This window comes from Achromobacter sp. RTa (genome assembly GCF_000757485.1).
GTDB lineage: Bacteria > Pseudomonadota > Gammaproteobacteria > Burkholderiales > Burkholderiaceae_B > Achromobacter.
In genome coordinates this window covers 548,830-606,500 of sequence record NZ_JPYO01000042.1, presented here as the reverse complement: position 1 = coordinate 606,500, position 57,671 = coordinate 548,830, and the positions used below count along the sequence as shown (strand labels likewise).

The following is a 57,671-nucleotide window of genomic DNA, read 5'->3' as shown; positions in this document are numbered from 1 at the left end:
CCCCAGGATTCCTTCGGACTTTCCAGCCTGCCGACCGCGGGCGTCGAGCAGGCCAACCGCCTTCTGAACCTCAGCACGCCGCTGGGAGAGAACCGCATGGTGGCGGAAACCCTGTCCGCGCGCGAGCAATTGAGCGGCGGCGCCTGCCGGCTGGACATCACGGCCTTGTCCGATGATGCCCACATTCCCTTGAAATCCCTGTTGGGCCAGCCGGTGGCCCTGCGGCTGCAGACGGCGCTGGACCGGGAGCAGCCGCGCATCTGGCACGGCCATGTGACGGCGGCGGAGTTCCGCGGCGCCAACGGCGGCATGGCGCGCTACGCCCTGACGGTGGAGCCCTGGCTGGCTTTTCTGCGCGCTCGGCGCGACAGCTTTGCCTACCAGGACAAGACAGTGTTCGACATCGTCGAAAGCATCTTCGGCGACTACAAGGGCCAGGGGACGCTTGCGCCGCAGTGGCGCTGGGACGTGAAGGACAGGTCGAGCTACCCCAAGCGCAGCCTGACCATCCAGTACCGCGAAACCGATTACGTCTTCGTCGAACGCCTGCTCGCGGAAGAAGGACTGTTCTACTGGGTCGAGCACGAGGCGGACGGCCACACGCTGGTCATAGCAGACCATAACGGCGCGTTCAAGCCGGGCGCGCAGGCCAGCGTGCGTTTCGCGCGGGCGGACGTGACGGAAACCGAAGACAGCATCCAGCAATGGAGCCAGCGCAAGCGCTGGCAGACCAATGCCGTGCGCATGGCCAGCTGGGACTATCGCAGCGCCCAGGCGCGGCCGGTCGCCGCGCAGGCGGCAGGCGCCGCAGGACAGGCCCTGGAACTGGCCAGCAACGATTACCCCGGGCAGTACGCCTACGAGGACGGCGCGCAAGGCGAACGCCTGGCGCACAACGCGCTGGCCGCCATCCGCGTGCGCCAGGAGAGCTACGAAGGGGCGGGCACCGTGCGCACGCTGGCGCCGGGGCAGCGCTTCGAGCTGACCGGCCACTTTCAGCAGGGCGGGCCGTCCGCCTACGTCGTGATCGCGATGACGCACCAGGCGCGTAACAACTTCGATGCCGACCTGGGCCGGGCGGTGAGCGAGGCGCAAAGCGGCGCGGGCGGGCAGGCCGATGCGGACTTCTACGCGAACGCCTTCACCTGCATAGGCGTCGACACCGAATTCCGCCCGGCGACGCAAGACGGCCACGGCGCCCGGCTGCATCCGCGTCCCACTGTCTTCGGCGCGCAGACCGCGCTGGTCGTGGGGGCCGAGGATCCGGTGCATACGGATCGCGACCATCGCATCAAGGTGCAATTCCACTGGCAGCGCGGCAAGGCTTCCAGCAGCCGTCTCACGCATCCGTCGGGCGACGAGAATGCGCCGGCCAAGGACGAGCTGGGCACCTGGGTCCGGGTGGCGGAGCCTGTCGCCGGGGGCGACTGGGGCGGCCATTTCGTGCCGCGCCTGGGCCAGGAGGTGCTGGTCGAATTCCTGCACGGCGACATCGACCGGCCTGTCGTGGTGGGCGCGCTCTACAACGGCGAAGGGGCCGAGGACGCCTCGCACAACCAGGTGCAGGCTGGAGGCGCCAACGCGACCGGCAACGCGCCGGCGTGGTTCGCGGGCGGCAACGAAGGCCATGCGCACAACGTCGTGATGTCCGGCTTCAAGACGCAGGCGCTGTCGAGCAGCGGCGCGGGCACCGGCGGCTACAACCAGCTGGTGCAGGACGACACCCCTGGACAATCCCGGCTGACGGCGTCCACCACGCAGGCGGACGCGCGTTTGAACCTGGGGCACATCAAGCAGCAGCGCGACAACGAGCGGCTGGACGACCTGGGTCATGGCGCGGAACTGTCCACCAAGGAAGCGGTGGCGGTGCGCGCGGGATCGGGGCTGCTGATCAGCGCCGATCTGCGCGAAAATGCCGACGGCGCGCTGCTGGACAGCGCGGAGGCCGCCAAGCAGATCGAAAGCGCCATGGAGTCCGCCCAGGACCTGGCGGACACCGCGGTCAAGCAAAAAGCGGTGCTGGACGGCGATCCCGAAACCTTGCCGGCGCAGGAAGCGCTCAAGCACATCCTGGACGTGGTGGAAGCGACGCAGGAGGGGCCGGGCGGCGAAGCGCCCGGCGTGCAGGTGGCGGCGTACAGCGAACCTCACATGCAGGTCAGCGCGCCGAGCGGGATCGGCCAGTACACGGCCGCGGATGCGTTCCTCGTGGCGGGCAACACATTCGCGCAGGTGGCCCCCGACGTGAACTGGGCCAGCAGCGCCAACGTTGCGCTCGGTGTGGCCGGCGGCGCGGTGCTGTTCACGCTCGGGCTGGCGCCGTCGGGCAGCCGCGCGGTCAAGGGCCAGGGCCTGCGCCTGCACGCGGCGGGCGGGAAGCTGCGGCTGCACAGCCAGGATGCCAAGATGACGCTTTCGGCCGAGAAGGCCGTGACCGTGGCTTCGGCCGACGCCAGCGTGATGGTCGAGGCCAAGCAACGCCTGCTGGCGACGGCAGGCGGCGCCTATCTGCGCGTCGAAGGCGGCGGCATCCAGTTGCACGCGCCGGGCAAGGTGGAATTGAAGGCCGGCTTGCACAGCTGGGTGGGGCCGGAAATGGCCGACACCGTTGCGCCGCTGCCCAAGGGCGACCTGAAACTGTGCGACTTCAAGATGAGCAACGCCGATGGCGACGCCATTGTTCCCGTGGGTTGAGGGCGCGCACGCAATGGATCATCGGTTTTTTCTTTCCCACGATTATGCGTTGATCAACCCCGTGCAGGTCGAAGCATCGGCTTATGCGCATTGGCAGGTGTTGCCCGTGGTGCCCAAGGCATTGAGCGACAAGCCGCATTTGCTGCCATGTCTGCTGAATCTGCGATCGATGGAGCCTCGGGAGCGGATCGACGCGCTGGCGCTTGCGCAGGATTGGCAGGAGGTCAACCCTGGCCGGGTCTTCTTCAGCGCATTGCTGGCATCCCCGGCAGAAGGGGGGCGCATCGCCAAGCATCTGAGTGCGCAGTTGCTGATGAACAGCCCTGACGGCAGTCAGGCGTTGTTTCGCTGGTATGACCCGTCCGTGTTCCGCCACTTGCCATGGTTGCTGGACGACGTGCAATTGAACGATCTGATGGGGCCGATCGATGCCTGGTCGTGGCAGGCTCCGCCGGGTCAGTGGCATCGGCACGAACGCAGCGGTCCCGCCAGGCGGACCTGGCTGCGCCTGGACGAAGCGCAGTGGGTCGGTCTCACGCGGGTCGGCGTGATGAACCGCGCGCTGTCCCAGCTGGCGCGGCGATTGCCGGGACGGGATATTCCGCCTCAGGAGGTGCTGCGCCTCCTGGCGTTGGCCTATGAGGTCTGGGGCTTGGAATACGAGCCGGATTGCCTGTTGTTCGTCGAGCAGGCATTGCGCTTTGGCGACGGCATCCATCAGCATCCCGAACTGGGCAGCCGCCTGCGCGCGGCCGCTGCGGGCGGGCTGAGCTATGTGGGCGCCTGCGCCGGGCTGGACTTGAATCAATGGCAGCGTGCGGGCGAGTCCGACGCTGCGCGAGCGCCGCAAGGCGACCAGGAGAAGGGCGGTGGCCTGCGATCCCTCTAAGAAATGCCCCATCTGCGACCAGCGGGGGCTTCCCCTATTGCCCGTGCGCTACAACGTGGCCCGCGCGGACGAAGTGAATCCCGCCGCGGCCGCGCCCGAACTGCCGGAAGGCTTCTCGGCGGCGAGCATCCCATTGCCGGCGGAACGGGCGCATTACACGTTGCGGATGCTGCGCGCGGGTTATCTGTACACCTATCATGCCAAGCGCGACGAATGGACGGGCTATGTGGTGAGCGACGATGCTCATCTGGTGGCCTACGACATGCATGGCGCGCCGCCGATGCTGGCGAACGCCGAGCCCTGCGCGCGCATGCAGCGGGAGCAGACCGGCCGATTCATCATCGTGCCGGACGGCCAGTTTCCGGAGCAGCTCGGCGAGTTCTGGATGGCGTATTCGGCGGTGGCGTGGACTGCGGAGACCTGGGAAAAACACAAGTCGCCGGAGTTTCGCGCCAGACACATGCGCCAGATCGACCTGGCGGCCTGGGCGAACAACTCGAACCAGGCACAGAATCATCTTTGCGGGCTTTACCAGGGGCTGGAGCAAGTTGCCGACCTTCATCTGGCCGCCGGTTATTCCGTTCCGGGCATCGGCGGCGAACCGCCCACGATGGCGACGGTGAACGTCTATCCCGGGAACCAGCCGTTCGAGCACAGCCTGACGAGCCTGGTGGGCTTCAACAAGGCGCAGGTGGACGCGTTGCGGGTGGCGGTGCGTTCCGCGGCGGGGCAGACCACGCCCGAAGACATGGTGAGGGTCGCGCCGGCCATGGTGGCCCTGGACGATCCGATCGGAATGGCGGCAGACCTGAACCAGCTCGTGCTGGGCCAATTGTTGACCTGGGCGGAGGAGCCTGATCGCAAGGAAAAGCACACGACGGCTGTATCCATCACGGCATTGCGCGAGGCCGTGGCAAATGGCGCGGTGCTCAGCGAGGAGTTCGCGCGCAAGGAACGGGCAATGATCCAGAGTTCGGTCATACAGAACCTGTTCGGCCGTGCGCACACTCAGCAGTTCATCCGGCCAGTGGAAGAGTGGGACGACGCCTGGTTCCAGGTGGAGGACGAGGCGGAAGTGCTGCGGTTGGGGGCCGAAGCGTGGGAAAAATACGAAAAGCAATTGAAGCGCGCAAGCGGCGGCAAGTGCGAGTATGAGCAGTATCTTTCCACGACCTATCCCCAGGAACTGGAGGTAATCGGGAAGCAGGCCATCAGGCCGCTGGACGTGGCTTACGTGGCATGGCTGGAGGCGCCAGAATTCAAGCAGCACATGATCTGCAATTTCGATCCCAAGAACGCGGGCGACGGGATCCAATACCAGGAGGCTGTGGCTGCAATCCTGGGGGAATCACTGGCGCGCACGCAGGTATTCGACTACGTGACCAAGTGCCTGATGAACGACGACCCTGCGGACGAGAAGTCCATCATCATGCGGGCCTTCGCCTGGAACCTGGATGAGGCGGTGGCGCAATGGAAGAACGCGGCCGCGAAGATGGATGGCAGCGCGCCGGATTGGCTTGGCGTATCCAGCACGCTGTACACCGCGTTCAGCAAGGCCCTCGAGAACGGGGCCAGCGGAAAGCTGGTGGGGGCATTTGCGGGCTTGGCCAAATTCATGGAAAAGATGGCGGCGCCAGTGGCCGGATTGGTGGGCAAGGCGGCCGACCTTCTGGGGGCCAAGAGTACGATGCTGTTGTCCCACAAGATGCAGATGAGTCTGCTGTCGGCCCTGGTGAAGGCGGACAGTCCGAATTTGCAGGTCGTGGACCTGCGCGCCTACGCTACGCCCAAGGCGGCCACCCGAGCGGTCGCGGCGGCGGTTGCTGCGAAGGCGGGCATCTGGCCGCCGGAAGGAGCGCGTAGCCCTGCGCGCGAGGCGCTTCGCCGGGGCGGCACCCCTGCCAAGGGGTTCGCCTTCAATATGGTGGTATTGGCCGATACAGAGGAATTGGGCTTGGTGAAGGCGTTGAACATCAACGACCCGATGTTCAGAGGGGTACGAAATGAGGCAATTACCCGCGCATTGAGCTCCCATGAGTTTGACCGGTTGATGTACCAGAGCGTGGGAAAATTGAACCATCTGGAGTTCGGGACTGGCGTAGTGGGAATGATCTTCGCTGCGGCGAGCTTGAAGAGCCTGTGTGGCGAATATGTGAAGGCGACGCCCGGCGCGCGGGCGCTGAAGGCATGGAATCTCGCGGCGGGGGTGGCGGCGCTGTTCGGCGGCACCATTGAGACGATCGGTGCGCTTGGGCGGCAACTGCCCTGGTTGTCCACAAAGTTGGCCAAGCCTATGGGCCGGCTGATGTTCGGGGCGGAAACCCGCGCCGCAGCATGGGCTGCGGGCGGACGCTGGATATCGGGGGCGGCTGCGTTCGTCGCCGGGGTGATAATGATCGGAGATGGTCTGGAAGACAAAGAGGTCAGTATCATCTACGGCTATGGAATGATCGGGGCCGGCCTGGTGAGCGTAGCCGCCGCGATCATGCTGCTGTTTGGCTGGGCTGCACCTGTAGCCATTGCGATGCTGATCGTGGTTGCCATCGTTACGGTCGTGGTCGGTTGGTTCAAGCCGGATGAAGTCGAACGCTGGCTCAATAAGGCGATGCACTTCGGCCTCAATGGTTCCGGTGTATTTCCGAATCTGGAAACGCAGGGAGAGGCCATGAGCTCAATTGGAAAGGCAAGCTGACATGCTGACGGGGTGGTATCCGACGTTCAGGCTCAATCGCCCATTGGAGCCAGAAGAACGGCAACAGCACCTGGCGTACAAGGCCGCTCAGCCGGTCGTGCCTGACGACGAGCTGGGAATGATTCGATTCAATTCGACGTTCCTGGAGTTCGTGAACCGCACGTTCAAGGTCAAGGGCATGGCTGCCACGTTGGTGTCTGGTGTGGCGGCTATCGGCTTCGTGCTGTTCAATGCGATCCTCGCCATTGTGTCCTACGGACGATATGCCGCGGGGGGCTACACCCTCAATGAGTATGTTCTGGCAACGGCCTTCCTCACCGTCCTGACTTCCGGGCTTGCATATTTTTTCTGGCGTATCCATCTGCGCAACGACCTGTTCGCCTATACGTACTATCCGGTGCGCTTTAACCGCAAGACACGGCAGGTGCATTTTTTCGTGCATGAAGGGGCTGGCGGCACGGTTACCGTTCCTTGGGGCGACGCCTCCGTTTTTTTTCACATTGGGCGCGGTAGCCAGAACAGGGAGCTTCGCGATCTGCGTTGCCATGTCCTAAAAGACGATCAGGTGACGCAGACATTTACCGTGGGCCATTACTGGTGGCACGAAAACCGCGTGCGCGGAGAGTGGGAGCTTATCCGCCGATATATGGAAGACGGGCCGGAGAATGCCTTCGACCATCCTCAGGATCGCGTCATCACCCTGTCGCCGCAGGGGTCGTGGCTCAACTGCTACATGTGGGTTTGCCATGCGTTGGGCACCGACCTGTACAAGTTCAGATTCCTGCTGTTCCCGATCTACGGCCTGCTTACATTGAGTCGTTGGCTGACGTTCAAGAGCTGCCGCAAGCCGGTCTGGCCGCCGGAAGTGGAGGCGAGCTGCGCCATTGAACCCGACGATCCGTACCGCCTGCCGGAGCCGACGTTCATGGGCGAGTTCGCCCAGGACGACGCCAAGTACCAGCGTGCGGCCGAACGGCATCAACAGCGGCAAAGCTGGAAGTAGCAGGCGCGGAACAAGCGCCGGTCATGGGGTTGTGCGAGGTCAGGTCCTGATGATGGAAACTCCCCTTCAGACGGTTGCGCGGGCATATCGGAGACCTGAAGCGGTCTCGCCGTACGCGTGACTTCGTATTGGGCCGGATCGGCGACAGGCAGGTCCGCGACGCCTCCATGAACCCCGAGGACCTGCGCCAGAAGCCCGCTTCCCGGTCGCCTGCGGACGGGGTTTTGCGCTAGGATTACCGCCACTTCCCCCGCCTCCCTCGGAGAATTCCGCATGGCCGACCTCAGTTCCTTCGCCATCACCAAGAAATGGCCCGCCCGGCACCCCGACCGCATCCAGCTGTATTCGCTGCCCACGCCCAACGGCGTGAAGGCATCCATCATGCTGGAAGAGACCGGCCTGCCGTACGAGGCGCACCGCGTCAGCTTCGATTCCAAGGACCAGTTCTCGCCGGAATTCCTGTCGCTCAGCCCCAACAACAAGATTCCGGCCATCCTGGACCCCAACGGGCCCGACGGCAAGCCGCTGGGCCTGTTCGAGTCCGGCGCCATCCTGGTCTACCTGGCCAGCAAGTCGGGGCAGTTCATCCCGGCGGACGCGGCCGGCCGGTACGAAACGCTGCAATGGGTGATGTTCCAGATGGGCGGCATCGGTCCGATGTTCGGCCAACTCGGCTTCTTCCATAAGTTTGCCGGCAAGGATTACGAGGACAAGCGCCCGCGCGACCGCTACGTGGACGAATCCAAGCGCCTCCTGGGCGTGCTGGACCAGCGGCTGGAGGGACGCGACTGGGTGATGGGCGACCAATACACCATCGCCGACATCGCCATCCTGCCCTGGGTACGCAACCTGGTGGGCTTTTATGGCGCGGGAGAGCTAGTGGAATTCCCGCGGTTCAAGAACGTCGCCCGGGCGCTGGACGCCTTCGTCGCCCGGCCGGCCGTGGTGAAGGGCCTGGCGATTCCGGGCTAGGCCGGACGCCAGCCCGCCTGGACAGGCCCTCTGCATGGAACTCCGCCAACTCCGTTACTTCGTCCGCGTCGTCGAGGCGGGCAGCATCGGCCGCGCGGCGCAGTCCATCGGCATGGTGACCTCCGCGCTCAGCCAGCAGATCAGCCGGCTGGAGGGCGAACTCTCCACTCGGCTCCTGCAGCGCAGCGCCAGCGGCGTGGTGCCGACGGATGCGGGCCTGGCGTTCTTCCGGCAGGCGCAATTGGCGCTGCGTCACGCCGACGACGCCGTGCAGGCGGCGCAGCAGGCGCGCCTGGCCGGGCACGTCAGCGTGGGCCTGCCGTCCACCACGGCCGCGATCCTGGGGGCGCCGTTCGTGCAGGCCATGAACGAACGCTATCCGGACATCCGCCTGCACTTGGTGGAGGCGCTGTCCGGGCACCTCAGCGACATGCTCAACGGCCGCCAGCTGGACCTGGCGATCGTATTCCAAGCGGAATCCGCGCGCCGCTGGAGTGTCATGCCGCTGCTGGACGAACCGCTGTTCCTGCTGGCCCGTCCGGACATGCCCGGCCTGCCCGCGGGCGAAACGACACATATCGACGCCATCGCGCATCTGCCGCTGGTGCTGCCCAGCGGTCGCCACGGCCTGCGGGCGCTGCTGAACAACGCCTTCCTGCAGTCGGGGCGGACGCCCCTGGTGGCCGTGGAGGTGGACGGCCTGCCGGTGCTGATGGACGTGGTGCAGTCGGGGCAGGTGGCCACCATCCAGCCCAGTTCCGCCATGGCGCGCATCGCGCCCGGCCAGTTGCATATGGCTCGCATCGACGATGCGCACCTGTTCCGCACCAATCTGCTGGCCAGCCTGTCGGAGGACGAGCTGTCGCCCGCCGCGCTGGCGGCCCGCCTGGTGCTGGCCGAGGTCTCGCGCGCGCTGGTGCGGGACGGCAAGTGGGCGGTCGTGACCCTTCACGATTCATGAAGACCTGTTGACGCCTGGCTGATATCGGGAAGACGGCCCACCCGATACAGTCGGTTCCTTGAATTGGGAACAATGGCATGGTCGACGTCTTGGTGATAGGTGGGGGCAACGCGGCGCTTTGCGCGGCTTTGATGGCGCGCGAAGCCGGCGCCAGCGTGCTGCTGCTGGAAGCGGCGCCGCGCGAATGGCGCGGCGGAAATTCTCAGCACACGCGCAATCTGCGCTGCATGCACGACGCGCCGCAGGACGTGCTGGTCGACGCCTACCCCGAAGAGGAATACTGGCAGGACCTGCTGAAGGTGACGGGCGGGCTGACCAACGAGCCCCTGGCGCGCCTGGTCATTCGCGAATCCTCGACCTGTAGGGACTGGATGCGCCGACACGGCGTGAATTTCCAGCCGCCGCTGTCCGGCGCATTGCACGTGGCCCGCACCAACGCCTTCTTCATGGGGGGAGGCAAGGCGCTGGTCAATGCCTATTACCGCAGCGCCGAGGCGCTGGGCGTGCAGGTCCGCTACAACGCCCCGGTCGATTCGCTGGAGCTGGACGGCGGGCGCTTCGTGGCGGCCCGCATCGGCGGCGAGCGTATCGAGGCGCGCGCCTGTGTGCTGGCCGCGGGGGGCTTCGAGTCCAACCGTGAATGGCTGAGAGAGGCCTGGGGCCAGAACGAGCGCGGCGAATGGCCGGCCGACAACTTCCTGATCCGGGGCACGCGCTTCAACATGGGCGTGCTTCTGAAGTTCATGCTCGACGCCGGCGCGGACGGCATCGGCGACCCGTCCCAATCCCACTGCGTGGCCATCGACGCCCGTGCTCCGCTGTACGACGGCGGCATCTGCACGCGCATCGATTGCGTGTCTCTGGGCGTGGTGGTCAATCGGGACGCCCAGCGCTTCTACGACGAGGGCGAGGATTTCTGGCCCAAGCGCTACGCCATCTGGGGGCGCCTGACCGCCATGCAGCCGGGGCAGATCGCCTATTCCATCATCGATGCCAAGGCGGTCGGCCGCTTCATGCCGCCGGTGTTCCCGGGCGTGAAGGCCGATACCCTGCCGGAACTGGCAGAGAAGCTGGGCCTGGATCCGGCGGTTTTCGAGCGGACCATCCAGCAATACAACGCCTCCTGCCGCGTGGGCAAATTCGACCACACCGCGCTGGACGATTGCCATACCGAAGGGCTGACGCCCGCGAAGACGCACTGGGCGCGCCCAATCGACACCGCGCCTTTCTACGGCTACGCCTTGCGGCCCGGCATCACCTTTACCTATCTGGGCCTGAAAGTGGACGATACCGCCGCGGTCCGTTTCAACGACGTGCCCAGCGACAACCTGTTCGTCGCCGGCGAAATGATGGCCGGCAACGTGCTGGGCAAGGGCTATACGGCCGGGGTGGGTATGTCCATCGGCACGGCCTTCGGCCGCATCGCCGGCACCCGGGCGGCTGCCGCCGCGCGCCGCCAGCACTCCGCGGGAGCATTCCATGAAGCAGCTTGAAGCCCTGGCCCGCGAGGCGCAGTCCTTTTCCGAATCGAAGCCGGCCATGGCCGAGCAGACCATCCAATGGCACGGCAGGAACGCCAAGCCGCAAGCTGGCGCCTTGACGGACGACGAATCCGAAGTCGCGCGCGTCATGCAGATCTGCAATGCCTGCCGGTACTGCGAAGGGTTCTGCGCGGTCTTCCCCGCCATGACCCGGCGGCTGGAATTCGGCAAGGCCGACATCAATTACCTGGCCAACCTCTGCCACAACTGCGGCGCCTGTCTGCATGCCTGCCAGTACGCGCCGCCGCACGAGTTCGCGGTGAACGTGCCGCAGGCCATGGCCCGTGTGCGGGTACAGACCTATACCGACTACGCCTGGCCCGCCGCCCTGGGTTCGCTGTACAAGCGCAATGGCCTGGCCCTGTCCCTGGCCACCGCGGCCGGACTGGCGCTGTTCCTGGTCCTGGCGGTGGTGATGGCGGGCGGGCTGTTCCACGAGCCGATGGGCGGCAACTTCTACGCCGTGTTCCCGCACAACACGCTGGCGCTGATGTTCGGCGTGGTGTTCGGCTTTGCCGTGCTGGCCTTGGGCGTCGGCGTGGCGCGCTTCTGGCGCAACGTCAGCCCGGGGGCGGCGTCCGGCGCGGCGGTGGTCGAGGCCGCGCACGACGCGCTGCGCCTGCGCTATCTGGATGGCGGGCACGGCAAGGGCTGCAATAACGCGGACGACGCGTTCACGCTCTGGCGTCGGCGCTTCCACCACTTCACCTTCTACGGCTTCATGCTGTGCTTCGCGGCCACCAGCGTGGCCACGCTGTACCACTACCTGCTGGGACAGCAGGCGCCGTATCCCTTCCTCAGCGCGCCGGTGCTGCTGGGCACAGCGGGCGGCATCGGGCTGCTGATCGGCCCGGCCGGGCTGCTGTGGCTGAACGTAAAGCGCCACCCGCTGCAGGGCGATGCCGCGCAGAAGCCGATGGACCGGGGCTTCATCGCGCTGCTGTTCCTGACCAGCGCCACCGGCCTGGCGCTGCTGGCCGGCCGCGACGGCGGCGCGATGGCGCTGCTGCTGGCGATTCACCTGGGCGTGGTGATGGCGCTGTTCCTGACCTTGCCCTACGGCAAGTTCGCCCACGGCATCTATCGCTCCGCCGCGCTGCTGAAGTGGTCCATCGAGAAACGCCAGCCCAACAAGCTGCAACTGGGCTCGGATTGAACGGCCGCTTGCCGGCCTGAAGCGGGCGCCGCCATGCACGGCGCCGCAAGCGACAACAAACCTGGAGACTTCAATGTTCCGCACTCCCTTGCTGGCGCGCGCCGCGCTGGCCGCCTGTCTGCTGCCGGCGCTGCCGGCCGCCCAGGCGCAATCCTTTCCCGCGAAGCCCATTACGCTGGTCGTGCCGCACTCGGCCGGCGGCACCTCGGACATCCTGGCGCGCACCGTCGCCGCCGAGGCCGCCAAGACCCTCGGCCAGACCATCGTCATCGACAACAAGGGCGGCGCGAACGGCACCATTGCGGCCAAGCAGGTGGCGACGTCCGCGCCCGACGGCTACACGCTGCTGCTGGCCACCGCCAGCACCCACGGTATCAACCCCTCCCTGTACTCGCGCATTTCGTACGATGCGGTGAAGGACTTCACCCCCGTCACGCTGTTGGCCACCGTACCCAACGTGCTGGTGATCGGCAAGCAGGTGCAGGCCGGGAACGTGCAGGAGCTGATCGGATACATACGATCCCAGGGCGACCGGACCAATATGGGCTCGGCGGGCGCGGGCACGCCCGGCCATCTGGCCGGCGAGATGTTCAAGAGCGCGGCCAAGCTGGAATTCACGCACGTGCCGTACAAGGGCGGCAGCCCGGCCATCACCGACCTGATCGGCGGCCAGATCGATTTCATGTTCACCACCATTCCCGGCGTGCTGCCTCACGTCAAGGCAGGCACGCTGCGCGCGCTGGCGGTGACCTCGCCGCAGCGTTCGCCGGCCATGCCCGACATCCCCACCATGGCGGAATCGGGGCTGCCGGGCTTCCAGGCGGTGTCGTGGCACGGCATCGTGGCGCCCGCGGGCACGCCCGACGCGGTCGTCGCCCGGCTGAACGACGCCTTCAGCGGCGCGCTGGCCGCCCCGGCCGTCAAGCAGCGGCTGATGGAGGAGGGCGCGCAGGCATCCAGCTTGAACACAGCCGCCTTCGGTTCCTTCATCCAGAACGAAATCGCGGCCTGGGCCAAGGCCGTGAAGGATTCGGGCGCTACGGCGAACTGAGAGGCGGGCGCCGGTCTGTCTTAGAATGGGCGCATGCTGATCTCCGCCCTTCTCACGACGCTGGCCCTGGCGACAGGCAACGCCTCCGCCTTCGATCTATGGTGCTTCTACTCGGACAAGACCGGCGAAGGCGTGTTCGAGCGCGTGGAGCATTGCGCCCGTGAAGAGGGCGGCGCCATCGTCTTCAATCCCGAATACCTGAACCGGATGCAGTTCGGCGACGACGGACTGGCGCCCGCGGGCCTTCCCAGCGGTTGGCGCTGGGTGCGGCGTGACGGCCGCTCGGTGTCCGTCCTGACGTACGACAACAGCCCGGACGAATTCGAGGAAGGCCTTGCGCGCGGACGCCGTCCGGAAGGCATGGCGTACTACGACAGGCAATTGAACCTTGTGCTGGCCACGTCCTATGCCTGGGCAGAACCCTTCAGCGGCGGCCTGGCGGCCGTCTGCACCCGCTGCGTCATCGTGCCGGAAGGCGAGCATTCGATGGTGGTGGGCGGCGACTGGGGCGCAATCGACCGCCAGGGCCGGCTGGCGCTGCCCCTGAGGCCGGACGCGGAATCCCTGCGCCGCGAGCTGAAGGCCGCGAGGCAACGCTGAGCGCGGCCCGCGGCTCAGCCGCCGGCCAGCAGCTTGCCCAGCGTCGCCATGCCCTGCTCCATGTCCGGGCTCCAGGGATGTCCGCAGTTCAGGCGCAGGAAATTGCCGAATGCTCCCGAGGCCGAAAACAGCGGGCCCGGCGCGATGCTGATGCCATGTCCGAGCGCGGCGCGGTGCACCTTCAGCGTGTCGATGTGCGCGGGCAGTTCCACCCATACGAAATACCCTCCCATCGGCCGGGTGGCCCGCGTGCCCTTCGGGAAGTAGCGGGCGACGGCCTGGAGCAGCTCTCCCTGCTGCAGGGCCAGGGCCTGGCGGAACTGGCGCAGGTGCCGGTCGAAGCCGCCTTTTTCCAGATAAGCCGCGATGGCCGCCTGGGTGGGCGCGGCGGTGGCCAGGCTGGTGGTGAGCTTGTTGCGCATGATCTGGCGCGTGTAGCGGCCCGCCGCCACCCAGCCCACGCGGTACCCGGGCGCCAGGGTCTTGGAGAACGAGGAGCAGTGCATCACGATGCCTTCGCGGTCGAAGGCCTTGGCGGGGCGGGGCCGGTTTTCGCCGAAATACAGCTCGCCGTAGACGTCGTCCTCGATCAGCGCCACGGCATGCCGGGCCAGGAGCCGCACGAGGGCTTCCTTCTTGTCGTCCGGCATCAAGCTGCCCAAGGGGTTCTGGAACGTGGTCATGAGCCAGCAGGCTTTCGGCCTATGCCGCAGGATGGCCTCCTCCAGCGCCTGCAGGTCCATGCCTTCGCGCGGGTGCGTGGCCACTTCGATGGCGTGCAGGCGATTGCGCTCGAGCGATTGCAGGGCCGCGTAGAACGTGGGGGACTCCACGATCACCGCGTCGCCCGGCTGGGTCACGGCCGCCAGGCTGAGATTCAGCGCGTCCAGCGCGCCGTTGGTGATGATGATGTCGTCCACCGGCACGGACAGGCCATCGGCCAGGTAGCGCAGCGCGATGGCGCGGCGCAGCGCCGCGTCGCCCGGGCTCAGGTCGTCGATCGAGCCCCACGGATCCAGGCGCTGGACCGTGGCCGCCATGAACTTCGCCAGCCGGCCGTAAGGCAGCAGCGAGGGGCTGGGAAATGCGGATCCGAACGGCAGCATGTCGCGCCGCAAGGTGGCGTTGAGCACTTGCAGCACGTTGTCGCTGACGTCCACCGGATGGCGGCCGGCGCTGGCGTTCGATAGGCCGTCCGGCTCCGGCAAGGAGGCATGCGGCGCGCGCAGCACGTAGTAGCCGGAGCGGTCGCGGGCGCGGATCAGCCCGCGCGCTTCCAGCAGGTAGTAGGCCTTGAATACCGTCGACGGGCTCACGCCGCGGCTGGCGCTGGTCTGCCGGACCGAGGGCAGGCGGTCGCCCGCCTGCAGCAGGCCCGAGCGGATCGAGGCGGTGATTTCTTCTGTCAGCCGTTCATAACGCTTCATGGGAAGGGTCCGTTCGCGTGGGCGGTTCAGGTGGACATGCCGATGGATCTCATGACCAGGCGCAGCGCATAGGCGGCCGCGCCCAGCGCCGCCACGCTGCATGCCCAGATTATCGCCAGCCAGAGCAGGCGGCTGCGCCACGTGGGCAGGGGGGAAGCGGAACCGTTCATCAGTGGAACTCCTCGCCGGTGCGCACCTTGCCCCGGAACACGTAGTATGACCAGGCGGTGTACATGAGAATGACCGGGATGATCGCCAGGGCGCCCACCAGCGCGAAGCCCTGGCTTTGCGGCGGCGCAGATGCGGTCCAGATGGACACGTCGGGCGGAATGATCGCGGGCCAGATGCTGATTCCCAGCCCGCTGTAGCCCAGGAACACCAGGGCCAGCGACAGGACGAAGGGGCCGGCGCCCGGCATGCCGCGCACGCGGCGGATCAGGTCGAAGCCGGCGGCCGCCACCAGCACGGGCACGGGAAGGAACCAGAACATATTGGGCAGGCTGAACCAGCGCTGCGCGATCTGCGGCTGTGCCAACGGCGTCCAGAGGCTGAGCGCGGCGATCACCGCCAGCAGCGCCAGCGTGAGCGGACGCGCGATGGCGCACATCTGGCGGTGCAGGCGCCCTTCGGTCTTCATGATGAGCCAGGTGCAGCCCAGCAGGGCGTAGGCCACGAGCAGCCCGGCGCCGGTGAACAGGGAGAAGGGGCTGATCCAGTCCCAGGGGCCGCCGTGGTAGGCGCGGTCCACCACCGGGATGCCTTCGATATACGCGCCCAGCGTGACGCCCTGGAAGAAGGTGGCGCAGATGGAACCGGCGACGAAGGCGCGGTCCCACATGGGGCGATGGCGCTCGTCCGCCTTGAAGCGGAATTCGAACGCCACGCCGCGGAAGATCAGGCCCAGCAGCATGAAGACGAGCGGCAGATGCAGCGCATGCAGGATCACGGAGTAGGCCAGCGGAAAGGCCGCCATCAGGCCGGCCCCGCCCAGCACCAGCCAGGTTTCGTTGCCGTCCCACACGGGGGCCACCGTGTTGACCATCACGTCGCGTTCCGCGCGGTTGGAGATCAGCGGAAAAAGAATGCCGATGCCCAGATCGAAGCCGTCCATGATCACGTACATCATGACGCCGAAGAGGATGATGACGGCCCATGCCAGTGCAAGGTCGATGCCCATGGCGTCAGACTCCAGAATGCTTGCGTTGCGCGGGCCCGATGCCCGCCAGGGTGGAGGCGGCCGACAGCGGCCGGGACGGCTGGCGCGGTTGTCCCGGCCCGCCCGACAGCGGCGAATGGCCGGGGGCGGGGCTGGGCCCCATGCGGATCAGCCGCAGCATGTAGGACACGCCCGCGCCGAACACCAGCAGGTACACCGCCACGAAAAGCGCCAGGGTCAGCGTCAGCTCGCCCAGGCCGTGGGGCGTGGCCGCGTCGGCAGTGCGCATCACGCCATACACCACCCATGGCTGGCGCCCGATCTCCGTGACGTACCAGCCCGCCAGGATGGCGATCAGGCCGGAAGGCCCCATCCACAGGGCGTAGCGATGCAGCCAGCGCGCCTCGTACAGCCGGCCGCGCCAGCGGGCCCACAGCGCCCAGGCGGCCAGGGCGATCATCAGTATGCCCAGCCCGGCCATGACGCGGAACGACCAGAACACGGCCGTCGCGTTGGGGCGGTCTTCCGGCGGATAGGACTTGAGCCCGGGGAACTGGCCGTCCCAGCTGTGCGTGAGGATCAGGCTGCCCAGGCGCGGAACGTTCAGCGCGTAGCGGGTTTCTTCGCGTTCCATATCGGGTATGCCGAATAGCGTCAGCGGCACGCCAGCCCCGGGCTCGTTTTCCCAATGCCCCTCGATGGCGGCGATCTTGGCCGGCTGGTGCTTCAGCGTGTTCAGTCCATGGAAGTCGCCCACCACCGCTTGCAGCGGCGCGACAAGCAGCAGCATGCCCATTGCCATAGCGAACATCTTCTTCACTGCCGGGCTGCGGTCGCCGCGCAGCAGGTGCCAGGCGCCCGACGCGCCCACCATCAGGGCGGTGGCCAGGAAGGCGGCGATGCCCATGTGCGCGAGGCGGTATGGGAACGAGGGGTTGAAGATCACCGCCAGCCAGTCGGTGGGCACGACCCGGCCGTCCAGGATTTCGTAGCCGGCAGGCGTCTGCATCCAGCTGTTGGAGGCCAGGATCCAGGTCGCCGACACCAGCGTGCCCAGCGCGACCATGACGGTCGAGAAGAAGTGCAGGCCCGGCCCCACGCGCGACCAGCCGAACAGCATCACGCCCAGGAAGCCGGCCTCCAGGAAGAAGGCGGTCAGCACTTCATAGGCCAGCAGCGGGCCGGTCACGCTGCCCGCGAAATCGGAAAAGAAGCTCCAGTTGGTGCCGAACTGGTAGGCCATTACCAGGCCGGACACGACGCCCATGCCGAAGTTGACGGCGAAGATCTTGGTCCAGAAATGGTAGAGGTCGCGGTAGACGGTGTTGCGCGTGCGCAGCCACAGGCCTTCCAGCACGGCTAGGTAACTCGCCAGTCCGATCGTGATGGCGGGGAAGATGATGTGAAACGAGATGGTGAAGCCGAACTGTATTCGGGCAAGCAATAGCGCGTCGCTATCCATGGCGGTATTCCTGACTGGTTTGTCCTACGCCATGACCTTAGGGTTTTCACCGATATCAGTACAGATTCAGATGGCCGAGAAAAAAGCAGATCAGATTGGGGCGGAAAGCCCGGATCTCCGCTAGTGCCATAGGGGAAGCCGGCGATGTCCCAGATGGCCGGGACATCGCCGAGTTACAAAAAAAGCAGCGCAGGCGGATGGGCAGCGCATGTTCCGCAGATCGCTACAAGGGCCTGGGGGCCGCCGCCATGGCGGCGGGGCGCTGGGCGCGCTGGCTCAGCCACACGCTGGCTACCACGATCGCCATGCCCGCAAGCTGCGCCGTGCTCAGGCTTTGCCCGAGCAGGCCCCAGCCGAGCAGCACAGCGGTGACCGGGCTGAGAAAGCCCAGGGACGACACCACCGAAGGCTCCAGCCGGGCGATGCCGCGGAACCAGAGCACATAGGTCAGCGCGGCGCCGATGAGGCCCAGGTATGCGATCCCGAGCACGTTCGGCGCGGTAAGCGCGGGCAGGGCGGGTTCCGCCAGCCAGGCGGCGGGCAGCAGCAGCAGCCCTCCCGCCGTCAACTGCCAGGAGGTGAACGCCAGCGCCGAGACGGGCGGCTGCCAGCGGCGGCTCAGGACCGTGCCCAGCGCCATCGAGGCGGCGCTGGCCAGCCCTGCGGCGATGCCGGTGGAATCCAGCGCCGCCCTGGGCGTCAGCACCAGCAGGGCGACTCCTGCGATGCCGGCGATCGCGGCCACGACCGACAGGCCGCGCACGGCTGTGCCCAGCAGCGCGCGGGCAAGCAGGATCACGACCAGCGGTTGAATGGCGCCCAGCGTTGCCGCGACCCCGCCCGGCAGGCGGTAGGCGGCCACGAATAGAAGGGCCCAGAAGACGGAGAAATTCAGCGCGCCCAGGACGAAGGCGCGCAGCCACCAGATGCCTTGCGGCAGGACGCGCACGAAAGCGAGCAGCAGGAGACCAGCCGGCAGGGCGCGCAGCATGGCCACGGTCAGTGGGTAGCCCTGGGGCAGGAGCTGGGTGGTGACCACGTAGGTGCTGCCCCAGATGGCGGGCGCCAGGGCGGTGAGGAGCAGGTCTGCGCTGCGGTTCATGGCGGGGCTTCCTTGCGCGGGGCTCAGGCCAGTTCCAGCACGTCGGATACCGGCCGGCGAGGCTTCTGCGGCCAGTTTCCCGCGCGGGCATAGCCCATGGCTACCAGCATGACCGGCACTTCGTCCTGGCGCAAGCCGAACGCCTGCGCAACGCCGGGGGCGTCGAATCCCGTCATCGGGCTGGCGGACAGGCCTTCCGCCTGGCCTGCCAGCATCAGCGCGGAAGCGCCGAAAGTGGCGCTGCGCACCGCCTCGTCGCGCTGCGTCCGGGGGGCGTCCGCGTAGAGGCGGCTGGCGGCGTCCTCCCAGGCCGGCACCATGCCGGGCGGCATGAACCCGGCCTCCACAGAGGGCCGCAGGCGGTCGGGCAACGAGTCCGCACGCGGCAACAGGCCCAGCACGATGAAGGTAACGGCGGCGTCGCTCACTTTGGGCTGGTTCCAGGCCAGCTCCCGCAGGCGTTGCTTGCCCTGCGGGGTGCGCACGGCGATGAAGCGCCAGTTCTGCAGATTGAATGCGGTGGGCGCGCGGGTGGCCCAGCCGATCAGGGCGCGGATGCGATCGTCGTCCACGGCGAGATCCGGGTCGAAGAAGTTGGCGGAATTGCGCGCCGCGAGAGCGTCGGTGAGGGGATGGCTCATAGCTTGCCTGCCTTGGATGAGGGTTTCGGCTGCCTGGCCGATGCCGGGCAACACCATCCATGACAGGCTAATTGAATCCATCCGAGGCGATAATACGCATTCCGATGGCAAGATCATTCGCTCACGGTAAATAATCCATGGACCATCTCACCGCGCTCAAGGTTTTCCGGCAGGTCGTCGAGCAGCGCGGCTTTGCGGCGGCGTCGCGGCATATGGGGCTATCGCCCGCCGCGGTCAGCAAGAACATCGCCGAACTGGAGGCCCATCTGGCGGCGCGCCTGCTCAATCGCACCACGCGGCGCATGAGCCTGACGGAAGCGGGCACGCGCTACTACGAACAGGTCGTTCGCATCCTGGACGACCTGCACGAAGCCGAGACGTCGCTGGGGCCGATGCAGCACGCGCCGGCCGGCACCCTGCGCGTGAGCGCCCCGATGTCGCTCAGCCTGACCCGGCTGTCGGCTGCCATTCCGCGCTTCCTGGAACGCTACCCCGGGCTGTCCCTGGATCTGAACCTGGAGGACCGCCGCGTCGATATCGTCAAGGAGGGCTACGATCTGGCGATACGCGGCAGCGACAGGTTGGAGGATTCCAGCCTCGTGGCCCGCAAGCTGATGACGCTGGACCACGTGCTTTGCGCCGCGCCCGCCTATTTCCAGCGGCATGGCGTGCCGCCGGAGCCCGCCGCGCTGCGCGGCATGGAGTGCGTGAGATTCACGCTGTCGGGGCATGCGGACGAATGGACCTTCCAGCGCGACGGCCAGGTCCAGCGCGTGCCGGTGCGGGGGCGCTACAAGGTCGGCTCCAGCCTGGCCGTGCGCGATGCGCTGCGGGCCGGCTTCGGCATCAGCCTAGTGCCCCGGATCTACGTGCAGGGCGATCTGGAGAGCGGGGCCCTGCAAGCCGTGCTGGCGGACTGGGCCCCGGTGGAAACCTATGTGTACGTGGTGTATCCCTCTCGCCGCCACATGGTGGCGAAGGTGCGGGCCTTTGTGGATTTCCTGGTGGAGGTGCTCGGCCCGCCGCAGGCCTGAGTCCGCGGCGGAGAGGGAGTTAGCGCGTTAGCGAGTTCAGCCGCCGTGGCGGTTGCCGGGTTGGCTGGCCTCGCGCATGGCCGTGCAGGCGGAGGCCATCTGATTCGACAAGGTGGTCCAGATCTGCGCCATCGGCGTGGCTTCCAGGCCGATGCCGCCGCCCGCGGCCTGCTTCAGCCAGCCCGTCATGGCTTCGCTGATGCCGGCGGCCAGCGCGGCCTGTTCTTCCAGCAGCGCGTGTGTAATGGCCTGGCTGGCCTCGAGCTGGCATTGCCACTGCTTGCGGGTGGCTTCGCCCAGAGCGGGGGCGATGTCCTGCCAGGAGCCGGATTGTTTCAGGGGCCCCAGCGTGGACAGATACCGCGCGGCGCCATCATCCGCCAGGCGCCGGCCCAGCTCGATCCAGCGCTGCTGGCTCTCTTGCGCAAGTTCGGCCATGCGCTGGCAATAGGCGGCGTTGGCGCCGGCGAGGCCCTGGGGCATGGAGGCAGTAGTTTTCTTCATCATCCGTCCTTTTAAAGAGTGGTAAGGGGCAACGAATGCACGGCCTCACGCCATCTGGCTGAGGGTCTTGCGAAAGCGGGCCAGGGAGAACGCGAACAGGATCGAGCCTATCAGCGCCAGCGCCAGGAACGGTTGCCATACGACACCGATTCCCGCGCCGCGGTAGAGGATGGCCTGGCCGAGTTCCACGAAGTGGGTGGTGGGGGCGGCCAGCATGATGTCCTGCACGAACTGCGGCATGCTTTCGCGCGGGGTGGTGCCGCCCGACAGCATCTGCAGGGGCAGCAGCACAAGCACCAGCAGCATGCCGAACTGGGGCATGCTGCGCGCGAGCGTGGCCATGAAGATGCCCATCGACGTCGTTGCGAACAGATGCAACGCCGCGCCGGCGAGGAAAAGCGCCACCGACCCTTCGATCGGGACGTGCAACAGGCCGCGCACCACGACAGTCAACGATAGTCCCGCCGACGCCAACACCACCAGCCCCATCGACCAGACCTTGGCGACCATGATTTCGGTAGGCGTCACCGGCATGACCAGCAGGTGCTCGATCGTGCCATGCTCGCGCTCGCGGATCAGCGCGGCGCCCGTCAGGATGATGGACAGCATCGTGACGTTGTTGATGATCTCCATCAGCGCCCCGAACCAGGCCTGCGTCAGGTTGGGGTTGAAGCGCATGCGCACGGCAAGGTCGACCGGCAGCTCGGCCGGCGCGCGGTAGCGCTTGGCGAATTCATTGATTTCGTCGGTGATGATCTGCTGGATGTAGCTGCTGCCCGTGAACGCCTGGCTCATTCGGGTTGCGTCCACGTTCAGCTGGATTTCCGCTGGCCGGCCCGCGAGCACGTCGCGCTGGAAATTGGGCGGAATGCCGACCGAGAAGGTGTAGCGCCCCGCGTCCATTCCGGCGTCGGCTTCCGTCGAGGTGACCAGATCCGGGGGCGTGAAGTGCGGCGGATAGAAGGCCGAGACGATGCGCGCCGACAGGGGCGAGACGTCTTCGTCCACCACGGCGATGGGCGCGTTGTGCAGTGTTTCGGGCACGGCGGTGGCCGCCGTGTAGATCATCAGCGTGAACGACACGAAGATCAGGATCAGCATCATCGGGTCGCGCGCCAGGCTCCAAAGCTCCTTTACGCCCAGGCGGTAGATATTGGCCAGTTGCCGCATGTCAGGTCTCCTGTTTCTTCAGCAGGAGCGCCGAGGCGCCGAGGACGATGGGGATCGCGGCAAGCAAGGGCCAGAACGAGCCTTGCAGGTTCGAGAAATCCAGGGCCTTGCTGAATACCCCGCGGCTGATGGTGAGCATGTGCGTGGCGGGATAGACCTGGCCGATCAGCCGCCCGGCGCCCTCCAGCGACGAAACGGGATTCAGCAGCCCCGCGAACTGCACCGCGGGCACCAGCGTGCCGATCATGGTGAAGAACAGCGCCGCGATCTGGCTGCGGGTAAAGGTGGAGGCAAGCAGCCCGATCGCGGTGGCCACCACGTTGTAGATCAGCGCGGCCAGCAGCAGCGTGGGGAAGCTGCCGGTGATCGGGACGCCGAACAGGGTCACGGCCAGCAGGGTCATCAGCAGGAAGTTCAGCATGGCCAGCGCCACGTAGGGCGCCTGCTTGCCCAGCAGGAACTCCAGCCGCGTCACCGGGGTGACGTACAGATTGATGATGGATCCCAGCTCCTTCTCGCGCACCACCGCCAGCGCCGTCAGCATCGCGGGCATCATGAGCAGCAGCAGGGGAATCACGGCGGGCACCATGGCGGGCAGGCTGCGCACGTCGGGGTTGTAGCGGAAACGAGTTTCGATGGCGACAGGCAGCGTGGCGCTGACGCCCAGCCTCTCGCGCGCCTGCTGCATCAGCCAGCCCTGGTGCATGCCCATCACATAGCCGCGGATGGTTTCGGCGCGCTGGGGCATCGCGCCGTCGATCCAGACGCCGATCTGCGCGCCGGCGCCGCGCTGCACGTCGCGGGCGAATCCCTGCGGGATCTCGATGGCCAGCGACAATTCCCCGCTGCGCATGCGAGCGTCCATGTCGGCATAGTCCTTGATGGGCGGATGTTCGATGAAGTAGCGCGATCCGGCGAGGTTCAGGCTGTAGTTATGGCTCAGTCCGGTCTGGTCGCGGTCCATGACCGCATAGCGCAGATCCTCCACGTCCATGCTGATCCCGAACCCCATCACGAACATCAGCAGGAGCGATCCGGCCAGCGCCAGCGTCGCGCGCACCGGGTCGCGGCGCAGCTCCAGCGATTCGCGCCACATATAGCTCAACATGCGCTGCAGGCTGAAGCCGCGGCGCTCGGGCGGCCCGGAGGCGGCGGTGTCCGCGGGGGCGGCTTCGCCCTCGACCTCCTCGTCCGGCGCCGTGCCCGCGCCCGCGTCGACCAGGTAGGCGATGAATGCTTCTTCCAGAGTCTTCGCGCCGCGCATGCGGGTGATCTCGTCGGGCGAGGCGCTGACCAGGACCTTGCCCGCGTGCATCAGCGACATGCGGTCGCAGCGCTGCGCTTCGTTCATGAAGTGCGTGGAGATGAAGATGGTGACCTGGTCCTGGCGCGCCAGCGCGATGAGCAGGCGCCAGAATGCGTCGCGCGCGACGGGATCCACGCCCGATGTGGGTTCGTCCAGAATCAGCAACTCGGGCCGGTGCACCATGGCCACGGCCAGCGACAGGCGCTGGCGCACCCCCATGGGCAGGTTCTCGGGCAAGGTGTCCAGCACCTCGCCCAGGTCGAAGCGGGCGGCCATCTCTTCCGCGCGCGCCGGAATCTCGGGTTCCGGCACGTGGAAGAGGCGCGCGTGCAGTACCAGGTTCTGCCTTACGGTCAGTTCGCCATACAGCGAGAACGACTGCGACATATAGCCCACGCGGCGGCGGGTATCGATGTTCTTCGGATCGACCTCCGCGCCGAACAGCCAGGCCTGGCCCTCGCTGGCAGGCAGCAGGCCGGTCAGCATCTTCATGGTGGTGGACTTGCCGCAGCCGTTGGAGCCCAGGAACCCGAATATCTCGCCTTTGCGGATGCGGAAATTGACGTGGTCCACCGCGACGAAATCGCCGAATCTCATGGTGAGGTCGCGCGCTTCGATGGCGATCTCTGCGTCGTCGCCCACCTCCAGCGGCACGATCTCCACAGGCTTGTGGCCCCGCCGCTTGGCCTCGGGCAGCAGCGCGATGAACGCCGCCTCCAAGGAATCCGCGCCTGTGCGCTGTTCGAGTTCCGCGGGCGTGCCGGTGGCCAGCACCCGGCCTTCGTCCATGGCGATGAGCCAGTCGAAGCGCTGCGCCTCGTCCATGTAGGCCGTGGCCACGATGACGCTCATGCCGCTGCGTTCGCGGCGGATCTGATTGATCAGGTCCCAGAATTGCGCGCGCGCGAGCGGGTCCACGCCGGTGGTGGGCTCGTCGAGGATGAGCAGGTCGGGATCGTGGATCAGGGCGCAGCACAGGCCGAGCTTCTGCTTCATGCCGCCGGAAAGCTTGCCGGCGGGCCGCGACAGGAACGCCGACATGCCGGTGCTGCGGGTCAGGCTGTCGATGCGGCGGCGGCGCTCGGCCGCGTCGTGGCCGAACAGGCGCCCGAAGAATTGCAGGTTCTCCTCGACCGACAGCGTGGGATACAGGTTCTTGCCCAGGCCTTGCGGCATGTAGGCGATGCGCGGGCACACGGCGTCGCGGTGCCGGCGGCTGGCCATGTCGCCGCCCAACGCCTCGATCCTGCCTTCCTGCGCCTTGCGGGCGCCGGCCACCAGGGCCAGCAGGCTGGACTTGCCCACGCCGTCGGGGCCGATCAGCCCCACCATGCGGCCGGCGGGGACGTCGAGCGTGATGCCGTCCAGCGCGACCGTCTCGCCATAGCGCAGGCTCACGCTCGATAGCGTGACGACGGGGGCGGTATCCGCGCGGGCCATCACGGCACCTTGGTTTCCAGATTGGCGGGCCATTGGGCGTCGGCGTCGAGCTTGAGCCAGGCCACGCCCGGCAGGCCGGTCTTGACCTGCTTCAGGTGCCGCTGCAGCAGCTCGGGGCTGATCTGGGCCTTGACGCGGAACATCAGCTTCTGCCGTTCGCTGGCCGTTTCCACCGTCTTGGGCGTGAATTGCGCGGTGCTGGCCACGAAGGAGACCTTGGCGGGAATGACGTACTGCGGCGCGGCGTCGAGGATGATGCGCACGTCCTGGCCCATGGCCACGCGGCCCGCCGCCTGCTCCGGCAGGAAAAACGTCATGTACACGTCGGACAGATCGACCATGTTCAGCACCTTGCCGCCCGCGCCCAGGACCTCGCCCGGCTGCGCGACGCGGTACTGCACGCGGCCGTCGCGCGGGGCGCGCAATTCACTGTCGGCGATGTCGGCCTCGATGCGCGCGATGGTGGCCTGCGCCGCCGTGACGGCGGATTCCGCGCCGACCCGGGCGGCGCGCGCGGCGTCGATGGCGGCCTGCGCCGCGTTCACCTGGGCGCGCGAGGCATGCACGGCGGCCTGCGCGCTGCGCACGCGGGCGCGGTCGTCGTCCAGCTCCTGGATGGACGATGCGCCTTCCTTGGACAGGGCCTCCGAACGCGCCAGGCGGCGGCGCGAGGCGTCCAGCTCGCTTTCCCGCTGCACCACCACGGCCTCGGCGGCAAGCTTGTCGCTTTCGCGTTGCACGACCTGCGCGCGGGCGCTGGCCGCGGCATTGACGGCCTGCTGGTGCTGGGCGCGGGCCTCTTCGCGCTGCGCCTGGAGCGTGTCTACCTGCATGCGCGCCAGCGGCTGGCCCGCGGCGACGAAATCGCCCTCGACGGCAAGCACTTCCTGCACGCGGCCGGCCAGCTTGGCGGCGACGTCGATTTCCGTGGCTTCGATGCGACCGTTGCCGCTGATGAATCCCTCGCCCGGCCCGGCATCCGAGAGCATCCGCCAGCCGTAGTAGCCGGCGGCGGCAACGGCCAGGACAAGCAGGGCGGGGACCAGTTTTCGGGTGGGCAGGCGCATGGGGGGAATCCTAGGTTCGCGGTTATCGGGTGCCGGCGTCGTGCAGGCCGGAGGCCGCGCGGGCCGGGGCGGGGGCTTGCGTGCCTCCGCCCAGCGCGGCATACAGCCTTACCCTGCTGGACAGCAGCGCGCGGCGTGTCTGCGCAAGCTTTTGCTGGGCCGCAAGCAGGTCGCGCTGGGCGTCCAGCACCTCCAGGTAGGGCGATGCGCCGTGGTCGTAGCGCAACTGCGCCAGGCGGGCGCGCTCGCTCTGCGCGGCCACGGTGGCGCGCAGCACCTCGACTTGTTCGGCCAGCCAGCGGCGGGCGGACAGGGCGTCGGAAACGTCCTTGAAGGCCGCCTGTATCGTCTGTTCATAACTGGCCACCGCCTGGTCGCGCCGCGCGTCGGCCAGATCGACCGCCGCGCTGCGGCGTCCGGCGTCGAAGATCGGCAGGCTGATGCTGGGCGCGAAGCTCCACGCTCGGCTGCCGCCCGCGAACAGGCCGTCCAGTTCGGCGCTGGCGGTGCCGAACGCGCCGGTCAGGGTGATGCTGGGAAGGAACGCGGCGCGGGCCGCGCCGATATTGGCGTTCGAGGCTTTCAGCCGGTGTTCGGCCGCGACGATGTCGGGGCGGTTGACCAGAAGTTCGGATGGCAGGCCCGCAGGCAGATCCCGCATGACGGCGCTGTCGTCCAGGCGGGGCGGCAGGCTGGGCAGGTCCAGCGGCGCGCCCAGCAACAGTTCCAGCGCATGGGCCTGTTCGGCGCGCGCCTGTTCCAGGTCGGCGCCCAGGGCCTTGGCCTGCTGCCACAGCGTTTCCACCTGGGTGAGGTCCAGTTTCGAGATGGAGCCCACTTCGTAGCGGCGCCGGAAGATGCGCAGCGACTCCTCGCGCGAGGCGATGGTCTCGCGGGTCAGCGCCAGGCGTTCGTCGAGCTCGCGCAGCGACAGGTAGCTGTCCGCCACCTCGGCGATCAGGCTCAGCGTCGCCGCCTTGGCGGCCGCGTCGGAGGCCAGGTAGTTCTGCAGGGCGGCGTCCTTCAGGTTGCGCACGCGGCCCCAGAAATCGAGCTCCCAGCTGGCCATGCCCAGCCCCGCCTGGTATTGGCTGGAGACCTGCGGCTGTCCGGTGAGGTTCAGGTCGCCCGGCACGCGCGAGCGGGACCCGTCGGCCTGCGCGCCGATGGCGGGGAACTGGTCCGCGCGCTGGATGCCGTACAGCGCGCGCGCTTCTTCCACGCGCAGCAGCGCGTTGCGCAGGTCGCGGTTGTTGTCCAGGGCGGTGCCGATGAGGCCTTGCAGCACCGGGTCCGGGAAATAGGCCTGCCAGGCGATATCGGCCGCGGCCGTGGCCATCGGGGCATCGGAGCCGGCGGACGCATATGTTGCGGGCACGGGCAGGGCGGGGCGCTCGTAGCCGGGCGCCAGCGAAACGCAGCCGCTGGCCAGCAGTGCCAGCAGGGCTGCAGGGACGAGGCGCGTGGCGATCGTGGCCGGAAGCGGGCGGCATGTCATGCGAGGTCTCTCCAGCGCAGGGGGGCGCCGGGGACCGTTCCGGGGTGGGCGGGCTTATGGCGCCGCCTTCGGGACGGACCCGGCACCGAGGTCATGCCAGTATTGTGCCGAGCCTTGCCTGCGCATTCCTTGACCTGGGTCAAGCTAACGACTGACCGGTCGGTTTTTAATGGATCGCATGCATGGAGGGAACAGCAGGATGAGCACGCTTCGTCGTCGTCTTCCGCAGGCCGTGCGGGTCGGGCAGATCCTCGACGCCGCGCTGCAGGAGTTCTCGCAAGCCGGCTACGCGGGCGCCAGGATGGACGACATCGCGCTGCGCGCCGGGCTGTCCAAGGGCGGGCTGTACGCGCATTTCGACAGCAAGGAGGCCGTCTTCGAGGCCTTGCTGGCGCGCCACCTGAGTCCTTCGCGGCTGGACGTCGAGGCCGTGGTGGACGGGGCCGCCACGCCGCGCCATCTGGCCGAGCGCATCGTCAATCATCTCTACGTCAGCTTGGGCAATCCCGCCATGGTCAGCACCCTGCGCCTGCTGCTGGCGGAAAGCGGCCGCGTGCCGCATCTGGCCGCGCGTTGGCGCAACGATACGGCGGCGGCTCACCAGGCCGACATCGCCAGGCTGCTGGAACGCGCGCGCGACCGCGGCCTTTGCGGCGATTGCGTGGCGCGGGATCACCCGTGGCTGCTGCTCTCGCCCATCGTCCATACGCTCGTCATGTCCGCGCTGCTCGGCGCGGGCGAGCGCATCGACTTGCCGGAGCGCCGCCTGGCGCACGTGGCGCTGATCTGCGAGCTGTTGCGCGCGCCCGCCGCGCCGTCGAAATCGTCATCCGCCGCGTCCGGCCCCGATCATCCTTCTTGACGTTGCGTGCGCCATAGTGTCCTATCCAGGCTGGGCCTGCGACACGGACAACTATGCGGCAAGGCGATATGCCTACTTCGGGAATGACGGTCGGCGCACCGTCCTGGCGCTATCTGCCGGTGGCGCTGGCCCTGATGCTTCCCCTTCTCGTCTGCGTGGGGTGGACGTGGCTGTATGCGAATCACGCCCAGCGCCAGGAAGCCGGGACCGCTGCGCGCATCGTGCGGGTCCAGGCGGAGAGGATACTCGCCCAGTCCCGCGACATGCTGGAACGGGTGGCGGCGCTGGCGCCCGGCGCCTGTCCCGAACTGCTGCCCGACCTGCAACGCTGGGGCGCGCTCAACCCTTACTTCCGGTCCCTGGCGCTGGCGCGCAACAGCCGTGTCTATTGTTCGTCGGCGCTGGGAGAGGTGGACGCCTCGATCGACGATTTCAGCAGATGGCCCGTGAGCATTTCGCCGGACAGCTGGCCGCGCACGGTCGCGGGCACGCCCCTGGCGCCCGACCGTCCGGCCGTCCTGCTGGGCAAATCCAGGCAGGACGGATATGGCGGCATCGTCGAGGTGGACGGCCGTTATGTGCAGGACCTTCTGGACGCAGTCGCCACCATGGGCGACCTGCAGCTGGAACTCATCGTGGGCAAGGGCGCCCCGATCCGCAGCGATTCCGGGGGCCGTCCGGCGAGGCACGCGGTGCCTCTGTACCACGAAACTTCCCTTGAACCGGGCGGGGCGGAGCTGACCGTCAGCGTCATGGCGCCGTCCGAGGCTCTCGTGCAGGCGTGGTCGCAGTCCATGCTGACCTATTTGCCGGTAGCGCTGCTGATCGGCGCGGGCCTCGCGCTGGGCGCGTACCGGCTGCAAGCCAATCGGCAATCGTTCAAGGAGCAGTTGCGCCGCGCCATGCGGGCGGGGGAGTTCCATGTGCACTATCAACCGGTGTACAGCCTGGCGACGGGCCGGTGCGAAGGCGTCGAGGCGCTGATGCGTTGGGAGCGGCCGGGCGTGGGTCCGGTGCGGCCGGACGTCTTCATCGCGGCGGCCGAGGCGGACGGCATGATCGTCGCCCTGACCCGCCACCTGCTGACGTTGATCGAGCGTGATGCGCGGACCTGGGCCACGCCGCCGGACTTCCATATCGGTGTTAACGTCGCGGCGGAGCATCTGTCCAGCGCCGGGCTGGTGGCCGACATCCAGGCGTTCGTCGCGAACGTCGCGGCCCGCCGCCCGCTGGTCGTGCTTGAGATCACGGAACACAGCCTGATTTCGGACAACGGCCAGGCGCGGCGCAATATCGATGCCTTGCGCGCCGAGGGGCTGCGGGTCGCCATCGACGACTTTGGAACGGGCCACTGCTCGCTCTCGTATCTGCAGAAATTCCCGGTGGACTACCTGAAAATCGACAAGGGCTTCGTGCAGGCCATCGAACCCGCGGGAGGCGAGGCGCCGGTGCTGGACGCGATCGTTACCCTGGCGAACCGCCTGGGGCTGGCGGTGGTGGCCGAAGGCGTGGAGGTCCAGTACCAGTTCGACTACCTGAAGGCGCGCGGCGTCGCTTTCGTCCAGGGGTATTTCTTTGCGCGGCCCATGCCGTCCGCGGAGTTCGTGCGCTGGTACGCCGGAGGGGCGCAGCCGGCCGCTGCCTAGTCGGGTTCAGGCCGCCTTGCCGCCAGGCGCGGCCTTGGTGAAGAACAGATCGGTGATGCTCTGGCTGTCCATGGGCTCGCCGCTGATGGTGCGCGCCAGCAGTTCCGCGCCAAGCAGTTGCACCGAGAACACCAGATCGGGCTGCACGCGGCGGATTTTTTCCAGGTGCTTGCTTGTGTTGACCAGCGCCACCGTCTTGGCGCCCGAGTCGCCCGTCGCTTCCTTCGCCGCCAGCACGATGAACGCGTTCTCGGCGTCGTCGTCGCGCAGCGCCAGCACGTAGCGCGCCCGGGCGACGCCCGCGTTGCGCAGCACTTCCACGCTGGACGCGTCGCCCTCGATCAGGTCGGCGGCGGCAGGATATTCCTGCGCCGCGCCAGCGGGCACGATGACGGTGACTTCGTCGCCGCGGCGGCGCAGCCCTTCGTAGACGCTCAGCGCCAGGGGCGTCGCGCCCGCGATGATGATGTGGTTCTTGCGCATGGCGGTGGAAAACCTGCCTTTGACCAGCCGTTTCAGATTGCCGCCGATGACAGGCCCGGCGATCGCGCTGATGGAGGTGGCGAATATGGTGATGCCCAGGATGATAATCGACGCGGTGAACAGGCGCGCGGTGCCCGTGTGGGGCGTGATATCGCCATAGCCCACGGTGGACATGGACACGATGGAGAAATAGAAGGCCGTGCCGGCATCCTGGATCGGAGGGTTGAATTCGCTGCCCAGGTAGAGCGCGCCGAAGACCGCGTAGATCAGCAGCGACAGCATGCTGACGACGGCGAACAGCGAACCGGCGGTGACGCTGGCGCGGTCGAAGCGCCGCCAATACGCGACCAGCGCAATGACGAGGACCAGCGTGTATATGCCCAGTCCGGCGCGGCCATGGTCGTCCAATATCGCAAACGTGCCGATGCCGATCAGCAGCACCAGCGAGAACGCCCAGGCGATGCGGGCCTTGAGGATCAGGCCCAGCGCGATGACCTGCAGCCCCACTCCCAGGACCAGGCGGGGGATCTCCAGCAGGCCCACGACCCGCACGACCTCATGCCAGTTGTCGACCGCGAGCCAGAACGAATACTCGCGCGCGCGCACTTCGCGCAGCACGGGATGCATGAAGGCGTAGCCGTCCAGCGCCACCAGGATGGCCAGGCACCAGTTGGGTGGAAACAGCGCCATCAGCTTTCTCAGGCGGTGCAAGAGGGGAACGGGCATGATCGGCATGGGCGGGTCCTTTGGCGGCATTTTAGAGGGTGCGCATGAAGGGGCTTTCCTATACCGGATATGTATAGAAGACTATCAACAAAGAATTACTGGAAACCGATCCGAGGTCCTAAACTCCCTGCATCACGCGGCTATCCGCCAGGATCGCCGCTGATAAGTGCGATCTGCCCCCGGCTTGCCGAACGGGCCGATCGCTCGCGTTGATCGCGTTGCAGCCTGCGTGGGGACTAGAGACCCCGCAAGGGTTCACGGCCCAGGCCGTACGTGAGCAGTATGAGGCACGAATGTTGGAATCGCGTGGGCCAGGTAGAAGGCATCAGTGCCGGCTGATGACTCCGGGTTCACGTGTTGTTTTAGCGCGGCGTCTTAGCCTTTCGAGGCAGCGCCGCGTTTTTTTCGCCCGGCCGGAGCGCGCCGGGCCTCTTCAGCGTCACGAAGACGCATCCGCCATCTCGCGGCGCCAGTCGTCCTGCGAGTCAGACCGGCCTTCTTCCCCCGTCCCCCGGAATTCCAGGTCGAGCGCGATATCCGCGGCGAACATATAGCCCCAGCCGTGCACGGCGCGGATCGGCAACGCCATCTGCTTGGCGGCTGCCTTGCGGCGCAGGCGGCTGATCATGACATCCACGAAGCGCCGCCGGGTGATGCCGCCGTCCGTCTCGTCCATGCCGTCCGCATGGAATGCCTCGCGGCTTACCTTGCGGTCCGGGGAATTCACCAGCCGCGAAAGAAAGTCGCGTTCACCGGTGGTCAGGCCCAAGGTCCGGCCTCCCGGGCTGACCAGGGTCCATCCCTTGTTCGCCAGCCGCCAGGTTTCCTGGGCGGACTCTCCCGGCTGGGGCGCCTCGGCCGCCGCGTCCGGACTTTCCTGCACGGCCGCCCGGCGTACCAGGGCCTGCAGCGCCGCCGCCAGCTCCAGTCCGGTGACGTCCGGGGGCAGGCAGGCGTCGGCGCCGCAAAGCAGGGTGCGGATGCGGCTTTCGGCGTCGGGAAATGCGGAGATGGCCACAATGCCCAGCCCACGGTCCGCCGCGCGCAGCCGCACCGCGGCGTTGTGGATATCGGGCAGCGGCGCTTCCAGGACGATCAAGGGGCTGGGGTTGCGGAAGTACCGCTCGTAGAGCTTGGCGAGGTCGTGGCAGTGGCGGACGTTGAAGCCCAGGTGGGACAGGGCGTCGGCGAGTCTGGCATGTCTGGCGTTGTCGTAGCCGAGAAAAATGACATCCAGCGTGTTGTTCATTGATGCTTCCAGGACGAAACCGTCCGGCGGTGTTGTTCGAATGGGGCGCGGCCGGCCCTGGCGCCCAGGTCCGGATGCCGCGGCCGGCTCGCGGCGGATGCGCGCGTCGAGGCCGAACGGATTCACGCCCGTGTTTCATTTAAACACGGGCGTGTTTTTTTGTGAAGATACGTTTCTGTGGTTTCTGATGGTAACGAAGAGCCAAAGTCCAATGCAGAGGAAATGCTTGAAATAGTGTTTGTTTTGAAATCGGGGGCGACAACATATTAAGTATCGCCGATACATTATTTTCTATTTCGGATACATCGAAGGCCTAAACTTGCGCAGCTTTTCATCTCCCGCGCCCGCCCGGCGCCTGCCGCCGCAGGCGCGGTCCGGCACGGCTGCGGGCTATAAGCCAATGATAGATATGGGTTTTATGGGGCGCGCAGGGCGGGCGCCTGCGCGCTTGCGCGGGCTTGATTACCCTGCGGCGGCCCGCTGCCGCTATTTGCGGATTAGCCTGGAAATTGGGGCGCAGTCCGTTTATTTGGTGTCAGCGCCGGAATGCTTTAATCAAAAACAATAATCCATATTAATAATGTCTCAGGTTGATCGATTGGACACGTTTAGCCATCGTCTGCGCAACGCAAGAATGCTTCAGGGATGGACTCAAAAGGACTTGGCGGTCGCGAGCAACCTGTCGCAAAGCGCCATCGGCAACTATGAAAGCGGGCAGCGCCGGCGGCCGTCCAGCGACGCCCTCATCAAGCTGACGCGCGCGCTGCGCGTCAGCCCCATGTGGCTCAGCGCCGGCGAGGGGCCGATGCTGAGTCCGTCGCCGGAGGGCGGCGCGGGCGGGATCCCGGTGCCGGCCGCCTGGCCCTTCGAAACTGTCTCCTACGCTACGTACTCGCGCCTGAGTGCGCAGGAAAAGCGCCAGATCGAACAGGTGCTGGCCGCTTACATCAAGGCACGCGGCGAATAGATCCAAGGGGCTGGGCCGCGGCGGCGGGGCGCCGGCGGACGCCTGCCGAGGGCGCCAGAACGTTGTCGTCCGTGCCGCCGGCGTCCGCCCGCAGGCGGTTGCGCAGGCGCTCCACCGGGTCCGCGATCAGCCCGTTGAGCAGCGCCGAGAAACCGATGCAGCCCGTTATCACCAAGGCTGCGAACAGCATCGGTTGGTGCAGGTTGATTTCATCGAACAGCCAGGTAAAGAGCATGATCACCAGCGAATGGCAGATGTAGATCGGATAGCTCAGTTCGCCGATCGCCTTGTCCAGCCGGTGGCGCGACTGGAACAGGAAGGCCAGCGGCAGCAGCGCGGCGAAGATCAGCACCGCCAGGCCGTCGCGCACGGTGGGGTTGATGCCGATCGAGAAGTGCAGCAGACAGTAGGCGAACAGCGCGGCCGCGCCCAGCTCGGGCAGGCGTTTCGCCTTCTGGGTCCAGGCCTTGTAGCGCGGCAGCAGGACCTGGTGCGACAGCGAACCGATCAGGAACAGCGCCAGCTCCGTCGGAAAGAAGCGATAGGTCCAGGGATCGCTGCGGCCGATGCCGACGGCGATCAGCACCGCGCGCAGCGCGAGCGAGGCGGCCAGCAGGATCAGCAGCCGGCGCGGCGAGCGCAGCACGAACGGCGCCACCAGGTAGAAGCTCATTTCGACGCCCAGGGTCCAGGCCTGGGGCACCAGCAGGCCCTGGTATAGCGGCACTTCGCTGCGGGCGAAGCTGCCCGTGAACGCCAGCGCGGAATGCTCGATGCCGAAGAACATCAGCCAGTCCTGGCCCATGATGAAAATATTGGAAAGGACCAGGAAGAGCTCCGCGCTGAAGGGCAGCGCTTCGTAGAAGCGGAAGAAAGCGCCGCCGCTCATCACATGCGCCATCAGGGTCATGGCGGCCACGGCCAGGTAGATGGGGAACAGGCGCAGGAAGCGGTTCGCGTAGAACTTGCCCGTTGCGCCCTGGTAGTGGTCGGTGGCCGTCAGCACGTAGGAAATCAGGAACCCCGAAATGACGTAGAACAGCTGCACCGCCAGCCTGCCGCCGACCAGGTGGTCGGCATTGCCGCCGCCCAGATGGTCCAGCACTACCGATAAAGCCAACAGAGTTCTCAAGAAGCCCATCGCCGTGTCTCCAGGAGTATTATTTTTCGGCCCTGCGGGAGCGGGGCTGCTGAGCCTGCGGTACGGATGGGCGACTCCCCATTTTCTGAAGCCGCCAGGTCCTGCCCGAGGGGGACCTGTACCGATTCTGCGCGTCGCGCCGGGCCGCCGCCATGCGGCTTACGATGCAGCAAGGGACGCCCATCGGAGCGAGGCGGCAAGGCCGGCCGTGCTGCTTTTGGATACGGCTGTTGGGCGGAGAAGACGGCTGTGCGGCCCCAAGGGCGGTTACAGTCGAGGTATGCAATTCCTTGGAGCCCCGTTCATGCCTATTCTGATGTCTACGCGTTGCCGGCTGCTCGGCCTAAGCCTTCTGGCTGCGGCGTTGGCGGGCTGCGCCGGATCCCCCGGCGGCGCGCGGCCGCAAGGCGCGGCCGCGGCCAATGCCGCCAGCAGCGCGGACTCGCTGGCCCAGACCAGCTGGGAACTGGTGCGCTGGGCGCAGCCCGGCGGCGCGCTGCGCGATATTCCCCACGGCGACAACGGCGAGCCCGTGCGCCTGACCTTCCTGGCGCAGGGCAAGCAATACCGCGTCAACGGGTTCGCGGGGTGCAATCGCTACATGGGGTCGTACAAGCTGGAAGCCGGCAAGCTCTACATCGACGCGCCGGCCACGACGCGCATGGCCTGCGCATCGCCCGAGCGCGCGCGGCTGGAAGCCGACTACCTGCGCGGCCTGACCGCCATCGACACCTTCACGCTGGATAATGGCGGGGCCCCGCGTCACCTGACCTTCAACCTGCGCGGCGGCGACGTGCTGGAGTTCGCGCGGCGCCAGGATCCGCCGACGCCGTAGCAGCCAGGAGATCTTCATGCCTCGCCCGACCTCCCTGCGCTGGCTGGCGCCGTGCCTGCTGTCCATCGGCCTGGCCGCCTGCTCTTCGCCGCCCAGGCCCGCCGGCGGGCAGGATCCCCGCTTCCAGCCTGCCGCGGCATCGGACATCCTGGCGCAGACCAGCTGGGACCTGGCGCGCTGGACGAAACCGGGCGGCGCGCTGCGCCCGGTGCCGCATCCGTCCACGCGCTCCCGCCCGCTCACGGTCAGTTTCATCCATGAGCAGGGCGCGCCGCGTATCGCGGGTTTCGCGGGCTGCAACCAATACGGCGCCTCCTATACGATCGCCAACGGGCTGCTGATCGTGCGCGATCATCCCGTAGCGACCACGATGGCCTGCGCGCCCGTCAGCATGAAGCTGGAGCAGGACTTCCTGGCGGGCATGACGCGCATTACGGCCAGCTCGGTGGACAACGCCAATAATCCGCAGCGCATGACCTGGGTCCTGGCCTCGGGAGACACGCTGGATTTCGGCCGCCGGGCCGATCCCATCGCGGGCGGCCAGCAGGGCCCGACCAAGCTGGTCTACGTGAATTCCGAACGGGCGCCGTGCAGCGCCGGCGCGGGGCGCGCCATGTGCTACCAGGTGCGGGACAGCGCCGCGCAGCCCTGGCAGCCCTGGCATGGGCAGATCACCGGCTTCCATTTCCAGCCGGGCATCCGTTACCGCTTGCGCGTGGTCGAGGTCCAGGACCCGAATCCGCCGGCCGGCGCCTCGTCCTTGCGGTGGGTGCTGGACGCGGTGATCGAGCAGGAAATCGTTTCCCGTTGAGCGCGGTCAAGGCGCGGCCAGGGCGGCGAGAGCCGGCCAGCGATTACTATTACGGGTTTCGCTGCCCGTATTCCTCCGCTTTTCCATGACTTCCGTCGTCAATATCGCCGCCTACAAATTCGTTTCCCTGGACTGCCTGCCGGAGCTGCGCCAGCGCCTGCTGGGCGAGGCGGCCGGGGCCGCGCTGAAGGGCACGATCCTGTTGGCCGAAGAGGGCATCAATCTGTTCCTGGCCGGTTCGGCGGATGGCATCGAGGCCTTTTTGCGGTTCCTGCGCGCCGATGCGCGCTTCGCGGACCTCGAGGTGAAGTTCAGCCACAGCGGCGGCGTGCCGTTCCGCAAGCTGCTGGTGAAGATCAAGCGCGAGATCATCCGCATGAACCATCCGGCCATCCGCCCCGAGGCGGGCAGGGCGCCGGGCGTGGACGCGCGTACGCTCGCGCGCTGGCTGGAACGGGGCGTGGACGACGCGGGGCGGCCGGTGGTCATGCTCGACACGCGCAACGCGTTCGAAGTGGATGAGGGCACGTTCAAGAACGCCATAGACTGGCGCATCGAACGCTTTACGCAATTTCCCGAGGCGGTGCAGGCGCACCGCGCCGAACTCGAGGGCAAGACCGTGGTCAGCTTCTGCACCGGAGGCATCCGCTGCGAAAAGGCGGCCATCTACATGAACGAAGCCGGTATCCAGAACGTCTACCAGCTCGACGGCGGCATCCTCAAGTACTTCGAGGAAACCGGCGGCCCGGGCTACGAGGGCAAGTGCTTCGTGTTCGACGAGCGCATCTCGCTGGATCCGGCGCTGGCGCCATCCGGACAGGCGGATGTGTAGTGTCTGACACCCGGACCAGGAACTCTCACCGATACGAGACGATCTGGCCGGGTGTCTGACACGGACGAAAAAGCTTAGCGCACGCGCATGCCGGGCTTGGCGCCGGGGAACGGTTCCAGCACGTAGATGCCGGCGTCGACCGCCTCATCCGCATGGCTGGCCGCCAGCACCATGCCTTCCGACACGCCGAACTTCATCTTGCGGGGGGCCAGGTTGGCCACCATGACGGTCAGCTTGCCGATCAGGTCTTCGGGCTGGTAGGCCGACTTGATGCCGGAGAACACGTTGCGGTGGCGGCCTTCGCCCACGTCCAGGGTGAGGCGCAGCAGCTTGGTCGAACCTTCTACATGCTCGCAGTTGACGATCTGCGCGATGCGCAGGTCGACGCGGGCGAAGTCGTCGATGGAGATGGTTTCGGCGACGGGTTCGCCGCCGGGCACGACCACGGGGGCGGCGGGCGGCTCGAACAGGTCTTCCAGCATCTGCGGTTCGACACGCTGCATCAGGTGCTTGAACGGCGCCACGCGCTGGGGCAGCACGGAGGCGTCGGCCCAGGTGAACGGGGCTTGCGCGCCGAAGAGCTCCAGCGCCACCCGTTCGGCCAGGGCCGGCAGCACCGGGGCCAGCATGACGGACAGCGCCTTGAAGCCCGCCAGCGAGCGCGAGCAGATGTCCTGCAGCGCGGCCTTTTGTTCGTCGCCGGCCGTGGCGATGCCCTTGGCCAGGATCCAGGGCTGCGCCGTGTCGAACGCCTGGTTGATGCGGTCGGCGTAGGCCATGATCTCGCGGATGGCGCGGTTGTACTCGCGGGCCTCGAACGCGGCGCGGATGGATTCCGCCTGTTCGGCGTATTCCGCGGCCAGCGCGGCCGTGTCGCCCGAATAGGCCAGGGCGCCGTCGAAATGCTTGGTGATGAAGCTGGCGGCGCGGCTGGCGATATTGACGTACTTGCCGACCAGGTCGCTGTTGACGCGGGCGATGAAGTCATCGGGGTTGAAGTCCATGTCTTCGACCCGCGCGTTCAGCTTGGCGGCGATGTAGTAGCGCATCCATTCGGCGTTCATGCCGAGTTCGAGGTAGCGCAGGGGCGAAATGCCGGTGCCGCGGCTCTTGGACATCTTTTCGCCGCTGACGGTGATGAAGCCGTGCACGTTCACGGCGTCGGGCGTCTTGCGGCCGGCGAACTTCAGCATCGCCGGCCAGAACAGGGCGTGGAAGTAGACGATGTCCTTGCCGATGAAATGGACCTGTTCCGTGCTGCCTTCGGGATCGAGCAGCGCGTCGAAATCCAGGCCCTTCAGCGCGCAATACGACTTCAGCGAGGCCAGGTAGCCCACCGGCGCGTCCAGCCAGACGTAGAAATACTTGCCCGGCGCGTCCGGAATCTCGATGCCGAAATAGGGGGCGTCGCGGGAAATGTCCCAGTCGCCCAGCTTGGCCTCGCCGTCGTCCGAGCCCAGCCATTCGCGCGTCTTGGCCAGCATTTCAGGCTGCAGGTGCTTGCCGCCGGCGGCGTTCGAGCCGGTGGTCCATTGCTGCAGGAACTCCACGCAGCGCGGATCGGACAGCTTGAAGAAGAAGTGGTCCGACGACTTCAGCACCGGCGTGGCGCCGGTCAGGGCCGAGTACGGGTTGATCAGGTCCGTGGGCGCGTAGACCGCGCCGCAGACCTCGCAGGAATCGCCGTACTGGTCCTTGGCGTGGCACTTGGGGCATTCGCCCTTGATGTAGCGGTCGGCCAGGAACATGCCCTTGACCGGGTCGTAGAACTGCTCGATGGAGCGGGTCTCGATCAGGCCCTGGGCCTTCAGCGCGCGGTAGATGTCGTGCGACAGCGCGACGTTCTCGGCGGAGTCGGTGGAGTGCCAGTGGTCGAAACGGATGTGGAAGCCGTTCAGGTACTGCGGGCGTTCCGCGGCGTAGCGGGCCACCAGCGCCTGCGGCGTGATGCCTTCCTTTTCCGCCTTCAGCATGATGGGCGCGCCGTGCGCGTCATCCGCACCCACGAAGTGCACCGTGTGCCCCGCCATTCGCATCGAACGAACCCAGATATCGGCCTGGATGTACTCCATGATGTGGCCGATGTGGAAAGATCCGTTGGCGTAGGGCAGCGCAGTGGTGACAAAAAGGGTGCGAGACATGGTTGTCGATGGAGGTTGAGGGAAAAAGGAGTTGGCCGGCCATTTTAGGGCAATGGCGGAGACTTGCCTGGCGGGGACGCCGGGGCGGGCCGACCATGACTTGGCCCGCCTGCCGCGCGGGGCGGATCAGGCGGGATTCAGGACGGGCGGAAGGAGGCGGCGGGAGCGGCGGCGATGCCGCCTGGCGAGCGCATGGAACTGCGGCCCGCTGGCGCCGCGGGCATCGGGAAAACCGCCGTCAGCGGATTTCGCGGGCTTCGACGTCGATCACGTCGCCGCGCGGCTGCGCGGCGAACGGAGCGGCGGCCGACTGGAACGGGCCGGGGCGGGCGCCCTGGCGCTGGCTCCAATAGGCGCGGACGCCGAAAGGCTTGCCGCGCACCTTGGCGACCACGTACAGGATCGCCACGGCGATGGCCGTGGAAAGCATGAACACCAGCGCCATCGCCATGCCGATCAAGGCCAGGGCGGCGAATAGGACGGCACGGAAGAAGCGGATAAGTGTGTTGGTCATGAAGTTGGGATGCAAAACGCAGCGAAAGGTTCCCGGGTATCCGCTATCCTTTAGGGGATGGCGGCGCGCAGAAGCCGCGCTGCCTACGGAACCACAGTGATATGAGTATAACGATAGAACACATCCGCGCCGCGCTGCGCGCCGCGCAAGACCCGAATACCGGTTTGGATTTGGGCGTTTCTGTAAAAGATCGTGACATTCAGCTGGGCGGCGGCCGCGTCGCGGTGTCGCTGGAACTGGGTTATCCCGCCGACCGCGCCAAGGATCAGGTGCGCGAAATCGCCGAGGCGGCGCTCGCCGCCGCCGGCGTGCAGGGCGCGCAGGTTTCCGTCACCTGGAAGGTGGCGGCCCACGCGGTGCAGAAGGGGCTGAAGCCGCTGCCCAACGTGCGCAACATTATTGCGGTGGCTTCCGGCAAGGGCGGCGTGGGCAAGAGCACCACGGCGGTGAACCTGGCCCTGGCCCTGGCGGCGGAGGGCGCCAAGGTCGGCCTGCTGGACGCCGACATCTACGGTCCCAGCGTGCCGACCATGCTGGGCATCTCGGGCCGCCCCGAGAGCCGCGACAACAAAACCATGGAGCCGCTGACGGGCCACGGCCTGCAGGCCAACTCCATCGGTTTCCTGATCGACGCCGATTCGCCCGCCATCTGGCGCGGTCCGATGGTGACGCAGGCCCTGGAACAGCTGCTGCGCCAGACCAACTGGCAGGATCTCGATTACCTGATCGTCGACATGCCGCCGGGCACGGGCGACGTGGCCCTGACCCTGGCGCAGAAGGTGCCGGTCGTCGGCGCCGTCATCGTCACCACGCCTCAGGACCTGGCCTTGGCGGACGCGCGCAAGGGCTTGCGCATGTTCCAGAAGGTCGAAGTGCCGATCCTGGGCGTCGTCGAGAACATGGCCATCCACATCTGCTCGCAGTGCGGGCACGCCGAGCACATTTTCGGCGAAGGCGGCGGCCAGCGCATGGCCGAGCAGTACCACACGCCCTGGTTGGGGAGCCTGCCGCTGACCATGGCGATCCGCGAGCAGACGGACACGGGCGCGCCGACCGTGGCCTCGGACCCGGGCAGCGAAGCCGCGGCGCTGTATCGCGGCATCGCCAGGAAACTGGCGGCCGGCGTCGCCGCGCTCCCGCGCGACATGGCCGGCAAGTTCCCGTCCATCGTCGTGCAGCAACCGACCTGAAGCATGCGGTGGGCAGCCCGCGCCTTCTTGGCAGGACTTTTCATGATGACGGGCGAGGCCTTGGCCAAACGCCCGGAAATCATCGTGGATCCCGGCGGCGTGCCGCCGGCCGCCCTGCAGGCGATCACCGAGGCGGTCGATGCGATCGCGCGGCTGGCGGAGGATCAGGACGGCGGTGAAATCAACCGCCTGCGCCGCCGCGCGCGCGACGCGACCCTGGCGGCCCTGGCCACCCAGGGCTATTTTTCACCCACGGTGAAGCTAGAGGCCGGCACCGATATCGGCGGGGAAACCTGGGACATCAGCATCGTTTCCGGCAAGCGCACCACCGTCTCGTCGGTGGATCTCAAATTCACCGGCCGCATCACCCGGCCGGAGTTCGCCCCGCGGGTGCAGAAGCTGCGCGACGACTGGCAGCTCAAGGCGGGGCAGCCGTTCATCAATAGCGACTGGAACAAGGCCAAGTCGACTCTGCTGGATGCGGTGTCTTCGCGTGACTTCATGCTGGCGCGCATGACGGCGTCGGAGGCCGAAATCGAGGCCGACGCGGCGTCGGCCGCCTTGCGCGTCACGATAGACAGCGGCCCCCAGGTCCGCATGGGAGAACTCACGACCGAAGGCCTGAAGCGGGTTCCCGAGAAGCTGGTGGAGCGCTATGTGCGCTATTCGCCGGGCGCCGCCTATGACCAGAACAAGCTGGACACCTGGCAGCAGGACCTGCAATCCACCGCCTTTTTCCGCGGCGCGTTCGTGTCGCTGGAGCAACCGGGCAACACGCAGCCGGCGCCCGCGCCCAACGCCGACCGCGCGCGCGCGCCGGGGTCTACCGACCTGGCCGCCGCCACGCCGGCGGGCGATCCCTCCGTGTCCGGCGCCATGCCGCCGCCACCGCCCGTCTACGACTCGAACGGCGAGGTGACCCTGCCCGTGCAGGTGCGGGTGGTGGAAGCGCCGCCCAAGCGTTTCACCGGATCGATCGGGGTGGACGACGAGGCCGGCCTGCGCGTGGAGTCGCTGTACCGGCAGAACGTGGTGTTCGGCCAGCCTGTCACCATGGAGACGGGCTTCAGCGTGGACCGGCTGCGGCAGCGCGCCTACACGGATTTCCTGTTGCCGCCGAACGAGCGGGGCTACAAGGATTCCTTCGGCCTCCTGTTCGACCATTCCGACATCCAGGGGCTGGATGTCACCCGTTACGCCCTGGGCGCGACGCGCCTGCAGGAACGCAAGGGCGCGGGCGACAGCCGGGTCGAATACGAAACCCGCTGGGGCCTGCTGCTGGCGCAGGACCACGTGAAGATCGATGGCGGCGACCAATACAAGCTGCCGACCCTGACCGCCACGGCGGAATGGCTGCGCCGCGACGTGGACAACAAGTACGACCCGCGCGAAGGCAACCTGATCGCGGTGGGCGGCGGCGTGGGCGTGACCCTGGACACCGGCGAACCCTATACCCGGGCCCGGCTGCGGGCCCAGAAATGGTGGCCCATCGGCAAGCTCGACGTGCTGACCGTGCGCGGCGAGGTGGGCCGGGTGTGGTCCAACAGCAAGGTCCGGGTGCCGGACGACTTCGGCTTCCGCACGGGCGGCGCGCGTTCGATCCGCGGTTACAAGTACCAGAGCATCGGCGTAGAGCAGGACGATGCCGTGGTGGGCGCGCCCACGCTGCTGGTCGGCAGCATCGAATACGACCACTACTTCAATGAACGCTGGGGCATGGGCGTGTTCGTGGACGCCGGCGATGCCGCGGAATCGTTCGGCGACATGTCGATGGCGGTGGGCTACGGCGTCGGCGCGCGCGTGCGCACGCCGGCCGGCCCCTTGTTCCTGGACGTTGCCTACGGCCAGCGCGACCGCGACCTGCGCCTGCATTTTTCCTTGGGGATCGCGTTTTGAAGGGCCTGCGCAAATTCCTGCGTCACGTGCTGGTGTGGTGGTTGCCGGGCCTGGCCATGCTGGCCGTGCTGGCGGGAGGGTTCCTGTTCTGGCTGGTCGGCTCGCAGAACGGGACGCGCCTGCTGCTGACCACGGCCGCGCAGCAATTGAACGGTCAGGCGCTGGATGTGAACGGCTCGCTGCTGCGCGGCGTGTCGGTAGGCAAGCTGGACCTGGACGTCGGCGGCACCCGCGTCGACCTCACCGATCTGCGGCTGGATGTGCACTGGCGCGCCCTGGGCGATCGCCTGCTGCACGTGCGCGAGGTGTCGGCGGGGGCGGTGCGCGTTGCCCTGGCCCCATCGACCGGCACGGAGCCGGAGGAAGACGACGGCGAGCCGTTCGCGTTGCCCTCGCTGCCGGTGGACATTGCCGTGGACCGGATCGCGCTGGGCGATTTCCAGCTGGAACAGGACGGCCAGCCCTTGCCGGTGAGCCTCGGCAGCCTGGACGCCACGTTCGCGGCGGGCAAGCAGGGCGCGCAGTTGCGCGTCGCCAGCCTGCGCGTGGGCCACGAAGCCGCGCAGGCCGACATTTCCGGCCAGGCCGACCTGCAAGGCATGGCCGACCCCTGGCCATTCACCGCGCGGCTCGACCTGACCGCGCGCGGAACCGGCCCCGATTCCCCGCTATGCGAGGCCGACAAGCTGAGCAGCGTATATGACCGCCCGGCGGGCGCCGGCAAGAAGCCCGATCCGAAGGCGGACGCCAAAGCCGATCCCAAGCCGGACTCCCCCGAGCCGCCCCGGCCCGCCTGCCAGGTGGTGCTGCGCGCCGATGCGGCCGGTTCGCTGGATGGCATCCAGGCCAAGCTGGACGGCGAGGGCTCAGGCCTGCTGTTGGATGTGACGGCCGATCTGGCGCCGCGCACGGCGCTGGTCCTGCGCAGCGCCCGGGCACGGGCGCAATTGCCCGACAAATCCACTCTCGCGGCGCAACTCGACCTGCAATCGGATAGCGCGCAAGGGGCGGGCCGCGACCGCATCGCGGGCACGATAAGCGCCCAGCGCCTGGATCTGTCGCCCTGGCTGGGCAAGGACATCCCGCCCGCGGTGCTGACCGTGCGCGGCGATGTGCAGGCCGACATCGAGAACCTCAGCCAGTTGCGCCATGCCGCGGCGGACCTGCGTTTCGAAGAGGGCTCGCGCTGGAACAAGCAGCCTCTGACCGGCGCGCTCAAGGCCCAGGTGGACATCGCCGCGCCGGCCGATGCCGCGGCGCCCGCCGCGCCCGAGGCCGATCCGCTGGCGGGCCTGCGCATCCACGGGCTGGACGTAGACCTGAAGCTGGGACGAAACCGCATCCAGGCCACGGGCGAGCTGGACGCCAAGGACGGCGCGCTGACGCTGGATGCCAAGGCGCCCCAGCTGGATGCGTTCTGGCCCGGTATTCCCGGCGGCGCGGAACTGAAGGGCAAGCTGGCGGGCACGCTGGCCGCGCATCGCGGCGAGCTTGCTGCCGCCTACACGCCGCCCAAGCCGCGCGCGGGCGTGCTGGGGGAAGCTCCCGCCAAGGCCAACATCGCTTTTACCGGCGCCTGGGGCAAGGGGCCGGCCGGCGCGCCCGATGCCGCCCTGCCCGGGTGGCGCGGTTCGTTCTCGCGGCTGACGGCCGAGACCGCCGGCTTTGCGGTGGCGGTGGACCGGCCGGTCACGCTGGCCTACGTGCCGTCCGCCGTGGAGCCGCAATGGCAGTGGCAGGTCGGGCAGACGGCGCTGAGCCTGACGCTGCCTGGCAAGGAGCGCGTGGTCCTGGCGCACCAAGGGTCGCGAGGCGGCGGCAAGCGTTGGGAAACCGCTGGCCAGGCCGACAATCTGGTGATCACGGCCGCCATGGCGCGACAGGTGATCGGGGCGCTCAATCCCGAAGCTGCGGCCAAGCTGGGCAAGCGGCCGACCCGCGTGAACGCGATGGTGCCTGAGGGCCAGCGCCGCATTGCGCTGGACGTGCTGTGGGACCTGAAGTTCGACGGCCGGCTGGGCGGGAAGGCGCGCATCGCGCGCCGCGAAGGCGACCTGCTGATCCCGGGCGATCCCCCCATCCCGCTGGGGCTGAAGGCGCTGGTGTTGGACCTGACCGCCACGCCGACCTCCGCCAACGCCAGCCGCCTGGACGCCAAGGTCAATCTGGCCACCGACAAGATGGGCCTCATCAACGGCAGCGGCACTGCCGTGCTGGTGGTGGACGCCAAGGGCGGCATGGCGCTGGATCCCCGGCAACCGCTGCGCGCCAAGCTGGACGCCGACATCGCCGACCTGGCCTGGGTGGGGCTGTTCGTGGGGGACTCGATGGAGGTGGGCGGCTCGCTCAAGGCCAATCTGGAAGCCCAGGGCACCTTGGCCGGCAAATGGTCGGCCAGCGGCAACATCCGCGGCGAAAAGTTGCGCGTGGTGCGCATCGACGACGGCGTGCGGCTGATCGATGGCACCTTGTCCGCGCGCCTGGACGGCGACCGGGTGGTGCTGGAGAGCCTGCGTTTCCCGGCTTCGCTGCGAGTGATGCCGGCCGAGTGGCGCACCAAGGAATGGATCACGACCAATCCCGAGGCCAAGGGCGGTTACGCCGAGGCCAAGGGCCAATGGAATTTCATCGACGGCGGCGGCGATATCCGGCTGACGCTGCACCGCTTCCCGGCGTTGCAGCGTTCGGACCGTTACGCCATGGTGTCGGGCGTCATCGACGTGAAGGCGGCCATGCCGCGCATCGACATCGTGGGCGACCTGAAGGCGGACGCGGGCTGGTTCAGCCTGGAGATCCTCCAGGGCGTGCCGTCGCTGGACGACGACGTCAAGGTGCGCCGCCCGGGAGACGATCCCGGCACGGTCTCCACGCCGCTGCAGACCAGCATGAACCTGAAATTCGACATGGGGCCGCGCTTCTACATCACCGGCATGGGGCTGGACGCCGGCCTGCTGGGCTCCATCCAGATCCTGCTGCAGGATGGCCGCCTGACCGGCGTGGGCGCGCTGCGCACGCGTGGCGGCGGCATCGAGGCGTACGGCCAGAAGCTGCGCCTGAGCCGCGGCACGCTGACCTTCCAGGGCCGCCTGGACAATCCGCTGCTGGACATCGAAGCGCTGCGCACGGGCGAACAGGTCGAGGCGGGCGTCAAGGTGGTCGGCACCGCGCAGCGGCCGCGCATCGACCTGGTTTCCTATCCGGACGTGAGCGACGTGGAAAAGCTGTCCTGGCTGCTCCTGGGCCGCGGCCCCGATGAAAGCGGCGGGGACGCCGCGCTGCTGATGTCGGTGGGCACGGCGCTGCTGGGGGGCGGGCAGCCGTTCTACAAGCAGTTCGGGCTGGACGACGTCAGCATCAAGACCGGCAACATCGGCAGTTCGGGCAGCATCCTGCCCGACCGCACGGTGGCTGGCGACGTGAACCGCGACAGCGACAGCCAGTTGGCCACGCAATTCCTGGTGGCCAGCAAGACCTTCGCCAACGGCATCACCCTGAGCGTCGAGCAGGCGCTCTCCGGCACCGATACCGTGGGCCGGGCCAGCTACCGGCTGGCGCGCGGCCTGTCGGTGGACCTGAAAGGGGGCGCGGTCAACGGCATTGCGCTGGTCTACCGGACCTTCTGGGGCAACTGAAGCGAAGCCGGGCGGCTGCCCCGCCCGGCCGCCGCCGGCAGCGCGCCCGCGCTCGGGATAAAATGGTGCCCATTCCACTCCCTAGCACCATTCCCACCATGAGCATCAAGAGCGACCGCTGGATCCGCCGCCAGGCCGAAGCCGGCATGATCGAACCCTTCGAACCGGGGCAGGTCCGCACGGCCAATGGCGGGCGCATCGTCAGCTACGGCACCAGCAGCTACGGCTACGACGTGCGCTGCGCCGATGAATTCAAGATCTTCACGAACATCAATTCCACCATCGTCGATCCCAAGAATTTCGACGAAGGCTCGTTCGTGGACTTCAAGGGCGATGTCTGCATCATCCCGCCAAACTCGTTCGCGCTGGCCCGCACGGTCGAATACTTCCGCATTCCCCGCAGCGTCCTGACGGTCTGCCTGGGCAAGAGCACCTACGCCCGTTGCGGCATCATCGTCAACGTCACGCCGCTGGAGCCCGAATGGGAAGGCCACGTGACGCTGGAGTTCTCGAACACCACGCCGCTGCCGGCCAAGATCTACGCCGGCGAAGGCTGCGCGCAGATGCTGTTCCTGGAAAGCGACGAGATCTGCGAGACGTCCTATCGCGACCGCGGCGGCAAGTACCAGGGCCAGCGCGGCGTGACGCTGCCGCGCACCTGAGGCCTCAGCCGGCCGGCGCTTGCGCCGGCCGCAGGTAATCGATATCCCATTCGCTTTCGGCGGTCTGGACGAATCCATGCCGGCGATAGAAGCGGTTCGAATCGCTGCCGCGCAACGCGCCCACGCGCACCGGCAAGCCAAGGCGGTCGGCGTCTTGCAGGATACGCCGCAAGACCTGGCCGCCCAGGCCTTCTCCCTGGGCGCAGGGCCGCAGATACAGGTGATCCAGGCGCAGGCCGTCGCCATCCGGGCTCAGCGCGTAGAAGCCCACCCGCTGGCCGTCCAGCTCGATGGACCAGGTATGTTCCGGCCGGAACGTGCCGCGCAGGCGTGAGCGCGCGCGCTCCGGATCGAAGCGCCCCAGGCGCTCCAGGCTTTCGCGCATGGCTTCGATGCGCAGCGCCAGCAGCGCGTCGAAGTCCGCTTCTTCGACGGGTTCATACCTGATGTCGGCCACCGCCAGCGCGTCGTAGCCCCGGCCCAGGAACTGCAGGATGCATATGCCGTGCCCGTAGGGGTCGCTCAGATGCGCAATGCGGCCCCATTCGTGCGATACGGCCGGGTCTTCCAGGCGCGCGCCAGCGGCCACGGCCCGCTCGACCGCCAGGTCCGCGTCCTCCACCACCATGTCCAGGTGAACGGGCGTCCAATGCCTGGCGTAGTCGCGCGGCTGCCGCGCGGCGCCTGCGGCGGGCGTTCCGGCCGCCTTTTCCAGCAGGTAGATGGGGGCTTCGGCGCCGCGCATTTCGGCGGCCTTGGGGCCCAGCCGGCGCTGCAGCCTCAGGCCGAAGGCGCGGCGATAGAAGTCGATGGCATGTTCCAGATCGGGCACATCGATATTGACCAGGATACGCATGGAAGTTTTCCTTCGGGTATGGCGGAAAACATAGCATGGGCGCCAGGCCCGGTGTTGCGCGGCGGGTGCTAAAGAACCCCTCGCCGCGTCCGTAAATGACTTTATATGTGTTTGCCGATCTGGCGACGTCATTTCCGCAAGCGTGAGCAAGGCCCCGATCCGTGCGTTACCCCCATGTCCCCTGGCTGCCCCTGTTGTTCTATCCCGCGCTGCCGGTGGCCGCGGCGGTGGCCCTGCTGTTGTGGCGGGAATGGCCGCCGACGCTGACGCTGATCGTGCCGTTCATGCCTTGGGCGATGGCGCTGATCTGCGCGGCCACTTGTTTCATGTACCAGCGTTCGCAGACGCTGGCGCTGACGCTGTGCGTGCTGGCCGCCACGGCGGCCTGGCCGGCGCTGGGACAGGATGCGCCCTGGGCGCTGGGGCCCGCCATGGCGTGGTGGTCGCTGGTCTACGCGGTCAACGCCCTGTGGTCCGAGCGCTCCAGCATGCTGGTGGACACCGCGGCGCGCGTGGGCCTGATGGCGCTGGGCGCGGCGGCGATCGCGCTGGCCGGCAAGGAAGGGATGCCCGCGGCGCTCGGCGTGCTGACCGTCCAGGGCCGGCTCGCCCATCTGAACGTGCCGATCGAGGGGCTGGTCGCATTGCTGGCCACCGGCCTGGCGCTGACCCTGCTGCTCCTGCGCTACGGCCGGCCGCAGCAGGCCGGGCAATGGCTGGGCTTCGTGTGCATGGCCTGGGCCTTGCCGCGCGGCGCGCAGCATCCCGTCGAACTGGCGCTGATGTCCACTGCCGCGCTGACGGCGCTGTGCGTGTCGCTCGCGCACGAAGGTTTCCACATGGCCTTCCTGGACGAGCTGACCGGCCTGCCGGGCAGGCGCGCGCTGAACGAAAGACTGCAGCGCATGGGAGGGCGGGTTTACGCCCTGGCGATGGCCGACGTGGACCACTTCAAGGCGTTCAACGATACCCACGGCCATGACGTCGGCGATCAGGTCCTGCGCATGGTGGCCGCGCAATTGCGCCGGGTGCCGGGCGGCGGGCACGCCTACCGCTTCGGAGGAGAAGAATTCACGCTGGTGTTTCCCGGCAAGACCGCGGCGGAATGCAAGCCGCACCTGGAAAGCGTCAGGCGCGCCATCGAGGCCTACCAGATGCGCTTGCGCGACAAGCCGGCCCGTCCCAAGGCCGACCGGCTCGGCATGCGCCGGCGGAGCGGGCGCGACGGGCCCAATGCGCGGCCGCTGCGCGTGACCGTCAGTGTGGGAGTGGCCGAACGCAGCGAAGCGCTGCGCGGGCCGGAAGCGGTGATCAAGGCGGCCGACCAGGCGCTCTACCGGGCCAAGGACGGCGGCCGCAACCAGGTGTGCCTGTACAGCGTGCGGCGGCGGGCCGGCGCGATTTGAGCGTCGGCGCTACTTGCCGGCCAGCGGCAACGACATCAGCGTTTCGTCGTAGAACCTGCCGTTCACGCATAGCGCTTCGCGCTCGCATCCGTATTCGGTGAAGCCCAGGCCCAGGTACAGGGCGGTGGCCGCGGCGTTGTTCGAAGTCACGCTCAACTGCACGTGGCGGATGCCGCGCATGGCCCCGGCGTGCGCGATGGCCGCGCGCATCAGCAGTTTCGCCAGGCCCCGGCCGCGCTGGGCGGGCGCCACGTACATGCTCCAGATATGGGCCTTGTGCCGCATCTTCAGCATGCGCTGCCGGCCCACGCCGACGATGCCGGCAAGCGCTGCGCCGTCGAAGACGCCGAACATCGCACCGTCGTCCGCCGGCGCGATCCAGGCGCGGATGTCCTCCAATGTCAGGGTGTGTTCCTCTTCGTAACTCGATCCGAACGATTCGGGCGTTTCCACAAGGGCGTCCAGGCGCAATTGGCGCAGGGCTGCGGCGTCCGGGGGAGCGAGGCGTCTGACCTGGGGTGAGGACATGGGGAGCAAGTGTTGGGAATAGGTAACGTTTTGGGAGCGCTCGGGACAGTATAGAGGGGCGGCTTGCCTATAATGAATCCAATGCCGCTTGCGGTTTTCACAAAGGAGCCACTGATGTTCGGTTTCCTCAAGATAAACCAGGACGCCAAGCGCAACGAAGTCCAGGAAGAGTTCGTGGCGCGCGTGGCGGATGCCGCGCAGGACTTTGTCCAGGCAGCCGGCCAGACCGGCGCCGTGCTGGACTACTCGCCTTCCAGCGTCCATGCGCTGGATGAAGCGCTGGAGGCCGCCCACCTCGGGACCCTGCCTCTGACCCCCATGCAGACCGTCGGAGCTGCCGCCTACCTCTACGAGGTGGGCCGCCGCGCGCATGGCGGCCTGTACGAAGTCTGCGACGACGAAGACCCGGTGGTGCTGGTCTGCGGCGGACCGGGAACCGAAGTCTGCTTCGGCGCGATCGCCAAGGTCGAGCGCCGGATCCGCTACGGCGCCACCGAGGCGATTCCGCCTTATTTCGAGCAATTCGTGACGGCGCTGCAGGCGGGCGAGGCCCGCACGATCCGGTAGCGCCAGGGCTGTTGTCTCCGCCCGGAAGCGCGCTTTTTGGCGCGATGACAACGGCCGCGCATCCCTTCTGGGGATTTCCCGTAGGACTGTAAGAAAAACAGCCCTACAATTCCGCCATTCCCGCCTCCCCGGCGGGTGCTCGCGCCGTCTGTCATCAGGCGGATTTTTACTAGCTGTACACTCGCGCCGCGATACGCGTCCGATTCCGCCTTGCCCCCAGGAGCGCCCGCATGAAATTCCGCTTCCCCATTTTCATCATCGACGAGGACTACCGTTCCGAGAACGCGTCCGGCCTGGGCATCCGCGCCCTTTCTGCCGCGATCGAGGCCGAGGGCGTCGAGGTGATCGGGGTGACCAGTTATGGCGACCTGAGTTCGTTTGCCCAGCAGCAGAGCCGCGCCAGCGCCTTCATCCTGTCGATCGACGATGAAGAGTTCGACGTGGATTCGCCCGAGGACGTGGCCAGCGCCATCAAGAACCTGCGCGCGTTCATCGGCGAGCTGCGCTTCCGCAACGCCGATATCCCCATCTACCTGTACGGCGAGACGCGCACCTCGGAGCACATCCCGAACGACATCCTGCGCGAACTGCACGGCTTCATCCACATGTTCGAGGACACTCCCGAATTCGTGGCGCGCCACATCATCCGCGAAGCCCGCAGCTACGTCGACAGCCTGCCGCCGCCGTTCTTCCGCGAGCTGGTGAAGTACGCGCAGGACGGTTCGTACTCCTGGCACTGTCCCGGCCACTCGGGCGGCGTGGCGTTCCTGAAGAGCCCCGTGGGCCAGATGTTCCACCAGTTCTTCGGCGAGAACATGCTGCGCGCCGACGTCTGCAACGCGGTCGACGAACTGGGCCAGCTGCTGGACCACACCGGCCCCGTGGCCGAGTCCGAACTGAACGCGGCGCGCATCTTCCATGCCGACCACTGCTTCTTCGTGACCAACGGCACGTCCACCTCGAACAAGGTGGTGTGGCACGCCAACGTCGCCGCCGGCGACGTGGTCGTGGTGGACCGCAATTGCCACAAGTCCATCCTGCACGCCATCACGATGACGGGCGCGATCCCGGTGTTCCTGCGTCCCACGCGCAACCACCTGGGCATCATCGGCCCGATCCCGCTGGAAGAATTCCACCCGGACAGCATCCGCAAGAAGATCGAGGCCAATCCCTTCGCGCGCGAAGCGGTCAACAAGAATCCGCGCATCCTGACGCTGACGCAAAGCACGTACGACGGCGTGATCTACAACGTGGAAATGATCAAGAAGCAGCTGGGCAGCTATGTCGATACGCTGCACTTCGACGAAGCCTGGCTGCCGCACGCCTCGTTCCACGAGTTCTACCAGGACATGCACGCCATCGGCCAGGACCGCCCGCGCAGCCAGGACGCCATGGTGTTCGCCACGCACTCCACGCACAAGCTGCTGGCCGGCATTTCGCAGGCCTCGCAGATCATCGTGCAGGAGTCCGAGACCCGCAAGCTGGACCGCAACGTCTTCAACGAAGCCTACCTGATGCACACGTCCACCTCGCCCCAGTACGCGATCATCGCGTCCTGCGACGTGGCGGCCGCCATGATGGAGCCGCCCGGAGGCACCGCGCTGGTCGAGGAGAGCATCCGCGAAGCCATGGATTTCCGCCGCGCCATGCGCAAGGTGGAATCGGAGTTCGGCAAGAACGACTGGTGGTTCAAGGTCTGGGGGCCGAACCGACTGGTGCCGGAAGGCATCGGCAACCGCGACGAGTGGATCCTGGAGTCCAACGACCACTGGCACGGCTTCGGCGACCTGGCCGAAGGCTTCAACATGCTGGATCCGATCAAGGCCACGGTCATCACTCCGGGCCTGGACATGTCCGGCAGCTTCGGCGAAACCGGCATCCCCGCCGCCCTGGTCTCCAAGTACCTGACCGAGCACGGCGTGGTGGTCGAGAAGACTGGCCTGTATTCGTTCTTCATTCTGTTCACCATCGGCATCACCAAGGGCCGCTGGAACACGCTGCTGACCGCCCTGCAGCAATTCAAGGACGACTACGACCGCAACCAGCCGCTGTGGCGCATCCTGCCGGAATTCTGCCGCGACCATCGCCGCTACGAGCGCATGGGCCTGCGCGACCTCTGCCAGCAGATCCATGAAGCCTACCGCGAGCGCGACGTGGCCCGCCTGACGACCGAGATGTACCTGAGCGACATGGTTCCGGCCCTGAAGCCGTCGGACGCGTTCGCCCGCATGGCGCACCGCGAGGTCGAGCGCGTCGACATCGACAAGCTGGAAGGCCGCGTCACCGGCGTGCTGCTGACCCCGTACCCCCCGGGCATTCCGCTGCTGATTCCGGGCGAGCGCTTCAACCGCACCATCGTCCAGTACCTGCAGTTCGCGCGTGAGTTCAACCAGCGTTTCCCCGGCTTCGAGACCTATATCCACGGCCTGGCCGATGAAGTGGGCCCCGACGGCGAAAAGCGCTACTACGTTGACTGCCTGATCGAAGAGTGAGGCCCGGCGGGCCTGGAGTCCTGATGTTCGATGTAGCCGTACTCGGCGCCGGCGCCGCTGGCATGATGTGTGCCGCGGTGGCCGGCCAGCGCGGCCTGCGCGTGGTGCTGGTCGACCATGCCAGCCGCCTGGCGGAGAAGATCCGCATTTCGGGCGGCGGCCGCTGCAATTTCACCAACATCGGGGCCGGGCCCGCCAACTTTCTTTCCGACAATCCGCATTTCTGCCGCTCGGCCCTGTCGGGCTATACGCCGCAGGATTTCCTGGCGCTCCTGAAGCGCCATGGCATCGCCTGGCACGAGAAGCATCGCGGCCAACTGTTCTGCAACGATTCCAGCGAATCCATCATCGACATGCTGCGCGTCGAATGCGATGCGGGCGGCGTGCAATGGCGCATGAATTGCCCGGTGGCCGAGATCGGGCATGGCGGGCAGGGCTTCGAGCTGCGTACCGCGCAGGGGCCGATCCGCGCGGCCAAGCTGGTGGTCGCCACCGGCGGCATGGCCATCCCCCAGTTGGGCGCCACCGACTTTGGCCTGAAGATCGCGCGGCAGTTCGCCCTGAAGGTCGTGGAGCCCCGCCCCGCGCTGGTGCCCCTGACCTTCGATCCCGCGCAATGGCAGGCCCTGTCCGAATTGTCGGGCGTGGCGCTGGAGGTCAACCTGCACACCGGGCAGGGCAAGGCCCGCGGCGAATTCCTGGAAGACCTGCTGTTCACGCACCGCGGCCTGTCGGGGCCCGCCATTCTGCAGATATCCAGTTTCTGGAAGCCGGGCGAACCCATCGTGGTGGACCTGGCGCCGGGCCGCAACATGGCCGAGGAACTGTTGCAATCGAAATCCGGCAACCGGCAGCAGCTCCATACGGTGCTGGGCGGCCTCTGGCCCAAGCGCCTGGCCGACCGCTGGCTGCACCTGGCGGAGCAGAAGGGCAAGCCGGGGCTGGCGGCGCTGCGCCTGGCCGACGCGCCGGACAAGACCTTGCGCGGGCTGGCTCAGGACATTCATCAATGGACGCTGGTGCCCAGCGGGACCGCCGGCTACAAGAAGGCCGAGGTGATGCGCGGCGGCGTGGACACGCGCGGCCTGGACCAGAAGTCCATGCAAGCCAAGACCACGCCCGGCCTTTACTTCATCGGCGAGGCCGTGGATGTGACGGGATGGCTGGGCGGGTACAACTTCCAGTGGGCCTGGGCGTCGGGCGTGGCTTGCGGCAAGGCGCTGTAGTCCGGGCGGAAGGGCGATAGCGCGGGGCCATGGCAGGAATCGGGGTCCTGCCATTGTGATATTAAATAAAAATAAATATCATTTATGTTTTCGATATTGATCAAGGCCTTCTTCCGAGGGCCGATCCGACGGAGACATGCATGGCCTATACCCTTCCGCCCTTGCCGTACGCCTATGACGCCCTGGAGCCCCATATCGACTCCATGACGATGGAGATCCACTACAGCAAACACCACCAGACCTACGTCAACAGCCTGAACGCCGCGCTGGAAGGGGCGGGGCTTCCTACCGACGAGCCCGTCGAGGCGCTGGTGTCGCGCCTGGACCAATTGCCCGAGGCCGTCCGCGGCGCGGTGCGCAACCACGGGGGCGGACACGCCAACCACAGCCTGTTCTGGTCCGTCATGTCCCCCGAGGGCGGAGGCGAGCCCGATGGCGACCTGGCCGCGGCCATAGAGGCCGAGCTGGGCGGTATGGCCGCCTTCCGGGACGCCTTCACCAAGGCCGCGCTGACCCGCTTCGGAAGCGGCTGGGCGTGGCTGTCGCTGACGCCGGCCGGCAAGCTCACCGTGGAAAGCAGCGCCAACCAGGACAGCCCGCTGATGCAGGGCAACACGCCCATCCTGGGGCTGGACGTCTGGGAGCATGCCTATTACCTGAAGTACCAGAATCGCCGGCCGGAATACATCGCCGCCTTCTACAATGTCGTGAACTGGCCGGAAGTGGCGCGCCGCTACGCAGCGGCCAAGCGCTGAGCGCGTCTTTCGCAAGGAGGGCAGCGGCATATGAATACCTTCAGCCGTCATCGCGTGCGGCCGGCGGCCACCAGCATCAGTGTCTGGACGCTGGCAGTGCTGGTGTCGTGCCTGGGCCTGCACCAGTTGTGGGCGTACCTGGACGTGCGCGCGCCGCACGTGGCGGATGCGCTGCTGGGCGGCCTGGTCGCCGCCGCCGCGACGGCGCTGGGGACCGTGCCCATCCTGTTCGCCCGCAGCATTCCGCAGAAGATGCAGGACAGCATGTTCGGCTTCGGGGCCGGCGTGATGCTGGCCGCCAGCGCTTTTTCGCTGGTGGCCCCGGGCATCGCCGCGGGCCGCGACCTGGGCTACGGCCCCTGGGGCGCGGGCCTGACGGTGGGCGCGGCCGTGCTGCTGGGGGCGGCCGTCCTGCTGCTCATGGACCGCACGCTGCCGCACGAGCATTTCATCAAGGGCAGGGAAGGGATCGAAGCGCACCGGCTGCGCCGCACCTGGCTGTTCGTGTTCGCGATCACGCTGCACAATCTGCCGGAAGGCCTGGCCATCGGCGTGGGCTACGCGGGCAATGACCCGGTGCGCGGCACGGCGCTGGCGACGGGCATCGCCATCCAGGACATCCCCGAGGGGCTGGTCGTGGCCGTCGCGCTGCTGGCGGCGGGCTACCAGCGCGCGTTCGCGGTGGCGCTGGGGATGCTGTCCGGGCTGGTCGAGCCGCTGGGAGCCGTGCTGGGCGCCGCCGTGGTCGGCTGGTCGGAGCCGATGCTGCCCTGGGGCCTGGGTTTCGCCGCGGGGGCGATGCTCTTCGTGATCAGCCACGAAATCATCCCGGAGTCGCACCGCAAGGGGCACGAGGTCTACGCCACCTGCGGCCTGATGCTGGGCTTCGTGCTGATGATGCTGCTGGACACGGCGCTGGGCTAGGCCGCGCGGGCATTCCCTGGCGGCGGCTTTCGTTGTATGCTTTCGCCGCTGTCACGCATGTTGCGGGAGAGAGCGGCCTGTATCCCCGGCCGCCGCCGAAGGCGCAATTCGCCCGGAATCGCTCAGGTAACCCATACCGCCCATGCTTGCCCTGTCCCGGTTTTCACCGCGCGGACGCGGCAAAACAGCACTCTGGAGAGACCTGGCGCCGCCCCTGAAACAAGGGACACAGCGAGCAGCCCAGGCGCCGAAGGTGCAAACCCGCGTTGCGGGGCAACTCTCAGGCAAAAGGACAGAGGGGCGGAAGATTCAGCCGTTGTGCAGGCGCAGCCCGCTTGGCACCACCGGCATTCCGTAACCCTGGCAACAATGCCGTCCCGGAGTTCCCGCGCATGTCCGCACCCCTCAAACGCACCCCGCTGGCCGAAGAACATATCGCCTCTGGCGCCCGAATGGTCGACTTCGGCGGCTGGGACATGCCCCTGGCCTACGGCTCGCAGCTCGAAGAGCACCATGCCGTGCGCCAGGACGCCGGCATGTTCGACGTTTCGCACATGCTGAACGTCGACATCGCGGGCCCGGACTCCTTCGCTTTCCTGCAGCGCCTGGTCGCCAACGACGTGGCCAAGCTGACGGTGCCCGGCAAGGCCCTGTACAGCTGCATGCTGAATCCGCAGGGCGGCGTGATCGACGACCTGATCGTCTACTTCTTCGCCTCCGACGAATGGCGCGTGGTCGTCAACGCCGGCACGGCCGAGAAAGACATCGCCTGGATGCAGCGCGTGAAGCAGGCTGGTGGTTTCGACGTCGCCATCACTCCGCGCCGCGACCTGGCCATGGTCGCCGTGCAGGGCCCCAATGCCCGCGCCAAGGTGTGGGCCGCGCGCCCGGCCTGGAAGGCCGCCACCGAACCGCTGACCCCCTTCGTCGCGGCCGTGGTCGGCGACGACACGCTGGTGGCCCGCACGGGCTACACCGGCGAAGACGGCTTCGAGATCGTGCTGCCCGCCACCGAGGTCGTGCAGCTGTGGCGCGACCTGGCCGCCCAGGGAGTGCGTCCCTGCGGCCTGGGCGCGCGCGATACGTTGCGCCTGGAAGCCGGCATGAACCTCTACGGCCAGGACATGGACGAACTGATCCAGCCCGGCCAGGCCGGCCTGACCTGGACGGTGTCCTTGAAGGACGCCGAGCGCCGCTTCATCGGCCGCGAGGCGCTGGAGCAGTTCGCCACGCCGGCCGCGTTCCTCGGCCTGAAGCTGCAGGAGCGCGGCGTCATGCGCGCGCACATGGCCGTGCGCACCAAGGACGGCATGGGAGAACTCACCAGCGGCACCATGTCGCCCACCCTGGGCGTGTCGATCGGCTTCGCCCGGCTGCCGCAAGGCGTGCGTCCCGGCGATACGGTCGAGGTCGATATCCGCGGCAAGTGGGTGCCCGCGCTGGCATGCAAATTGCCGTTTGTCCGTAACGGCAAAGCGGTCGAACACTCGTAAACTCGAAGCTTCGCGCGGCTGGCGGCCCCTCCCGGGCGACCTGGCCGTCCGCGCGAGGCGCGCAACACCATTCATCTACCCGCATTCCCTCAGGAGTTCCCATGAGTCTGCCCACCGATCGCAAGTACACCGAGTCCCATGAATGGGTCAAAGCCGAAGGCGACGTGTTCGTCGTCGGCATCACCGATACCGCCCAGGACCAGTTGGGCGACCTGGTCTTCGTCGGCGACGTGAAGGTCGGCGCCAAGCTGAACGCCGGCGAGACCGCTGGCGTGGTCGAATCGGTCAAGGCCGCTTCCGACATCTACGCGCCGGTGGCCGGCGAGATCGTCGCTTTCAACGAAGAGCTGGAAAACAACCCCAACCTGATCAACGAATCGGCCTTCACCGCCTGGATCTTCAAGATCAAGCCGGTCAACGCCGCCGATGCCGACAAGCTGCTGGACGCTGCCGGCTACGAGGCCGTCGCCA

General features: G+C 67.4%; 47 protein-coding genes and 2 riboswitches (1 of these 49 running past the window's edge). Of the genes, 29 read left to right on the top strand and 18 right to left on the bottom strand.

Going from position 1 to position 57,671, the window contains the following annotated elements; genetic code table 11:
* The 10 genes from JL37_RS20395 to JL37_RS20350 all read left to right on the top strand — a co-directional run.
* A protein-coding gene (locus JL37_RS20395) for a type VI secretion system Vgr family protein (RefSeq protein WP_043546364.1) crosses the window boundary here: on the top strand, positions 1-2,694 show its 3' portion. The gene continues 3 nt to the left of window position 1, outside the view; only the last 2,694 of its 2,697 coding nucleotides appear in the window; its start codon lies beyond the left edge, outside the window; the stop codon is at positions 2,692-2,694.
* Positions 2,666-3,583: a DUF4123 domain-containing protein gene (locus JL37_RS20390; protein ID WP_081955133.1), complete on the top strand. Its 918-nt coding sequence runs from the start codon at positions 2,666-2,668 to the stop codon at positions 3,581-3,583. Before JL37_RS20395 ends, JL37_RS20390 begins: the two co-directional genes overlap by 29 nt.
* Complete coding sequence (locus JL37_RS20385; RefSeq protein WP_156124350.1) at positions 3,564-6,275, top strand: T6SS effector BTH_I2691 family protein; 2,712 nt, start codon at positions 3,564-3,566, stop codon at positions 6,273-6,275. Before JL37_RS20390 ends, JL37_RS20385 begins: the two co-directional genes overlap by 20 nt.
* A gap of 1 nt (position 6,276) precedes the next feature.
* Entirely contained in the window at positions 6,277-7,278 is a 1,002-nt protein-coding gene (locus tag JL37_RS20380) for a DUF6708 domain-containing protein (protein WP_052097440.1), read from the top strand.
* A gap of 273 nt (positions 7,279-7,551) precedes the next feature.
* Entirely contained in the window at positions 7,552-8,250 is a 699-nt protein-coding gene (locus tag JL37_RS20375; RefSeq protein WP_043546358.1) for a glutathione S-transferase N-terminal domain-containing protein, read from the top strand.
* 34 nt (positions 8,251-8,284) lie between these two features.
* Positions 8,285-9,211 carry a LysR family transcriptional regulator gene (locus JL37_RS20370; RefSeq protein ID WP_043546357.1) on the top strand — a complete coding sequence of 309 codons (927 nt, stop codon included), beginning with the start codon at positions 8,285-8,287 and terminating at the stop codon, positions 9,209-9,211.
* Positions 9,212-9,288: 77 nt separating this feature from the next.
* Positions 9,289-10,704 carry an FAD-dependent tricarballylate dehydrogenase TcuA gene (tcuA, locus tag JL37_RS20365; RefSeq protein WP_043546355.1) on the top strand — a complete coding sequence of 472 codons (1,416 nt, stop codon included), beginning with the start codon at positions 9,289-9,291 and terminating at the stop codon, positions 10,702-10,704.
* Positions 10,691-11,908, top strand: coding sequence for a tricarballylate utilization 4Fe-4S protein TcuB (tcuB, locus tag JL37_RS20360; protein ID WP_043546354.1), 1,218 nt, complete (start codon positions 10,691-10,693; stop codon positions 11,906-11,908). The genes tcuA and tcuB overlap by 14 nt, the downstream gene beginning before the upstream one ends.
* 73 nt (positions 11,909-11,981) lie before the next feature.
* Positions 11,982-12,959, top strand: a complete 978-nt coding sequence (locus tag JL37_RS20355; RefSeq protein WP_043546352.1) for a tripartite tricarboxylate transporter substrate binding protein — start codon at positions 11,982-11,984, stop codon at positions 12,957-12,959.
* 33 nt (positions 12,960-12,992) lie between these two features.
* Positions 12,993-13,559, top strand: a complete 567-nt coding sequence (locus tag JL37_RS20350; protein WP_043546351.1) for a WG repeat-containing protein — start codon at positions 12,993-12,995, stop codon at positions 13,557-13,559.
* Between the two features lie 14 nt (positions 13,560-13,573).
* Here the strand turns inward: JL37_RS20350 and JL37_RS20345 are convergent, their stop codons facing one another.
* The 6 genes from JL37_RS20345 to JL37_RS20325 all read right to left on the bottom strand — a co-directional run bounded on the left by JL37_RS20345 (position 13,574) and on the right by JL37_RS20325 (position 19,347).
* Positions 13,574-14,986 carry a PLP-dependent aminotransferase family protein gene (locus JL37_RS20345; protein ID WP_043546350.1) on the bottom strand — a complete coding sequence of 471 codons (1,413 nt, stop codon included), beginning with the start codon at positions 14,984-14,986 and terminating at the stop codon, positions 13,574-13,576.
* Positions 14,987-15,012: 26 nt separating this feature from the next.
* Entirely contained in the window at positions 15,013-15,156 is a 144-nt protein-coding gene (locus JL37_RS30180) for a DUF2474 family protein (RefSeq protein ID WP_081955132.1), read from the bottom strand.
* Positions 15,156-16,163, bottom strand: a complete 1,008-nt coding sequence (cydB, locus tag JL37_RS20340; RefSeq protein ID WP_043546349.1) for a cytochrome d ubiquinol oxidase subunit II — start codon at positions 16,161-16,163, stop codon at positions 15,156-15,158. Before cydB ends, JL37_RS30180 begins: the two co-directional genes overlap by 1 nt.
* A 4-nt stretch (positions 16,164-16,167) precedes the next feature.
* On the bottom strand, positions 16,168-17,604 hold the full coding sequence (locus tag JL37_RS20335; protein WP_043546348.1) for a cytochrome ubiquinol oxidase subunit I: 1,437 nt from the start codon (positions 17,602-17,604) through the stop codon (positions 16,168-16,170).
* Between the two features lie 223 nt (positions 17,605-17,827).
* Entirely contained in the window at positions 17,828-18,706 is an 879-nt protein-coding gene (locus tag JL37_RS20330) for an EamA family transporter (protein WP_043546347.1), read from the bottom strand.
* Between the two features lie 23 nt (positions 18,707-18,729).
* Positions 18,730-19,347 (bottom strand): nitroreductase family protein, encoded by a 618-nt coding sequence (locus JL37_RS20325; RefSeq protein ID WP_052097555.1) that lies wholly within the window; start codon positions 19,345-19,347, stop codon positions 18,730-18,732.
* A gap of 137 nt (positions 19,348-19,484) precedes the next feature.
* Between JL37_RS20325 and JL37_RS20320 the strand changes: the two genes are divergently transcribed.
* Entirely contained in the window at positions 19,485-20,381 is an 897-nt protein-coding gene (locus JL37_RS20320) for a LysR family transcriptional regulator (RefSeq protein WP_043546346.1), read from the top strand.
* A gap of 36 nt (positions 20,382-20,417) precedes the next feature.
* Here the strand turns inward: JL37_RS20320 and JL37_RS20315 are convergent, their stop codons facing one another.
* The 5 genes from JL37_RS20315 to JL37_RS20295 are packed head-to-tail and all read right to left on the bottom strand — an operon-like array spanning position 20,418 to position 27,366.
* Positions 20,418-20,885 carry a hypothetical protein gene (locus JL37_RS20315; protein ID WP_043547106.1) on the bottom strand — a complete coding sequence of 156 codons (468 nt, stop codon included), beginning with the start codon at positions 20,883-20,885 and terminating at the stop codon, positions 20,418-20,420.
* A gap of 45 nt (positions 20,886-20,930) precedes the next feature.
* Complete coding sequence (locus JL37_RS20310; protein ID WP_043546345.1) at positions 20,931-22,055, bottom strand: ABC transporter permease; 1,125 nt, start codon at positions 22,053-22,055, stop codon at positions 20,931-20,933.
* A gap of 1 nt (position 22,056) precedes the next feature.
* Entirely contained in the window at positions 22,057-24,801 is a 2,745-nt protein-coding gene (gene rbbA / locus JL37_RS20305) for a ribosome-associated ATPase/putative transporter RbbA (RefSeq protein ID WP_043546344.1), read from the bottom strand.
* Positions 24,801-25,868, bottom strand: coding sequence for an HlyD family secretion protein (locus JL37_RS20300; protein ID WP_043546343.1), 1,068 nt, complete (start codon positions 25,866-25,868; stop codon positions 24,801-24,803). Before JL37_RS20300 ends, rbbA begins: the two co-directional genes overlap by 1 nt.
* 22 nt (positions 25,869-25,890) lie before the next feature.
* Positions 25,891-27,366, bottom strand: coding sequence for an efflux transporter outer membrane subunit (locus JL37_RS20295; protein ID WP_052097436.1), 1,476 nt, complete (start codon positions 27,364-27,366; stop codon positions 25,891-25,893).
* A gap of 199 nt (positions 27,367-27,565) precedes the next feature.
* Between JL37_RS20295 and JL37_RS20290 the strand changes: the two genes are divergently transcribed.
* Entirely contained in the window at positions 27,566-28,228 is a 663-nt protein-coding gene (locus tag JL37_RS20290; RefSeq protein ID WP_052097434.1) for a TetR/AcrR family transcriptional regulator, read from the top strand.
* A gap of 68 nt (positions 28,229-28,296) precedes the next feature.
* Positions 28,297-29,874, top strand: a complete 1,578-nt coding sequence (locus tag JL37_RS20285; RefSeq protein WP_231570396.1) for an EAL domain-containing protein — start codon at positions 28,297-28,299, stop codon at positions 29,872-29,874.
* Positions 29,875-29,880: 6 nt separating this feature from the next.
* Here the strand turns inward: JL37_RS20285 and kch are convergent, their stop codons facing one another.
* Positions 29,881-31,092, bottom strand: a complete 1,212-nt coding sequence (gene kch / locus JL37_RS20280) for a voltage-gated potassium channel protein (RefSeq protein ID WP_043547100.1) — start codon at positions 31,090-31,092, stop codon at positions 29,881-29,883.
* Between the two features lie 430 nt (positions 31,093-31,522).
* Positions 31,523-32,332 carry a response regulator transcription factor gene (locus tag JL37_RS20275; protein ID WP_043546341.1) on the bottom strand — a complete coding sequence of 270 codons (810 nt, stop codon included), beginning with the start codon at positions 32,330-32,332 and terminating at the stop codon, positions 31,523-31,525.
* A gap of 580 nt (positions 32,333-32,912) precedes the next feature.
* Between JL37_RS20275 and JL37_RS20270 the strand changes: the two genes are divergently transcribed.
* Complete coding sequence (locus JL37_RS20270; RefSeq protein WP_081955131.1) at positions 32,913-33,299, top strand: helix-turn-helix domain-containing protein; 387 nt, start codon at positions 32,913-32,915, stop codon at positions 33,297-33,299.
* On the opposite strand, the gene JL37_RS20265 is transcribed toward JL37_RS20270, so the two are convergent.
* Positions 33,280-34,419: an acyltransferase family protein gene (locus JL37_RS20265; protein WP_369798570.1), complete on the bottom strand. Its 1,140-nt coding sequence runs from the start codon at positions 34,417-34,419 to the stop codon at positions 33,280-33,282. The genes JL37_RS20270 and JL37_RS20265 overlap by 20 nt on opposite strands.
* 325 nt (positions 34,420-34,744) lie before the next feature.
* On the opposite strand from JL37_RS20265, the gene JL37_RS20260 reads away from it, so the two are divergent.
* The 3 genes from JL37_RS20260 to JL37_RS20250 all read left to right on the top strand — a co-directional run bounded on the left by JL37_RS20260 (position 34,745) and on the right by JL37_RS20250 (position 36,918).
* On the top strand, positions 34,745-35,275 hold the full coding sequence (locus tag JL37_RS20260; RefSeq protein WP_043546338.1) for an META domain-containing protein: 531 nt from the start codon (positions 34,745-34,747) through the stop codon (positions 35,273-35,275).
* Between the two features lie 16 nt (positions 35,276-35,291).
* Positions 35,292-36,086: an META and DUF4377 domain-containing protein gene (locus JL37_RS20255; protein WP_043546337.1), complete on the top strand. Its 795-nt coding sequence runs from the start codon at positions 35,292-35,294 to the stop codon at positions 36,084-36,086.
* Positions 36,087-36,171: 85 nt separating this feature from the next.
* Positions 36,172-36,918, top strand: a complete 747-nt coding sequence (locus tag JL37_RS20250) for a sulfurtransferase (RefSeq protein WP_043546335.1) — start codon at positions 36,172-36,174, stop codon at positions 36,916-36,918.
* 74 nt (positions 36,919-36,992) lie between these two features.
* Here JL37_RS20250 and metG read toward each other — a convergent pair whose 3' ends face one another.
* Positions 36,993-39,113: a methionine--tRNA ligase gene (metG, locus tag JL37_RS20245; RefSeq protein ID WP_255352930.1), complete on the bottom strand. Its 2,121-nt coding sequence runs from the start codon at positions 39,111-39,113 to the stop codon at positions 36,993-36,995.
* 184 nt (positions 39,114-39,297) lie between these two features.
* Complete coding sequence (locus JL37_RS20240) at positions 39,298-39,573, bottom strand: hypothetical protein (RefSeq protein WP_043547098.1); 276 nt, start codon at positions 39,571-39,573, stop codon at positions 39,298-39,300.
* Positions 39,574-39,674: 101 nt separating this feature from the next.
* Here JL37_RS20240 and apbC point away from each other — a divergent pair, with 101 nt between their 5' ends.
* The 4 genes from apbC (at position 39,675) to dcd (ending at position 46,953) form a co-directional block, all read left to right on the top strand.
* Positions 39,675-40,763 carry an iron-sulfur cluster carrier protein ApbC gene (gene apbC / locus JL37_RS20235; protein ID WP_043546332.1) on the top strand — a complete coding sequence of 363 codons (1,089 nt, stop codon included), beginning with the start codon at positions 39,675-39,677 and terminating at the stop codon, positions 40,761-40,763.
* Positions 40,764-40,766: 3 nt separating this feature from the next.
* Positions 40,767-42,659 (top strand): autotransporter assembly complex family protein, encoded by a 1,893-nt coding sequence (locus tag JL37_RS20230; RefSeq protein ID WP_043546331.1) that lies wholly within the window; start codon positions 40,767-40,769, stop codon positions 42,657-42,659.
* Between the two features lie 56 nt (positions 42,660-42,715).
* Entirely contained in the window at positions 42,716-46,291 is a 3,576-nt protein-coding gene (locus tag JL37_RS20225; protein ID WP_052097554.1) for a translocation/assembly module TamB domain-containing protein, read from the top strand.
* Positions 46,292-46,389: 98 nt separating this feature from the next.
* Positions 46,390-46,953 carry a dCTP deaminase gene (gene dcd, locus JL37_RS20220; RefSeq protein WP_043546327.1) on the top strand — a complete coding sequence of 188 codons (564 nt, stop codon included), beginning with the start codon at positions 46,390-46,392 and terminating at the stop codon, positions 46,951-46,953.
* 4 nt (positions 46,954-46,957) lie between these two features.
* On the opposite strand, the gene JL37_RS20215 is transcribed toward dcd, so the two are convergent.
* A complete protein-coding gene (locus JL37_RS20215; RefSeq protein WP_043546325.1) occupies positions 46,958-47,809 on the bottom strand; it encodes a GNAT family N-acetyltransferase in 852 nt (283 codons plus the stop codon).
* 161 nt (positions 47,810-47,970) lie between these two features.
* On the opposite strand from JL37_RS20215, the gene JL37_RS20210 reads away from it, so the two are divergent.
* Positions 47,971-49,215 carry a diguanylate cyclase gene (locus JL37_RS20210; protein WP_043546324.1) on the top strand — a complete coding sequence of 415 codons (1,245 nt, stop codon included), beginning with the start codon at positions 47,971-47,973 and terminating at the stop codon, positions 49,213-49,215.
* Between the two features lie 9 nt (positions 49,216-49,224).
* On the opposite strand, the gene JL37_RS20205 is transcribed toward JL37_RS20210, so the two are convergent.
* On the bottom strand, positions 49,225-49,743 hold the full coding sequence (locus JL37_RS20205) for a GNAT family N-acetyltransferase (protein WP_043546322.1): 519 nt from the start codon (positions 49,741-49,743) through the stop codon (positions 49,225-49,227).
* Between the two features lie 114 nt (positions 49,744-49,857).
* Here JL37_RS20205 and JL37_RS20200 point away from each other — a divergent pair, with 114 nt between their 5' ends.
* From JL37_RS20200 to gcvH, 7 genes are all read left to right on the top strand, one after another.
* On the top strand, positions 49,858-50,310 hold the full coding sequence (locus JL37_RS20200) for a hypothetical protein (RefSeq protein ID WP_043546320.1): 453 nt from the start codon (positions 49,858-49,860) through the stop codon (positions 50,308-50,310).
* Positions 50,311-50,540: 230 nt separating this feature from the next.
* On the top strand, positions 50,541-52,802 hold the full coding sequence (locus tag JL37_RS20195; RefSeq protein ID WP_043546319.1) for an arginine/lysine/ornithine decarboxylase: 2,262 nt from the start codon (positions 50,541-50,543) through the stop codon (positions 52,800-52,802).
* A 23-nt stretch (positions 52,803-52,825) separates the two neighbouring features.
* Positions 52,826-54,028, top strand: coding sequence for an NAD(P)/FAD-dependent oxidoreductase (locus JL37_RS20190; protein ID WP_043546318.1), 1,203 nt, complete (start codon positions 52,826-52,828; stop codon positions 54,026-54,028).
* A gap of 140 nt (positions 54,029-54,168) precedes the next feature.
* Positions 54,169-54,783: a superoxide dismutase gene (locus tag JL37_RS20185; protein ID WP_043546317.1), complete on the top strand. Its 615-nt coding sequence runs from the start codon at positions 54,169-54,171 to the stop codon at positions 54,781-54,783.
* A 30-nt stretch (positions 54,784-54,813) separates the two neighbouring features.
* The gene (locus tag JL37_RS20180; RefSeq protein ID WP_043546316.1) at positions 54,814-55,707 is read left to right on the top strand and encodes a ZIP family metal transporter; all 894 of its coding nucleotides are present in this window, start codon (positions 54,814-54,816) and stop codon (positions 55,705-55,707) included.
* Positions 55,708-55,760: 53 nt separating this feature from the next.
* Positions 55,761-55,856: riboswitch (glycine riboswitch) on the top strand.
* A gap of 33 nt (positions 55,857-55,889) precedes the next feature.
* Positions 55,890-56,013: riboswitch (glycine riboswitch) on the top strand.
* An 86-nt stretch (positions 56,014-56,099) separates the two neighbouring features.
* Positions 56,100-57,200 (top strand): glycine cleavage system aminomethyltransferase GcvT, encoded by a 1,101-nt coding sequence (gene gcvT / locus JL37_RS20175; RefSeq protein WP_043546315.1) that lies wholly within the window; start codon positions 56,100-56,102, stop codon positions 57,198-57,200.
* A gap of 101 nt (positions 57,201-57,301) precedes the next feature.
* Positions 57,302-57,671 (top strand): glycine cleavage system protein GcvH (gene gcvH, locus JL37_RS20170; RefSeq protein WP_043546313.1); only part of this gene is annotated, 370 nt, incomplete at its 3' end.

Excerpts from the sequence above, each read along its gene's own strand:
- JL37_RS20185 (WP_043546317.1), top strand. The coding sequence starts at position 54,169 with ATGGCCTATACCCTTCCGCCCTTGCCGTACGCCTATGACGCCCTGGAG.
- JL37_RS20215 (WP_043546325.1), bottom strand. The coding sequence starts at position 47,809 with ATGCGTATCCTGGTCAATATCGATGTGCCCGATCTGGAACATGCCATC.
- JL37_RS20325 (WP_052097555.1), bottom strand. The coding sequence starts at position 19,347 with ATGAGCCATCCCCTCACCGACGCTCTCGCGGCGCGCAATTCCGCCAAC.
- JL37_RS20375 (WP_043546358.1), top strand. The coding sequence starts at position 7,552 with ATGGCCGACCTCAGTTCCTTCGCCATCACCAAGAAATGGCCCGCCCGG.
- JL37_RS20205 (WP_043546322.1), bottom strand. The coding sequence starts at position 49,743 with ATGTCCTCACCCCAGGTCAGACGCCTCGCTCCCCCGGACGCCGCAGCC.
- JL37_RS20270 (WP_081955131.1), top strand. The coding sequence starts at position 32,913 with ATGTCTCAGGTTGATCGATTGGACACGTTTAGCCATCGTCTGCGCAAC.
- JL37_RS20310 (WP_043546345.1), bottom strand. The coding sequence starts at position 22,055 with ATGCGGCAACTGGCCAATATCTACCGCCTGGGCGTAAAGGAGCTTTGG.
- JL37_RS20330 (WP_043546347.1), bottom strand. The coding sequence starts at position 18,706 with ATGAACCGCAGCGCAGACCTGCTCCTCACCGCCCTGGCGCCCGCCATC.
- JL37_RS20355 (WP_043546352.1), top strand. The coding sequence starts at position 11,982 with ATGTTCCGCACTCCCTTGCTGGCGCGCGCCGCGCTGGCCGCCTGTCTG.
- JL37_RS20250 (WP_043546335.1), top strand. The coding sequence starts at position 36,172 with ATGACTTCCGTCGTCAATATCGCCGCCTACAAATTCGTTTCCCTGGAC.
- JL37_RS20390 (WP_081955133.1), top strand. The coding sequence starts at position 2,666 with ATGGCGACGCCATTGTTCCCGTGGGTTGAGGGCGCGCACGCAATGGAT.
- JL37_RS20335 (WP_043546348.1), bottom strand. The coding sequence starts at position 17,604 with ATGGATAGCGACGCGCTATTGCTTGCCCGAATACAGTTCGGCTTCACC.
- JL37_RS20370 (WP_043546357.1), top strand. The coding sequence starts at position 8,285 with ATGGAACTCCGCCAACTCCGTTACTTCGTCCGCGTCGTCGAGGCGGGC.
- apbC (WP_043546332.1), top strand. The coding sequence starts at position 39,675 with ATGAGTATAACGATAGAACACATCCGCGCCGCGCTGCGCGCCGCGCAA.
- dcd (WP_043546327.1), top strand. The coding sequence starts at position 46,390 with ATGAGCATCAAGAGCGACCGCTGGATCCGCCGCCAGGCCGAAGCCGGC.
- kch (WP_043547100.1), bottom strand. The coding sequence starts at position 31,092 with ATGCCGATCATGCCCGTTCCCCTCTTGCACCGCCTGAGAAAGCTGATG.
- JL37_RS20180 (WP_043546316.1), top strand. The coding sequence starts at position 54,814 with ATGAATACCTTCAGCCGTCATCGCGTGCGGCCGGCGGCCACCAGCATC.
- JL37_RS20315 (WP_043547106.1), bottom strand. The coding sequence starts at position 20,885 with ATGAAGAAAACTACTGCCTCCATGCCCCAGGGCCTCGCCGGCGCCAAC.
- JL37_RS20290 (WP_052097434.1), top strand. The coding sequence starts at position 27,566 with ATGAGCACGCTTCGTCGTCGTCTTCCGCAGGCCGTGCGGGTCGGGCAG.
- JL37_RS20230 (WP_043546331.1), top strand. The coding sequence starts at position 40,767 with ATGCGGTGGGCAGCCCGCGCCTTCTTGGCAGGACTTTTCATGATGACG.
- rbbA (WP_043546344.1), bottom strand. The coding sequence starts at position 24,801 with ATGGCCCGCGCGGATACCGCCCCCGTCGTCACGCTATCGAGCGTGAGC.
- JL37_RS20285 (WP_231570396.1), top strand. The coding sequence starts at position 28,297 with ATGCCTACTTCGGGAATGACGGTCGGCGCACCGTCCTGGCGCTATCTG.
- JL37_RS20190 (WP_043546318.1), top strand. The coding sequence starts at position 52,826 with ATGTTCGATGTAGCCGTACTCGGCGCCGGCGCCGCTGGCATGATGTGT.
- JL37_RS20345 (WP_043546350.1), bottom strand. The coding sequence starts at position 14,986 with ATGAAGCGTTATGAACGGCTGACAGAAGAAATCACCGCCTCGATCCGC.
- tcuB (WP_043546354.1), top strand. The coding sequence starts at position 10,691 with ATGAAGCAGCTTGAAGCCCTGGCCCGCGAGGCGCAGTCCTTTTCCGAA.
- JL37_RS20380 (WP_052097440.1), top strand. The coding sequence starts at position 6,277 with ATGCTGACGGGGTGGTATCCGACGTTCAGGCTCAATCGCCCATTGGAG.
- JL37_RS20200 (WP_043546320.1), top strand. The coding sequence starts at position 49,858 with ATGTTCGGTTTCCTCAAGATAAACCAGGACGCCAAGCGCAACGAAGTC.
- JL37_RS20320 (WP_043546346.1), top strand. The coding sequence starts at position 19,485 with ATGGACCATCTCACCGCGCTCAAGGTTTTCCGGCAGGTCGTCGAGCAG.
- JL37_RS30180 (WP_081955132.1), bottom strand. The coding sequence starts at position 15,156 with ATGAACGGTTCCGCTTCCCCCCTGCCCACGTGGCGCAGCCGCCTGCTC.
- cydB (WP_043546349.1), bottom strand. The coding sequence starts at position 16,163 with ATGGGCATCGACCTTGCACTGGCATGGGCCGTCATCATCCTCTTCGGC.
- JL37_RS20350 (WP_043546351.1), top strand. The coding sequence starts at position 12,993 with ATGCTGATCTCCGCCCTTCTCACGACGCTGGCCCTGGCGACAGGCAAC.
- JL37_RS20255 (WP_043546337.1), top strand. The coding sequence starts at position 35,292 with ATGCCTCGCCCGACCTCCCTGCGCTGGCTGGCGCCGTGCCTGCTGTCC.
- tcuA (WP_043546355.1), top strand. The coding sequence starts at position 9,289 with ATGGTCGACGTCTTGGTGATAGGTGGGGGCAACGCGGCGCTTTGCGCG.
- JL37_RS20240 (WP_043547098.1), bottom strand. The coding sequence starts at position 39,573 with ATGACCAACACACTTATCCGCTTCTTCCGTGCCGTCCTATTCGCCGCC.
- gcvT (WP_043546315.1), top strand. The coding sequence starts at position 56,100 with ATGTCCGCACCCCTCAAACGCACCCCGCTGGCCGAAGAACATATCGCC.
- JL37_RS20300 (WP_043546343.1), bottom strand. The coding sequence starts at position 25,868 with ATGCGCCTGCCCACCCGAAAACTGGTCCCCGCCCTGCTTGTCCTGGCC.
- JL37_RS20260 (WP_043546338.1), top strand. The coding sequence starts at position 34,745 with ATGCCTATTCTGATGTCTACGCGTTGCCGGCTGCTCGGCCTAAGCCTT.
- JL37_RS20195 (WP_043546319.1), top strand. The coding sequence starts at position 50,541 with ATGAAATTCCGCTTCCCCATTTTCATCATCGACGAGGACTACCGTTCC.
- JL37_RS20295 (WP_052097436.1), bottom strand. The coding sequence starts at position 27,366 with ATGACATGCCGCCCGCTTCCGGCCACGATCGCCACGCGCCTCGTCCCT.
- JL37_RS20225 (WP_052097554.1), top strand. The coding sequence starts at position 42,716 with ATGCTGGCCGTGCTGGCGGGAGGGTTCCTGTTCTGGCTGGTCGGCTCG.
- JL37_RS20275 (WP_043546341.1), bottom strand. The coding sequence starts at position 32,332 with ATGAACAACACGCTGGATGTCATTTTTCTCGGCTACGACAACGCCAGA.